The 55,160-nt window shown below is 73.7% G+C and carries 53 protein-coding genes, 1 pseudogene and 1 CRISPR repeat array (2 of these 55 cut by a window edge); of the genes and pseudogenes, 22 read left to right on the top strand and 32 right to left on the bottom strand.

Annotation, left to right across the window (positions count from 1 at the left end; translation table 11 throughout):
• A protein-coding gene (locus tag EV190_RS15890) for a recombinase family protein (protein ID WP_133742352.1) crosses the window boundary here: on the bottom strand, positions 1 to 1,430 show its 5' portion. The gene continues 220 nt to the left of window position 1, outside the view; only the first 1,430 of its 1,650 coding nucleotides appear in the window; its start codon is at positions 1,428 to 1,430; its stop codon lies beyond the left edge, outside the window.
• 84 nt (positions 1,431 to 1,514) lie between these two features.
• Between EV190_RS15890 and EV190_RS15885 the strand changes: the two genes are divergently transcribed.
• Positions 1,515 to 2,369: an aldo/keto reductase gene (locus EV190_RS15885; RefSeq protein WP_133742351.1), complete on the top strand. Its 855-nt coding sequence runs from the start codon at positions 1,515 to 1,517 to the stop codon at positions 2,367 to 2,369.
• A 172-nt stretch (positions 2,370 to 2,541) separates the two neighbouring features.
• On the opposite strand, the gene EV190_RS15880 is transcribed toward EV190_RS15885, so the two are convergent.
• Both EV190_RS15880 and EV190_RS15875 read right to left on the bottom strand, forming a co-directional pair.
• On the bottom strand, positions 2,542 to 3,120 hold the full coding sequence (locus tag EV190_RS15880) for a DapH/DapD/GlmU-related protein (protein WP_133742350.1): 579 nt from the start codon (positions 3,118 to 3,120) through the stop codon (positions 2,542 to 2,544).
• Positions 3,121 to 3,403: 283 nt separating this feature from the next.
• Positions 3,404 to 4,585: a glycoside hydrolase family 64 protein gene (locus tag EV190_RS15875; protein ID WP_133742349.1), complete on the bottom strand. Its 1,182-nt coding sequence runs from the start codon at positions 4,583 to 4,585 to the stop codon at positions 3,404 to 3,406.
• 294 nt (positions 4,586 to 4,879) lie between these two features.
• Here EV190_RS15875 and EV190_RS15870 point away from each other — a divergent pair, with 294 nt between their 5' ends.
• The gene (locus tag EV190_RS15870) at positions 4,880 to 5,617 is read left to right on the top strand and encodes a trimeric intracellular cation channel family protein (RefSeq protein WP_133742348.1); all 738 of its coding nucleotides are present in this window, start codon (positions 4,880 to 4,882) and stop codon (positions 5,615 to 5,617) included.
• 18 nt (positions 5,618 to 5,635) lie between these two features.
• Here EV190_RS15870 and EV190_RS15865 read toward each other — a convergent pair whose 3' ends face one another.
• Positions 5,636 to 6,706, bottom strand: a complete 1,071-nt coding sequence (locus EV190_RS15865; RefSeq protein ID WP_166655470.1) for an enoyl-CoA hydratase/isomerase family protein — start codon at positions 6,704 to 6,706, stop codon at positions 5,636 to 5,638.
• Between the two features lie 350 nt (positions 6,707 to 7,056).
• Positions 7,057 to 7,443 (bottom strand): winged helix-turn-helix transcriptional regulator, encoded by a 387-nt coding sequence (locus EV190_RS15855; RefSeq protein ID WP_133742346.1) that lies wholly within the window; start codon positions 7,441 to 7,443, stop codon positions 7,057 to 7,059.
• A 106-nt stretch (positions 7,444 to 7,549) separates the two neighbouring features.
• Between EV190_RS15855 and EV190_RS15850 the strand changes: the two genes are divergently transcribed.
• Entirely contained in the window at positions 7,550 to 8,383 is an 834-nt protein-coding gene (locus EV190_RS15850; RefSeq protein ID WP_133742345.1) for an enoyl-CoA hydratase/isomerase family protein, read from the top strand.
• A gap of 456 nt (positions 8,384 to 8,839) precedes the next feature.
• Here the strand turns inward: EV190_RS15850 and EV190_RS15840 are convergent, their stop codons facing one another.
• Positions 8,840 to 9,739 (bottom strand): LysR family transcriptional regulator, encoded by a 900-nt coding sequence (locus EV190_RS15840; protein ID WP_133742344.1) that lies wholly within the window; start codon positions 9,737 to 9,739, stop codon positions 8,840 to 8,842.
• An 85-nt stretch (positions 9,740 to 9,824) separates the two neighbouring features.
• Between EV190_RS15840 and EV190_RS15835 the strand changes: the two genes are divergently transcribed.
• Entirely contained in the window at positions 9,825 to 10,763 is a 939-nt protein-coding gene (locus EV190_RS15835) for a serine/threonine dehydratase (RefSeq protein ID WP_133742343.1), read from the top strand.
• A gap of 66 nt (positions 10,764 to 10,829) precedes the next feature.
• Here EV190_RS15835 and EV190_RS15830 read toward each other — a convergent pair whose 3' ends face one another.
• Positions 10,830 to 11,669, bottom strand: a complete 840-nt coding sequence (locus EV190_RS15830) for a glycosyltransferase (RefSeq protein ID WP_133742342.1) — start codon at positions 11,667 to 11,669, stop codon at positions 10,830 to 10,832.
• A 346-nt stretch (positions 11,670 to 12,015) separates the two neighbouring features.
• Between EV190_RS15830 and EV190_RS15825 the strand changes: the two genes are divergently transcribed.
• Positions 12,016 to 12,336 carry a hypothetical protein gene (locus tag EV190_RS15825; protein WP_133742341.1) on the top strand — a complete coding sequence of 107 codons (321 nt, stop codon included), beginning with the start codon at positions 12,016 to 12,018 and terminating at the stop codon, positions 12,334 to 12,336.
• An 82-nt stretch (positions 12,337 to 12,418) separates the two neighbouring features.
• On the opposite strand, the gene EV190_RS15820 is transcribed toward EV190_RS15825, so the two are convergent.
• Positions 12,419 to 12,778, bottom strand: a complete 360-nt coding sequence (locus tag EV190_RS15820; RefSeq protein ID WP_133742340.1) for a DUF952 domain-containing protein — start codon at positions 12,776 to 12,778, stop codon at positions 12,419 to 12,421.
• Between the two features lie 137 nt (positions 12,779 to 12,915).
• Here EV190_RS15820 and EV190_RS15815 point away from each other — a divergent pair, with 137 nt between their 5' ends.
• Entirely contained in the window at positions 12,916 to 13,584 is a 669-nt protein-coding gene (locus tag EV190_RS15815; RefSeq protein ID WP_133742339.1) for a lysophospholipid acyltransferase family protein, read from the top strand.
• A gap of 492 nt (positions 13,585 to 14,076) precedes the next feature.
• Here the strand turns inward: EV190_RS15815 and EV190_RS15810 are convergent, their stop codons facing one another.
• From EV190_RS15810 to EV190_RS15795, 4 genes are all read right to left on the bottom strand, one after another.
• The gene (locus tag EV190_RS15810) at positions 14,077 to 15,582 is read right to left on the bottom strand and encodes an aminopeptidase P family protein (RefSeq protein ID WP_133742338.1); all 1,506 of its coding nucleotides are present in this window, start codon (positions 15,580 to 15,582) and stop codon (positions 14,077 to 14,079) included.
• A gap of 110 nt (positions 15,583 to 15,692) precedes the next feature.
• On the bottom strand, positions 15,693 to 15,911 hold the full coding sequence (locus EV190_RS15805; protein WP_133742359.1) for a DUF3099 domain-containing protein: 219 nt from the start codon (positions 15,909 to 15,911) through the stop codon (positions 15,693 to 15,695).
• A 47-nt stretch (positions 15,912 to 15,958) separates the two neighbouring features.
• Entirely contained in the window at positions 15,959 to 17,236 is a 1,278-nt protein-coding gene (locus EV190_RS15800; protein ID WP_133742337.1) for a phosphoribosyltransferase family protein, read from the bottom strand.
• 94 nt (positions 17,237 to 17,330) lie between these two features.
• Positions 17,331 to 18,272 (bottom strand): oxygenase MpaB family protein, encoded by a 942-nt coding sequence (locus EV190_RS15795; protein ID WP_133742336.1) that lies wholly within the window; start codon positions 18,270 to 18,272, stop codon positions 17,331 to 17,333.
• A 207-nt stretch (positions 18,273 to 18,479) separates the two neighbouring features.
• On the opposite strand from EV190_RS15795, the gene EV190_RS15790 reads away from it, so the two are divergent.
• Entirely contained in the window at positions 18,480 to 19,235 is a 756-nt protein-coding gene (locus EV190_RS15790; RefSeq protein WP_133742335.1) for an SAM-dependent methyltransferase, read from the top strand.
• 43 nt (positions 19,236 to 19,278) lie between these two features.
• Here the strand turns inward: EV190_RS15790 and argG are convergent, their stop codons facing one another.
• Entirely contained in the window at positions 19,279 to 20,727 is a 1,449-nt protein-coding gene (gene argG / locus EV190_RS15785) for an argininosuccinate synthase (protein WP_133742334.1), read from the bottom strand.
• A gap of 222 nt (positions 20,728 to 20,949) precedes the next feature.
• Here argG and EV190_RS15780 point away from each other — a divergent pair, with 222 nt between their 5' ends.
• On the top strand, positions 20,950 to 21,423 hold the full coding sequence (locus EV190_RS15780) for a carboxymuconolactone decarboxylase family protein (RefSeq protein ID WP_133742333.1): 474 nt from the start codon (positions 20,950 to 20,952) through the stop codon (positions 21,421 to 21,423).
• A gap of 122 nt (positions 21,424 to 21,545) precedes the next feature.
• Positions 21,546 to 23,165 carry an RNA polymerase sigma-70 factor gene (locus EV190_RS24435; RefSeq protein ID WP_341770560.1) on the top strand — a complete coding sequence of 540 codons (1,620 nt, stop codon included), beginning with the start codon at positions 21,546 to 21,548 and terminating at the stop codon, positions 23,163 to 23,165.
• Positions 23,166 to 23,187: 22 nt separating this feature from the next.
• On the opposite strand, the gene EV190_RS15770 is transcribed toward EV190_RS24435, so the two are convergent.
• Positions 23,188 to 23,409, bottom strand: coding sequence for a hypothetical protein (locus tag EV190_RS15770; protein ID WP_133742332.1), 222 nt, complete (start codon positions 23,407 to 23,409; stop codon positions 23,188 to 23,190).
• 142 nt (positions 23,410 to 23,551) lie between these two features.
• On the opposite strand from EV190_RS15770, the gene EV190_RS15765 reads away from it, so the two are divergent.
• Positions 23,552 to 24,160: a TetR/AcrR family transcriptional regulator gene (locus EV190_RS15765; protein WP_133742331.1), complete on the top strand. Its 609-nt coding sequence runs from the start codon at positions 23,552 to 23,554 to the stop codon at positions 24,158 to 24,160.
• A gap of 98 nt (positions 24,161 to 24,258) precedes the next feature.
• On the top strand, positions 24,259 to 24,819 hold the full coding sequence (locus EV190_RS15760) for a dihydrofolate reductase family protein (protein ID WP_133742330.1): 561 nt from the start codon (positions 24,259 to 24,261) through the stop codon (positions 24,817 to 24,819).
• A 400-nt stretch (positions 24,820 to 25,219) separates the two neighbouring features.
• Here the strand turns inward: EV190_RS15760 and EV190_RS15755 are convergent, their stop codons facing one another.
• A complete protein-coding gene (locus EV190_RS15755) occupies positions 25,220 to 25,852 on the bottom strand; it encodes a TetR/AcrR family transcriptional regulator (RefSeq protein WP_243742606.1) in 633 nt (210 codons plus the stop codon).
• A gap of 132 nt (positions 25,853 to 25,984) precedes the next feature.
• Here EV190_RS15755 and EV190_RS15750 point away from each other — a divergent pair, with 132 nt between their 5' ends.
• The 3 genes from EV190_RS15750 to EV190_RS15740 all read left to right on the top strand — a co-directional run bounded on the left by EV190_RS15750 (position 25,985) and on the right by EV190_RS15740 (position 28,989).
• Positions 25,985 to 27,010, top strand: a complete 1,026-nt coding sequence (locus tag EV190_RS15750) for a hypothetical protein (RefSeq protein WP_133742328.1) — start codon at positions 25,985 to 25,987, stop codon at positions 27,008 to 27,010.
• Between the two features lie 188 nt (positions 27,011 to 27,198).
• Complete coding sequence (locus tag EV190_RS15745; protein WP_133742327.1) at positions 27,199 to 27,999, top strand: MerR family transcriptional regulator; 801 nt, start codon at positions 27,199 to 27,201, stop codon at positions 27,997 to 27,999.
• The gene (locus EV190_RS15740) at positions 28,000 to 28,989 is read left to right on the top strand and encodes an arsenic resistance protein (protein ID WP_133742326.1); all 990 of its coding nucleotides are present in this window, start codon (positions 28,000 to 28,002) and stop codon (positions 28,987 to 28,989) included.
• Here the strand turns inward: EV190_RS15740 and EV190_RS24130 are convergent.
• Complete coding sequence (locus EV190_RS24130) at positions 28,900 to 29,247, bottom strand: hypothetical protein (protein ID WP_243742605.1); 348 nt, start codon at positions 29,245 to 29,247, stop codon at positions 28,900 to 28,902. The two genes, EV190_RS15740 and EV190_RS24130, sit on opposite strands and share 90 nt — an antisense overlap.
• A 199-nt stretch (positions 29,248 to 29,446) precedes the next feature.
• Positions 29,447 to 30,319 carry a helix-turn-helix domain-containing GNAT family N-acetyltransferase gene (locus EV190_RS15730; RefSeq protein ID WP_133742325.1) on the bottom strand — a complete coding sequence of 291 codons (873 nt, stop codon included), beginning with the start codon at positions 30,317 to 30,319 and terminating at the stop codon, positions 29,447 to 29,449.
• Between the two features lie 92 nt (positions 30,320 to 30,411).
• Between EV190_RS15730 and EV190_RS15725 the strand changes: the two genes are divergently transcribed.
• Together EV190_RS15725 and EV190_RS15720 are read left to right on the top strand one after the other, a co-directional pair.
• On the top strand, positions 30,412 to 31,755 hold the full coding sequence (locus EV190_RS15725; protein ID WP_133742324.1) for an FAD-dependent oxidoreductase: 1,344 nt from the start codon (positions 30,412 to 30,414) through the stop codon (positions 31,753 to 31,755).
• A gap of 209 nt (positions 31,756 to 31,964) precedes the next feature.
• Positions 31,965 to 32,165, top strand: a complete 201-nt coding sequence (locus EV190_RS15720; protein WP_133742323.1) for a hypothetical protein — start codon at positions 31,965 to 31,967, stop codon at positions 32,163 to 32,165.
• 12 nt (positions 32,166 to 32,177) lie between these two features.
• Here the strand turns inward: EV190_RS15720 and paaE are convergent, their stop codons facing one another.
• The 8 genes and pseudogenes from paaE to EV190_RS15680 form a co-directional block, all read right to left on the bottom strand.
• A complete protein-coding gene (paaE, locus tag EV190_RS15715; RefSeq protein WP_133742322.1) occupies positions 32,178 to 33,290 on the bottom strand; it encodes a 1,2-phenylacetyl-CoA epoxidase subunit PaaE in 1,113 nt (370 codons plus the stop codon).
• A 4-nt stretch (positions 33,291 to 33,294) separates the two neighbouring features.
• Positions 33,295 to 33,813, bottom strand: a complete 519-nt coding sequence (gene paaD / locus EV190_RS15710; RefSeq protein ID WP_394345535.1) for a 1,2-phenylacetyl-CoA epoxidase subunit PaaD — start codon at positions 33,811 to 33,813, stop codon at positions 33,295 to 33,297.
• The gene (gene paaC, locus EV190_RS15705) at positions 33,807 to 34,682 is read right to left on the bottom strand and encodes a 1,2-phenylacetyl-CoA epoxidase subunit PaaC (protein ID WP_133742321.1); all 876 of its coding nucleotides are present in this window, start codon (positions 34,680 to 34,682) and stop codon (positions 33,807 to 33,809) included. The genes paaD and paaC overlap by 7 nt, the downstream gene beginning before the upstream one ends.
• Before the next feature lie 39 nt (positions 34,683 to 34,721).
• Positions 34,722 to 35,030, bottom strand: coding sequence for a 1,2-phenylacetyl-CoA epoxidase subunit PaaB (gene paaB / locus EV190_RS15700; RefSeq protein ID WP_133742320.1), 309 nt, complete (start codon positions 35,028 to 35,030; stop codon positions 34,722 to 34,724).
• Positions 35,027 to 36,001, bottom strand: coding sequence for a 1,2-phenylacetyl-CoA epoxidase subunit PaaA (paaA, locus tag EV190_RS15695; RefSeq protein WP_133742319.1), 975 nt, complete (start codon positions 35,999 to 36,001; stop codon positions 35,027 to 35,029). The genes paaB and paaA overlap by 4 nt, the downstream gene beginning before the upstream one ends.
• A gap of 954 nt (positions 36,002 to 36,955) precedes the next feature.
• Positions 36,956 to 37,840: direct repeats of the CRISPR family, unit length 29 nt; unit sequence GGGACCATCCCCGCGTGCGCGGGGAGCAC.
• 181 nt (positions 37,841 to 38,021) lie between these two features.
• Positions 38,022 to 39,065 (bottom strand): annotated as a pseudogene (locus EV190_RS15690) (MinD/ParA family ATP-binding protein); the annotation flags it as partial.
• A 323-nt stretch (positions 39,066 to 39,388) separates the two neighbouring features.
• Positions 39,389 to 39,856 (bottom strand): PPOX class F420-dependent oxidoreductase, encoded by a 468-nt coding sequence (locus tag EV190_RS15685; RefSeq protein WP_133742317.1) that lies wholly within the window; start codon positions 39,854 to 39,856, stop codon positions 39,389 to 39,391.
• Positions 39,857 to 40,054: 198 nt separating this feature from the next.
• On the bottom strand, positions 40,055 to 40,384 hold the full coding sequence (locus EV190_RS15680; RefSeq protein ID WP_133742316.1) for a histone-like nucleoid-structuring protein Lsr2: 330 nt from the start codon (positions 40,382 to 40,384) through the stop codon (positions 40,055 to 40,057).
• A gap of 571 nt (positions 40,385 to 40,955) precedes the next feature.
• On the opposite strand from EV190_RS15680, the gene EV190_RS15675 reads away from it, so the two are divergent.
• Complete coding sequence (locus EV190_RS15675; RefSeq protein WP_166655473.1) at positions 40,956 to 42,224, top strand: AI-2E family transporter; 1,269 nt, start codon at positions 40,956 to 40,958, stop codon at positions 42,222 to 42,224.
• Positions 42,225 to 42,378: 154 nt separating this feature from the next.
• On the top strand, positions 42,379 to 43,308 hold the full coding sequence (locus EV190_RS15670; RefSeq protein ID WP_133742314.1) for a sulfite exporter TauE/SafE family protein: 930 nt from the start codon (positions 42,379 to 42,381) through the stop codon (positions 43,306 to 43,308).
• A 55-nt stretch (positions 43,309 to 43,363) separates the two neighbouring features.
• Here the strand turns inward: EV190_RS15670 and EV190_RS15665 are convergent, their stop codons facing one another.
• Positions 43,364 to 44,584 carry an NAD(P)/FAD-dependent oxidoreductase gene (locus EV190_RS15665; protein ID WP_133742313.1) on the bottom strand — a complete coding sequence of 407 codons (1,221 nt, stop codon included), beginning with the start codon at positions 44,582 to 44,584 and terminating at the stop codon, positions 43,364 to 43,366.
• A complete protein-coding gene (folE, locus tag EV190_RS15660; RefSeq protein WP_133742357.1) occupies positions 44,584 to 45,159 on the bottom strand; it encodes a GTP cyclohydrolase I FolE in 576 nt (191 codons plus the stop codon). Before folE ends, EV190_RS15665 begins: the two co-directional genes overlap by 1 nt.
• 185 nt (positions 45,160 to 45,344) lie before the next feature.
• Here folE and EV190_RS15655 point away from each other — a divergent pair, with 185 nt between their 5' ends.
• Positions 45,345 to 46,025, top strand: coding sequence for a helix-turn-helix transcriptional regulator (locus EV190_RS15655; RefSeq protein WP_133742312.1), 681 nt, complete (start codon positions 45,345 to 45,347; stop codon positions 46,023 to 46,025).
• 76 nt (positions 46,026 to 46,101) lie between these two features.
• Here EV190_RS15655 and EV190_RS15650 read toward each other — a convergent pair whose 3' ends face one another.
• Positions 46,102 to 46,830: a class I SAM-dependent methyltransferase gene (locus tag EV190_RS15650; RefSeq protein WP_243742603.1), complete on the bottom strand. Its 729-nt coding sequence runs from the start codon at positions 46,828 to 46,830 to the stop codon at positions 46,102 to 46,104.
• Positions 46,831 to 47,001: 171 nt separating this feature from the next.
• Between EV190_RS15650 and EV190_RS15645 the strand changes: the two genes are divergently transcribed.
• The 3 genes from EV190_RS15645 (at position 47,002) to EV190_RS15635 (ending at position 51,087) form a co-directional block, all read left to right on the top strand.
• On the top strand, positions 47,002 to 48,996 hold the full coding sequence (locus tag EV190_RS15645; protein ID WP_133742311.1) for a condensation domain-containing protein: 1,995 nt from the start codon (positions 47,002 to 47,004) through the stop codon (positions 48,994 to 48,996).
• A complete protein-coding gene (locus tag EV190_RS15640) occupies positions 48,993 to 50,075 on the top strand; it encodes a saccharopine dehydrogenase NADP-binding domain-containing protein (protein ID WP_133742310.1) in 1,083 nt (360 codons plus the stop codon). The genes EV190_RS15645 and EV190_RS15640 overlap by 4 nt, the downstream gene beginning before the upstream one ends.
• Before the next feature lie 88 nt (positions 50,076 to 50,163).
• Positions 50,164 to 51,087: an NAD(P)/FAD-dependent oxidoreductase gene (locus EV190_RS15635; protein ID WP_243742607.1), complete on the top strand. Its 924-nt coding sequence runs from the start codon at positions 50,164 to 50,166 to the stop codon at positions 51,085 to 51,087.
• Between the two features lie 63 nt (positions 51,088 to 51,150).
• Here EV190_RS15635 and EV190_RS15630 read toward each other — a convergent pair whose 3' ends face one another.
• The 4 genes in view from EV190_RS15630 to EV190_RS15615 are tightly spaced (each overlapping or abutting the next) and all read right to left on the bottom strand, a layout consistent with a single transcriptional unit that may run on beyond the window.
• Positions 51,151 to 52,320 carry a class I SAM-dependent methyltransferase gene (locus tag EV190_RS15630; RefSeq protein ID WP_133742308.1) on the bottom strand — a complete coding sequence of 390 codons (1,170 nt, stop codon included), beginning with the start codon at positions 52,318 to 52,320 and terminating at the stop codon, positions 51,151 to 51,153.
• Positions 52,317 to 53,684 (bottom strand): class I SAM-dependent methyltransferase, encoded by a 1,368-nt coding sequence (locus EV190_RS15625; RefSeq protein WP_133742307.1) that lies wholly within the window; start codon positions 53,682 to 53,684, stop codon positions 52,317 to 52,319. Before EV190_RS15625 ends, EV190_RS15630 begins: the two co-directional genes overlap by 4 nt.
• Positions 53,674 to 55,107 (bottom strand): ABC transporter ATP-binding protein, encoded by a 1,434-nt coding sequence (locus tag EV190_RS15620; protein WP_243742602.1) that lies wholly within the window; start codon positions 55,105 to 55,107, stop codon positions 53,674 to 53,676. The genes EV190_RS15625 and EV190_RS15620 overlap by 11 nt, the downstream gene beginning before the upstream one ends.
• Positions 55,104 to 55,160, bottom strand: the 3' portion of a protein-coding gene (locus tag EV190_RS15615; RefSeq protein ID WP_133742306.1) for an ABC transporter permease. 741 nt of this gene lie beyond the right edge of the window; only the last 57 of its 798 coding nucleotides appear in the window; its start codon lies off the right edge, out of view; the stop codon is at positions 55,104 to 55,106. The genes EV190_RS15620 and EV190_RS15615 overlap by 4 nt, the downstream gene beginning before the upstream one ends.

The raw sequence follows: 55,160 nt of genomic DNA, 5'->3' as shown, positions 1-55,160 counted from the left end.
GTGCTCCACCGTTCCCGGTAGGTCTCTCCTGTCGGGATCTCCTCCCAGGTGTCCGGGCGCGTGGGCTGCGCGATGAGCTGTTCACGTCGCGCGTCCAACCGCTTGTACGCCTCCCGGTACTCCTGCTTGCCCAGCTCACTGGAGTAGAGGCCCGCCTCGCGGTCCTCCCTCAGGTCCGACAGGGCGCGGTTCACTTCCTCGATGTCGCGCGTGTAGTCCACGCCCGGCCGGAAGACCTTCCGGACGATCTCGACGTCCCCGGCAGCAAGGAGGAACGCCTTTTCCACGGCGTCCTCCAGCGTGTGCGCCGCGATGCCCTTGCTTCCGGTCGGACACGGCTTGTGCGTGGTACGGGAGGCGCAGCGGTAGTAGGGCCAGTTACGGCCAGGGCCGAGATATGCCGGCTCCCCACATGTGCAGAACGCGACCCGGAGCAAGGGCGACCCACCCTTGCGGTTGCCGTTGCGCTTGCTGGTGTTCTCGTCCAGCTTCTTGTTGGCCAGCTCCCACTCCTCGTGCGTGATCAGCGGCTCCGCGCGCTGGAGGGGCTGGCCGTCAGTGTCCCGGACGACCCGGCGTCGTGTCGTCTTCTTCCCGTCGACCATCACCTCCTCGGATGCCTCCATCTGCCCCAGGATGCAGCGGGAGCGTACGACCTTGGCCGTGTTCGCGGCGGTCCAGCGGCTGCCCTTCGGGGTCTTGCCGCTGCGGATCATCTGAGCGTCGAGTGACGTCGGGGTCTTCGACACGTCCTCGTTGAGCCACTGCGCGATGCTGTTCGCCGACTCGCCCGCGATGAGACGGCGGACGATCTCACGGAGTGTCCCGGCCGTGTCGGTCCCGTAGTCGTCAGGGACGAGCTTCCACCCCTCGCCGGTCTCCTGCTTCTCCTGGCGGTAGCCGTACGGAGTGCGGCCGCCACGCCAGCGACCCTCCTTCACCAGGTGGTTGTACGAGGACTTGGCCCGCGCCTTGATGGCTTCGAGCTCCCCTTCCGCGAAGGACGCGATCAGGCTCAGGAGGAGCTTCCCCATCTGCGTGTTGAGGTTGATCCCGTCCTCGACGGTCGCGACCTCCTTGCCGTTCTTCTCGCACCACTCCAGGAGGGTGTGCACGTGCAGCACGCGCCGCGAGAGGCGGTCGATCTTCAGCGCGCAGAGGATGTCGTACTCATCGGCGCGCGACTCCTCCATCGCGATCCGGTGCTCGATCGCGCTGACCTCCTTTCCGATCGTCGAAGGCAACCACTTGCCGAACTCTGGGCGCTTCCACGGCTCTACCCCGCCGGACACGTCGATGTCCTCGACCCATCCCACGACGACGTGCCCCTCCTGATCGGCCCATCGCTGGATGGACCGACGCTGACGCTCCGGCGATGTGGTCTCGTCCGACATCCTCGACAGACGAACCACACCCAGAACTTTCGCCATGCTCGTTCTCCCTCTCCCCTGTGGCACGCATCGTGCACAATGGGTGACGGTATGTGGTTCGGATCATGGCGTCAAAATTGACCTTTGGGCACGGCCAATGTCTACGGGTGGGGCGAGAACAAGGGCCGCACGGAATCGATCATCGGCGACTGGTTCGCGAAAGGCGGCGGCCGGCGCGAGAAGGCGGTCCTCGCCACCAAGGTGTACGGGAACATGGGCGCGGACGGCGAACCGTGGCCCAACCAGGACAAGCTGTCCGCGCTCAACATCCGCCGGGCCGTCGACGCCTCGCTGAAGCGGCTGCGGACCGACTACATCGACCTCTACCAGTTCCACCACATCGACCGGGACACCCCGTTCGAGGAGATCTGGCAGGCGGTCGACGTCCTGGTCCAGCAGGGCAAGATCCTCTACGCCGGGTCCTCCAACTTCCCCGGCTACAAGATCGCCCAGGCCAACGAGATCGCGGCCCGGCGCGGCGGCACCATCGGGCTGGTCAGCGAGCAGTGCCTGTACAACCTGGCCGAGCGCCGCGCCGAGATGGAGGTCGTCCCGGCCGCGCGGGACTACGGGCTCGGCGTCATCCCGTGGTCGCCGCTGCACGGCGGCCTGCTGGGCGGTGTGCTGAAGAAGCAGGCGGAGGGCGGTCGCCGCGCCTCCGGGCGCGCCGCCGACACGCTCAACGACCCCGACGCCCGTGCGCGGGTCCAGTCCTATGAGGACCTGCTCGACAAGCACGGCCTGGAGCCCGGCGAGGTGGCCCTGGCGTGGCTGCTCACCCGCCCCGGCGTCACCGGCCCGATCGTCGGCCCCCGCACACAGGAGCAGCTGGAATCGGCGCTGCGCGCCCTGGAGCTGGAGCTGAGCGAGGAGCTGCTGACGTCTCTGGACGAGATCTTCCCGGGTCCCGGGCCCTCCCCGGAGGCCTTCGCCTGGTGACCTCTCGAACGGGCGGCCTCGCGTGGTGGCCGCCGCGGCCCCGGTCGGCACCCGGAGGGGATCCGGCGGCCACCACCGACCGGGGCACGGGTGAGCCGGTCGAAGAAGCCGACGCCCCGCTCGTGCCACGCCGAGGCGTCCGTCGTGTTCGAGGCCGGCTGGGGGCGCGCGATCACCAGCGCCGGCGCACGGTGCCCTTGGGCCCTGCCACCAGGCTCGTGGCCGGCACGTCGTCGGCCACGACCGTCCCGGCGGCGACAACGGCGTCACGGCCGATGCTGACGCCGGGCAGGATCGTCGCGCCGGCGCCGATCCACACGTTCTCCGCCACATCGATGGGCGCCCCGGTGAGGAACCGGCGCCGCTCGTCAGGGTCCACCGGGTGGCCGATCGTGATGAACGTGGCTTTCGGGCCGACCATCACGCCCTCGCCCAACCGGATGCCGGCGTAGTCGAGGAACGTGCAGCCCTGATTGACGAAGACACGCTCCGCCAGGTCCAGGCGGAGGCCGTGGTCCGTGTAGAAGGGCGGGTAGATCGTCACCCCCGCCGGGAGGGGGCGGCCGAGGATCCGCTCGAGCAGTGCGGCCTTACCCGCCTCGTCGTCGAACGGGAGGGCGTTGAGACGAGACGTCAGCTCCGTGGCCCGCAGCACCCTCTCGCTCATCGCCTTGAACTCGCCGCCCAGGACGCGCTCACCCCTGGCCAGGAGCTCCGGATCGTGGATCGGCATGAAGCGGTCGTGAGTCATTCGACGATTGTCGCGCAGCCTCCGCCGGGGCCGCGGATCCGTGATCCACGTTCCGGTCCCCTTCCGACGGGTCCGCGGCGATGGTGGCGGTGGCCTCCGGGCGTCCGCTCCGGCTCCGGCGGTCGCGAGACGCGACCTGGACCGCTGACGCGGGATCCCGGTCCTGTGGAATCCGGCGGCCCGGTCGGGAGGTCCTCCCCGGTCCCGGGGACCCCCCGACCGGGCCGCGTGACATCCGCGAGGCGGCGGCGCGAACCGGCCGGCGGACTTCGGACGCGGGACGTCAGAACGGGGTGAGGGTCACCGCGAACGAGGTGGGCGCGTGGTCCTGGATGTAGGAGGCGAAGTCGCCCACGTCGTCGAACGCGAAGCCGTAGGCCCTCCCGTCCTCGGTGTTCTCGTGCAGCGCCCGGGAGTAGGCGTTGGTGACCGGGTGGCGGTAGAACGCCGCCGGGTCGCTCGTGGGCTGGTCGGCCGCGTCCAGCAGGGTGGAGCGGTTGAAGGCGGCGCCCAGGATCGCGGCGACCGGGCCGGTGAGGCCGTCGTTGGGCGCGGCCAGCGCGCCGTCGCAGAAGAACACGTCGCGGGTGGAGGGCCGGGCGACGGGCGCCACTCCCCCGTCGAAGGCGAGCCGTCCCGAACCGTCGACGCGTCCGGTGAACGTGCCCGCGTTCGTGGTGACCCGGAGGTCGGCGGCCGTGTAGCGCTCCCACACCTGGTCGACGTAGGAGTCGTAGAAGGTTTCGGAGAACAGGCCGCCGTCGATGCCGTGCCCCGGGGCGATCACGCGGAGGCGGTCGCCGACTACGAGCGGGGAGTAGTCGGGGTCCGCCTCGACGGCGTCGAACACGGCGGCGCGGCCGCCCTCCTTCAGCGCGCCGGTGGCCTGCTCCCGCTCTCCGGTGAGCCGGATGGCCAGCGGGACGCTGAACTGGTCCACCATGCTGGTGTTGCAGTACATGCCCGAGTCGTCGTGGGTGAACTCCACCGAGTCGTGCAGGACCTCGTAGTTGGGGTCCGAGGGCACCCATCCGGCCGGGTACTGCAGGGCGGACCGCCCGGCGCCGTCGACCACCGCCTTGAAGCGGAGCCTGGCGTCCAGGGCGAAGTAGATGCGCCCCGACATGAAGGGCAGCGACAGCTCGGTGCCGCCGTCGCCGAGCGGTATGGAGTAGTCGGTGAACCCGTCGTCGACGTTGTCGGCCTCCCGGACCGGCACCAGCGTGCCGTCAGGCGCGACCCGGGCCTGCTCGCCCGTGCTCGGGTCGGTGCCGACGATGTAGACGCGCACCGCGCTGTCGGGACGGCCGCTGTTGTTGGTGATCGTGACGGGGAGCGCTCCCGGCGACGTGGTGGCGCTCGCCAGGTCCGCCCGGACCGGTCGGGCGCATCCCGCGGCTCCCAGCAGCGGCACTCCTACAGCGGCCAGTGACAGCCCGCCGAGGAGACTTCTTCGATCGATCATCGTTGTGGTCCTCACATCGGGGTCGGAGAACGGGGACCAATCTGGTCCCCGCGCCGAAACCCGTCAACAGTGGGCGCGGCACGCGCGGCGCTCCTCCGGCGTCCTCACTGGTGACGAACCCGTTGTGTGACCCAAGTCTCATCACGCTCCGAGTGAGGGAAGTCACGAAAGCGGATATACGGGCGCCTACACCCCAGGTCGTCATGGAAGTCCGAAAAGCCCGGACTCCGGTCACTCACCGCGCACGGGCGCGGCCGGTTCTGTGCCGCGCCGAAGGTGGCTTAACGTACCTGCGTGTCTCCCACCACGCTCATCCTCATCCTCGACCTCGCCGGGGTCTTCGCGTTCGCCGTGGACGGCGCGCTGGTCGGCGTGCGCACCTCCCGGATCGACCTGGTCGGGGTGACCCTGCTGAGCGTGTCCACCGGGCTGGGCGGCGGCATCGTCCGGGACCTGCTCCTGGGCACCACCCCGGCCACCTTCCAGGACTGGCGGTACGTGGTCACGGCCCTGGCCGGAGCGCTGCTGGTGTTCTTCCTCAACCGCCAGCTGGAGCGGATCAGCGGCATCATCTCCTTCCTGGACTCCGCCGCTCTGACCCTGTTCTGCGTGGCGGGCGCGGCCAAGACGCTGGAGCTGGGCTTCGGGCCGCTGCAGGCGGTCCTGCTGGGCGCGATCACCGGCGTGGGCGGCGGGATAATCCGCGACGTGCTGATCAACCGGATCCCGGCCGCGATCTCCCGGGACAGCACGATGTACTCGGTTCCCGCCCTGACCGGGGCGTTCGTTCTGGTCGTCGGGTCCCAGGCGGGCCTGCCCGAGTCGTTCTCGGCGGCCGCGGGCGCGGTGGCGTGCTTCACCCTCCGCCTGGCGGGGCTGCGCTACCACTGGCGCGTTCCAGGACCGCTGGGAGCCGGGGAGGACCCGCCGCCCGGGCCTCCGGACCTTCAGGAGGGCTTCGGCACCACCACCGCGGCGCCGGACCACTCCACGCCGGGGAGGGAGCCGCGGCTCCCTCCCGCGGACCGCTGACGGGGGTCCGCGGCCCGCTCACTGGGGGCGCGGCGCGGCCAGGCCCAGCTCGGGGCCGCGCGGGGCGAAGAACGCCTCGACCTCCTCCGCGGTGACGTCGGCGAGCGCGGACGGCGACCACTTTGGGGCGCGGTCCTTGTCGATGACGGCCGCGCGCACCCCCTCGAGGAAGTCGGGGGTCTCCAGGAGGGCCCGCGTGATCCGGTACTCGCGGTTGAGGCAGTCCTCCAGGTCCGCCAGCGCCCGGGCCTCGTTCAACGCGCGCAGGGTCACGGCCAGCGATGTCGGCGACTTGGCCTCGATCTCCTCCGCGGCCCTCCTGGCCGCCGCCTCCGGACGCGTGCGCAGGCGCTCCAGGACCTCGGCCACCGTGGACGCGTCGTAGCAGTCGTCGATCCAGGGACGGGCCTCCTCCAGGACGCCCCCGGCGGGCTCCCCCGAGGCGACGGCCGCCTCGGCCGCCGCGGACGCCGGGTCCGCGCCTCCGGCGATGGCCTCGGCGAGCCCCGGCAGCCGGTCGCCGGTCACGTAGTGGTCGGCCAGGCCGCACAGCAGCGCGTCGGCCGCGCCCAGGCGCGCGGCGGTCAGGGCGGCGTGCGCGCCGAGCAGACCGGGGGTGCGCGAGAGCAGGTAGGTGCCGCCCACGTCGGGCAGGAAGCCGATGTCGGTCTCGGGCATCCCCACCCGGGAGCGCTCGGTGACCACGCGGACGGCGGTGTGCGCGGAGAGCCCCACTCCCCCGCCCATGACGATGCCGTCCATGAACGCCACCACCGGTTTGGTGTAGCGCCGGAGACGGGCGTTGAGGTGGTACTCCTCGCGCAGGAACTCCTCGGCGAGGCCGTCGCGCGCCCTGGCCGAGGCGTGGAGGGCGCGGATGTCGGCACCCGCGCACAGCCCGCGCTCGCCCGCGCCCTCGACGAGGACGGCGCGCACGGCGTCGTCGTGCTCCCACACCGCGAGCGCGGCGGCGATGTCCCGGATCATCCCCGTGGTCAGGGCGTTGATGGCGCGCGGCCGGTTCAGGGTGACGCGACCGAGGCCGCCCTCGACCACGCACCGGACCTCGACGGCGTTGTCGGTGCTCACAGGAAGGCTCCCCTCGGCGTACGGGATACTCCGAGCCGTACCCCGCCCCAGCAGAGTACGCGCAGCGGCGCCCTCGCCCCGAAGCCGGGCCGCCGACGGAAGACCCGGCCGGGCAGCGGAACGGTCTTCGACCCGGCGTTTCGTCGCGACCACCGGCGTCACGCCGCTGCGGTACCAGCAGGAGCTCCGGCTCGAACGCGCCGAGCACCTCATCGGCCAGGGGCGACGGTGGAGTCCGCGGCCCGCGCGATGGGTTCCGCCGACGCCCGGATGCTGCGCCGCCTGCGCTCACGCGGCTGAGAAGCCGTCTCCCAACCGGACGCGATCGGCTGATTCCCGCTGGTCAGGCGTCAGTCCCTGCTGTCGTACGCCCGCTGGCAGCTCTCGATCTCTTTGCTGTGCTCGACGGTCCAGTCGTAGAGATGCCCGAATGGCTCGCGCAGGGACTCGCCCAGCGGTGTGAGGGAGTATTCGACACCGACTGGTGAGGTCGGCAGCACTCTGCGCTGAATCATGCCGTTCCGCTCGAGGCGGCGCAGTGTCTGGGTGAGGACGCGCTGCGTCACACCCTCCAGGCCGCGCTTCAGCTCGTTGAACCGGGTGGGCCGCTCCAGCAGCGCCATGACCATCATCGACCACTTGTCCGCGATCTGGTCGAGGATCGGCCGGCTGGGGCAGTCCGCCCGGAAAACGGTACGTGCCCCGGCGTCGGCTCCGCGCGGGTCGGTGTCCTTCATGTGCCTTGGTTCTCCCGAAGTGCGTTCTTGACGATCCGCGCGGCACCGCCGACGGTAGGTATGCATCGCAAACTTACATGCCTTTTGACAACCCAGGAGGACCTTCATGACGAACGATGCCTACTCCACCCTGCGCGTGAGCAGGGAACACGGCGTCGCACGGATCATCCTCGACAATCCCCCGGTGAACGTGATCGACGCGACGATGATGCGCGAGCTCCGCACCGTGCTGACCACGCTCGCGGACGATTCATCGGTCCGGGTGATCGTCTTCTCGAGCGCCGACCCGGAGTTCTTCCTCGCTCACGTGGACATGCGCATCGGGGAGAGGATGGACGTCCTCCAGGAGCTCGCCGCGTCGGCGCCGGCGGACGTCAACGTGTTCCAGGCGGTCGGCGAGCTCATCCGCCACCAGCCCCAGGTGACCATCGTCGAGCTCGCCGGGAAGGCCCGCGGGGGCGGGGCGGAGTTCGTGGCCGCAGCGGACATGGCATTCGCCGCCGCCGAGACCGCCGGACTCGGTCAGATCGAAGCACTCATGGGCATCGTCCCCGGCGGAGGCGGAACGCAGTACCTCCGGGACCGCGTGGGCCGCAACCGCGCGCTGGAGGTGGTCCTCACCGCCGACCTGTTCGACGCCGAGACCGCGGCGTCCTACGGCTGGGTCAACCGGGCCGTGCCCGCCGACGAGCTCAAAGGGTACGTCGACCGTGTCGCTCGCAACATCGCCGCGCTGCCCGACGGTGTCATCGAAGCAGCCAAGCGCTCGCTGCCCGCCGATGACTTCAGGGAAGGACTCCTGCGTGAGAACGACGCCTGGGCTGCTACGTTCAGTCTTCCGGCCGCTCAGCGGCTGATCAGCGGGGGCCTGCGGGACGGGGCGCAGACACCGGCCGGCGAACGCGGTCTCGAGGGGCTGATGCGCGGCGTCGCGCGCTGACTGCCGGACGCCCGCCCGCACGCCGATGCCCCGGCCGGAAACGCGCCGGGGCATCGGCGGTTCAGGCGCCGCCCCGGCATACTGGGCCAGGCAGACCGACGGCGGCTCCGGTCGGGCGGAACAGTTCCATCAACTGCTTGGGGCCGATGTTGCGCAATGCCTTCACCACCTGGGCATCTGCGAGGTGGCGCTGCACCAGTCCGCTGAAGTCAGCTCGTTGCTGTCGAGTTTCGGCACTTCGAAGCATGAACTTTCTGCCTTTTCAGGTCCCGAAACGGGCAGAAAGCCCACGACCGTCAACAAAACCACCGGTGCCCGAATCCACCCCCGCGCCGGAGCTTCCCTAGTGCGGTGGCCGGGACCGTTCGCCGGGTTCGTGGCGCCGGGCAGGGGTGGACCTGCCCCTGCTCCGACACGTCGTCCGCCTGAGCCGGGTGAACGCTCGTGGCCACCGCACTAGGCGGCCACGGCCGAGGCGCGCAGGGTGGCGACCATCTCGGGGGCCGGATCGCGCGGGCGGCGGCGGTGCACCAGGTAGATCTCCCTGGCCATGTCGGTTCCGCGCAGCCGGTGCGAGGTCCAGCCCTGCTCGGGGGCCGAGCGCAGGATCGTCGACGGGACCAGGCCCACGCCCACGCCCGCGCGGATCAGCGCGAGGGTGACCTCGTAGTCGCGGGTCTCGTACGCCACGTTCAGGCTCACCCCGGCCTCGGCGGCGGCGCTCTCCAGCGCGATCCGGTTGTGGATGCCCGGCGCGCCGCAGATCCACTCCTGGTCGGCCAGGTCGCCGAGGCTCAGCCCGGACGCCCCGGCGGCCGGGTGCCCCGTCGGCAGGACCAGCATCAGCGGGTCGGTGAGCAGCGGTTCGCGGTGCAGCCCCCCGGCGGGCGGCAGCGCCACCCCGGGGTAGCGGTGCGTGATCAGCAGGTCGAGGTCGCCGGAGGTGACCGGTCCGTACCCGTCGGGCGGCTCCACGTCGCTCAACGCCAGGCGCACGTGCGGGTGCGCCCGCCGGAAGGCCGCCAGGGCGCGCGGGACCAGGGTCTTGCCCGCGCTGGCGAACGCCCCCAGTGTGAGGGCGGGCGGGTGCTCCCCCAGTGTCGCGCGCACCGCCTGCTCCGCGTCGCGCAGCTCTCCCAGGACCCGTTCGCCGTGCTCCACCAGCACCCGGCCGGCCTCGGTGAGCCGCGCCCCGCCCCGGCCCCGCTCCACCAGCACGCAGCCCAGCTCCCGCTCCAACTTGGTGAGCTGCTGGGACAGGGCCGGCGGGGTGAACGACATGCGCTCGGCCGCCGCGGCGATGGACCCCGCGCGCGCCACCTCCACCAGGACCCGCAACCGGTTGGCGTCGAGCATGGGCCGCCCCTAGAATTAAGCTTTACTTAATGAACCTTAGAAATCCCAACTTTAACTTAATGATCACTACGGGCAGAGTAGAGCCATGACACCGAGCACGACAGTCCCGACACCCGTTCCCACGGCCATCGACGTGCGAGCCGCGGCCGAGCGCATCGCGCCGTACGCCCGCCGCACCCCGATGCTGCGGACCCGGCTCGACGGACGTCCTCTGCTGCTCAAACTGGAGCACCTCCAGACCACCGGCGCGTTCAAGCTGCGCGGGGCGCTCAACGCGCTGCTCGCGCACGACGTGCCCGGGCACGTCGTCACCGCCTCGGGCGGCAACCACGGCCTGGGCGTGGCGACCGCCGCGCGCGTGCTGGGGGTGCGGGCCACCGTGTACGTGCCCGAGACCGTCCCCGAGGCGAAGGCCCGGCGGTTGGCGGCGTCCGGAGCCGAGATCGTGCGCGTGGGCACGCACTACGCGGTGGCCGCCGAGGCCGCGCTGCGGCGGGCCGAACTCGAGGGGGCGCGCTACGTGCACGCCTACGACGACCCCGACGTGGTCGCCGGGCAGGGCACCCTGGGCTACGAGATCGTCGCCGACGCCCCCGAGTGCGACTCCGTGGCGGTGGCCGTGGGCGGGGGCGGACTGGCGGCCGGGGTGAGCCTGGCCATCGGCGACGGACGCACCACGGCCGCGGTGGAGCCCGAGGGCTGCCAGAGCATGCACGCCGCCCTCGCCGCGGGCGGACCGGTGAACTCGCCCGTGGATTCGGTGGCCGCCTCCGCGCTGGGGGCCTCCCGGCTCGGCGACGTGCCCTTCGCGGTGCTGAGCCGGGGCCGGATCGCCCCGGTCCTGGTGTCCGACACCGAGATCCTGGCCGCACGCGACCTGCTGTGGGAGGAGTTCCGGATCGCCGCCGAACCCGCCGCGGCCGCCCCGATGGCCGCCTGGCTGGCCGGACGCGTCCCCGGCGACCTTCCGTGCGTGGTCATCTGCGGTGCCAACGCCGACTGGCGCCCCGCCGAACAGGGCTGACCATCGGGCGCGGCGCGGGCCGCCCGGGGGTCACCGCCCGGCCCGCGCCGCGCCCCGCCTCCGTGGTCAGGGGATGGGCCGGGCCTCCGAGGCGCGGGAGAACAGCCGGCGGATCGAGAGGGTGCCCTCGTAGGGCTGGTACGCCCGCAGCATCAGCGTGACCGACGGGAACAGCAGCACCAGCCCGAGCGCCTTGACCGCCCGGGCGCCGACCGCGGCCCGCCGCTGGCCGTGCATCGAGTAGGTGTGGTGCCAGGTCCGCAGGTAGTGGTGGAGTTCCCGGAGGGAGCCCGCGATGCGCCGCGCCGACACCGGCGCCCTCAGGTTCTCCTCGTAGCGCACTCGGCGGCCCAGCCGGTGCAGGTGGATGGCGAGGTCGAGGTCCTCGAAGATGTCCGGACCCGGGCACGCGTGGTCGCGGACCTCCCGCCAGCAGTCCCGGGTCAGCGCCATGTTCGAGCCCCACAGCATCGGGTGGCCCGCGAGCATCCGGTTGACCTGGTGGCAGAAGAGGCGCTGTCCGGCCAGCCCGGTCCGGCGCAGCGGCGCGTCGTAGAACCAGGAGGGGCCGGTCACCGCCGACACGGTCGGGTCCGCGAAGGCCGAGCGCAGCCGGAGCACCCAGTCCGGTTCGACCACCGTGTCGGCGTCGATGCGGCCCAGGACGTCCCCGGTCGCCTCGTCGAAACCGCGGTTGCGCGCGGGGACCAGCCCCTGCCGGGTCTCCCGGACCACCCGGACGCCGCGCCGGCGGTACCGCTCCGCGATCTCGAGGGTCCGGTCGGTGGAGTTGTTGTCCACGACCAGGATCTCGTCGGCCGGCGAGGTCTGGTTCAGTAGTGCCTCCAGGCAGCGCCCGATCACGGCCTCCTCGTTGAAGGCCGGGATTACCACTGAAATCTTCATGTGCGTTCCTCATCGTCCAGGACGTTTGGGGGTATCGCGATCGCCGGACCGGCGGCCCGGACCGCGGCGGCCGGACCCGCCCGCTGTCCCCGCCCGACTGGACTCTCCTCGCCTGTTCTCCTGTTCTCCTCCTGAGAACACGAGATGTCTACCCGACGCTCTCGAACGAGGTTTGGCCTCCAGGTGAAGACTTCGCTCGCGGGGCAATCGAACCCACTGCGCCTCCGCCACCGCAAGTGGGTAAGGTCCCTTTCGTCCTTTCGGGTTTTCCCCAAGAAAACGCATATCCGGCCCCTGAGCCGCGCCGACGCGTGACAGCCGGGGGACTCCCGGTGATGATGAGCACATGAGCGACAAGAGCCGTGAGGACTGGCTGCGACCGAGGCTTGAGACACTGAACCGCGCTTCGGGACTGGTCCCCGCGCAGGCCCGCGCCGTCGACCTCGTCGCGCGGACGTACGCCGAGGCGGAGATGGAGACCCCTGGAGAGCGGGACACGGCCGCCGCCGCGGCCCGGACCTCCATCGCGACCGAGATCGCGTCCCGCTGGCCGGGGACCCCGTACGTCATCCGGCAGGGGGCCGTCGAGGACTACCCGGAGCTGGGCCTGGGGCCGGCGAAGGACGCGCTGCTCGTGTTCGGTGTCGTGTACCGGGCGGACGACTGACACCGGCCGCGGATCGGACCTCCGCCGGCCTCGTCGGCGCGGTGCCCCGGACGGCGGGCGCGGATCCGCCACCGGGCCCGCCTCACCCCCTGGGCACCAGCGCGGTGTAGCACCCCTGGTCGTCGCACTCCAGGTCCAGCAGCGCGACGACGGCCGAACGCTCGATGGGGCCGTACACGTGCCGGAAGGTCACGCCCTCGGAGAACCCGGGTGGCGTGGGGACGGCTTTCTCGTCCCGGACCTCCGAACTGAGCCCGGCCTCGTCGATCACCAGGGCCACCACCGGGCTGGGCGGGTCCCGGAAGAAGGCGTTGGCGACCCGCAGGGTCATCTTCTCGTCGGCGGCGCCGTGCACGAAGCCGTCCCGCTCCAGCGAGGCGGGTGTGTAGGGGCGCTCGGGGTCGGACTTCCACTTTTCGATCGGTACCAAGTGATAGATCACCGGACATTTCTACCGCGAAATTCGGTCGTTCCGGCACCTTCCGCCACCCCCTCCCTCAAACCCCCCTGTTCGCGCCGAGGCCGGTAGGTTCTACGTGCGCGAAAACACGCGCCGACGGACCCGACAGGAGAAGACGCGTGCTCTACGGAACGACCCGGCTGGTCGCCTCTGCGGTGGGCAGGGCCCTGTACCGGCCCCTGATCGAGGGGGTGGAGCGCATTCCGAGGACGGGACCGGTGATCCTCGCCAGCAACCACCGTTCCTTCGTCGACAGCGTGGTGATCCCCCTCGCGGTGCCCCGACGGGTGCGCTTCCTCGCCAAGGCCGAGTACTTCGACGGGCCCGGCGTCAAGGGGCGGCTGTCCAAGGCCGCCTTCTCCGTCCTGGGAGCGGTACCGGTCAAACGCGGCACCGGCCGGGACGCGATGGGGGCGCTGGAGGCGGGCCTGGACGTCCTCGGCGAGGGGGACGCCTTCGGGATCTACCCCGAGGGCAGCCGGTCCAGGGACGGACGCCTGTACCGGGGCCGCACCGGGGTCGCCTTCCTGGCGCTGGCCTCCAAGGCGCCGGTCGTGCCGGTCGCGCTGTTCGGCACCGAGAGGATCCAGCCGATCGGCAAGCGGATGCCGCGCCTGAGCCCGATCCGCGTCCGCTTCGGCGCGCCGCTGGACTTCTCCACGGGCTACGAGCACTTCCAGCCGGGCAAGGCCCGCCGGGTCGTCACCGACGAGATCATGGACGCCATCGCCGCCCTGTCCGGCCAGGAGCGCGCCGACGGGTACAACGGACACGGCGGCGCGTCCTAGGGTTTCCGGCGCGGGGGGGATTCGGTGCCGGGACTCCGTCGGCCGGATCGTCGGGGTGTCCTCGTGTGCGACGCGGTGACGAGGCGGCGACGGCGGGCGGCGGGGCCGGGGCCGCGCCCACGAAGTCCGTTGTATGGGGGTTTCGTTGCCGGTCTCGGGCTTTCCGCCCGTTTCGGGGCCGGGAAGGGCGGAAAGCCCGTGATCATTCCGGGTGAGGGCGGGACCGGCCCTCGAACCCCTGCGTCACGGACGTCCGGCGGTTACGCGCGGACCTCCGGCCCCCGCCCGCCGTCGCCGCCCGCCGTCACCTCGTGATCCGCGTGGCGCGGGGCCGAAAGGCCCACCCGGAGCACCGGTGCCCGAAACGCCCCCGCGCCGGAGGTCTCCTGACTTGCCTCAGGTGTCGTTCTGGATAATCCACACCTGTGTCGGAGGCCCTCTCCTGCTGTCAAATCGCCCTGGGGCTGTACTCAACCTCCGTGGTCGGTACAACTAGGCCCTGGGCAGCCGGTCGGCCAGCCAGGCCTCGACGTCGGCGGAGGAGCGCGGCAGGCCCTCGGACAGGTTGCGGTTGCCCTCGGGGGTGACCAGGATGTCGTCCTCGATGCGCACGCCGATGCCGCGGAGCTCCTCGGGCACGGTCAGGTCGTCGGGCTGGAAGTACAGGCCCGGCTCGACGGTGAGGACCATGCCCGGCTCCAGGAGCCCGTCCACGTAGGCCCCGGTGCGCGCGACGGCGCAGTCGTGCACGTCCAGGCCGAGCATGTGGCCCGTGCCGTGCAGGGTGTAGCGGCGCTGGAGGCCCAGTCCGACGACGCGCTCCACCGGCCCCTCCAGCAGCCCCCACTCGACGAGGCCCTCGGCCAGCACGCGCTGGGCGGTGTCGTGGTAGGCGCGGAACGGGTTTCCGGGCCGGACCTCCGCGATCCCCGCCTCCTGCGCCGCGTGCACCAGGTCGTAGACGCGGCGCTGGACGTCGGTGAAGCGCCCGCTGACGGGGATGGTGCGCGTGACGTCGGCGGTGTACAGGGTGGTGGTCTCCACACCCGCGTCCAGCAGCAGCAGCTCGCCCCGGCGCACCGGGCCGTCGTTGCGGACCCAGTGCAGGGTGGTGGCGTTGGGTCCGGACGCGGCGATGGTCCCGTAGCCGACGTCGTTGCCCTCGACCCGGGCGCGGAGGAAGAAGGCGCCCTCGACGTACCGTTCGGAGGTGGCCTCGGCTTCGGGCAGCATCCGCACGACGTCCTCGAAGCCGCGCACGGTGGAGTCCACCGCCCTCTGGAGCTGACCGACCTCCCACTCGTCCTTGACCAGGCGCAGGTCGTGCAGGAAGACCGCGAGTTCCTCGTCGCGCCCGGCGGCCTTCTCCGCCCCTTCCCCGCTCCGGTCCGAGGCGAGCACCGCCTCCAGCCCCGCGTCGTGGCCGCGCACGATCCGCGCGGGCTTCGCGGGCGCCCCGCCCAGCACCCCGGCCAGGGTGCGCACGTCGCGGGCGGGCAGTCCCAGCAGCGTCGACGCCTCGGCGAGGCTGTGCCGCCGCCCGGTCCACAGCTCGCCGTGGCCGTCCAGCCAGAACTCGCCGTTGTCGCGGTCGGAGCGGGGAAGCAGGTAGACGGCCGCGTCGTGCCCGCCGTCGGCGCGCGGCTCCAGCACCAGGCAGCCGCCCTCGGACCGGTCCCCGGTCAGGTACACGTAATCGCTGGCCGCGCGGAAGGGGTACTCGGTGTCGTTGGAGCGGACCTTGAGGTCCCCCGCCGGGACGACCAGGCGTTCGCCCGGGAAGCGCGCGCTGAGCGCGGCGCGCCGCTTGGCCGCGTAGGGGGCCTGCTCGACGGGTTCGAGATCGCGCCGCTCGGTGTCGGCCCAACCGGTGCGCATCCACTCCGCCAGCTCCGCCGAGACCCCCCGGTAGGGCCCGTTCTTGCGCCCCTTGAACACGGGCGCGCCGGTGGCGTCCTCGGTCGTGCGCCGGTCCTCGGGGGGCTGCTGCTCGGTCACGGTGGCCTCTTCTCGTCGTCGAGTTCGGTTTCGCTGCTGGGGCCCGCTTGTGGCGGCTCACCTCATGGTATGGGGGCCGCGGCGGGCGGTGCGGGCCGGCGCGGACCGGATCACTCCGCGTTGGGGCCGAACCGGGCGTCGTGGTCCCGCGGGTCGTCCGGGTCGGAGCTGTTGGCGATGATCACGGCCACCGGCGGGATGACCGCGGCCACCGCGCACATGGCGATCCCCCAGCCGGCCCCGAACAGGGACGCGACCGGCGCGGACAATCCGAACAGGAGCAGGCACGCCCCCATCAGCCAGGCATAGCGGCGCACCCGCCGCCTCATGCCCACAGGCCCACCCCCGTCCTCTTCGGGCTGCTCCTCCGCGCCGGTCAGGGCGCGACGGCCAGGTGGTCGGCGAACCAGGCGCGCGCCAGCTCCGCCACCGTCTCCAGGGCACCCGGCTCCTCGAACAGGTGGGTGGCGCCGGGCACCACGGTGAGCCGGTTCTCGCAGCGCATCCGCGCCTGGGCCCGGCCGTTCAGCTCGAGGACCCCCGGGTCGGCGCCGCCGACGATCAGCAGGGTCGCGGCCCGGACCGCCTCCAGCCGGTCCCCCGCCAGGTCGGGGCGGCCGCCCCGGGAGACCACCGCGGCGACGGGGTTCCCCGGCTCGGCCGCGGCCGCCAGCGCCGCCGCGGCGCCGGTGCTCGCCCCGAAGTAGCCGACCGGCAGCTCCGCCGCCTCCGCGCGGCCGCGCAGGTCGCGGGTGGCCTCGCCGAGCCGCCCCGCCAGCAGGTCCACGTCGAACACGTTGTCGCGGTCGGCCTCCTCCTCACCGGTGAGCAGGTCGAACAGCAGCGTTCCCATCCCCGCCCGGTTCAGGGCGGCGGCGACCGCCCGGTTGCGCGGCGAGTGGCGGCCGCTGCCGCTGCCGTGCGCGAACAGCACGACGCCGAGCGCCCGCTCCGGGACGGTGAGTCGCCCCGCCAGGCGCACCGGTCCCGCGGCGGTCTCGACGTCCTCGTCCACCCCCGGCGCGGCGGCGCGGTCCAGCAGGTCGGCCACCTCGTCCTCGGACGTCTGGGCGAAGTCCGCGTACCACTGGCCGATGGCGCTGAACTCCCGGGGCGTCTCGGGGCAGACCACCTCGTCGGCCTCCCCACGCAACCGCTCGACCGCGTCCGGCGCCCCCACCGGCGCCGCCACCACCACCCGGCGCGCGCCCTGGGCGCGCACCACCTGGCAGGCGGCCCGCGCGGTGGACCCCGTCGCGATCCCGTCGTCCACGATCACGGCCGCGCGGCCCCTCAACGGCAGTCGCGGGCGGCCGGTCCGGAAGCGGCGCACCCTGCGCTCCAGTTCCGCCCGTTCGCGCTCCTCGACGGCGGCGAACTCGTCCTGCCCCGCTCCCGCCATGTCCATGACGCGCCGGTCGACCACCCGCACGCCGTCCTCGCCGATCGCGCCCATGGCCAGTTCCGGCTGGAACGGCGCGCCGATCTTGCGGACCACGACCACGTCCAGCGGCGCGGCGATCGCGGTGGCGACCTCGAACGCCACCGGGACCCCGCCGCGCGGCAGCCCCAGGACGACGGTGTCCGGACCGCGCAGGTGCCCCGCGGCCGCCGCGAGCCGCCGTCCCGCGTCCCTCCGGTCGGTGAACGGCATCATGGACCTCCCCTGCGGAGCTTCCCTCATCACGGGCCCTACCCCGGCGGTCCGCCCTGATGCGGCGGACGGGACCCGTTCGAAGAGCCGCCCCTCAGCTCCGGGCGTCCCCGGTGTCGGCCCTCCAGGCCGCCCGGACCCCGGCAGGGGGCCAGGAGGCGGGGGACCGCAGCCCCTCCAGGCCTCGGCCGGTGTCGTACCCGGCCTCGGCCAGGCGGCGCAGCGCGGCGTCGGCGCGGCGCGCCGCGGCCTCGTCGAAGAGGCGGTCGTACAGCGCCGGGGGCAGGGCGTGCAGTCCGGTGCGCAGCGCGCCCAGAGCCACCGTGACCGCTGTCCGCGTACCGGGCGGCTCGGGCAGGACGCGGTACTCGCGGCGGGCCCAGAGGGGCAGCGTGTAGTAGGACAGCGCGCCCACGGGCAGCCACAGCGGCCTGGCGGGGGCGAGCAGCCTGAGCCGTCCGGGGACGGCGGGCCACAGCAGGAAGCGCACCGTGGACACGGCCGCGTCGGAGGCCCCGAGCCGGGGGCGGACCGCAGCGAGGTAGCGGCGCATCCGCTCCGCGGAGTCGGGCACGTCGGCGGGGTCCAGGCCGACGTGGGCGGCGGTGCGGGTCTGCTCGGCGAAGTAGCGGTCGGCCTCGTCGCGGGTGAGCCGCAGCCCGGACCTGGTCACCACTTCCAGGTAGGACACGACCTCGGCGCAGTGCACCCACAGCAGCAGGTCGGTCTCGTCCACCCGGTGCCGCCGCCCGGTGTCCGGATCGGTGAAGGACAGCCGCTCGTGCACCCGGCGCACCCGCGCGCCGAACTCCGCGGCCTCGTCGGGGCTGCCGTAGGTGGTGACGGCGACGTAGGCCGCGGTGCGCATCAGCCGCCCGACGGGGTCGGCCATGAAGTCCGAGCACTGCCAGACACCCTGCATGGCCACCGGGTGCAGCGCCTGCAGCATCAGCGCGCGCACCCCCGCCACCCACATGGCGCGGTCCAGCTGCACCCGCCACGTCACGTCTTCGGGAAGGAACACCGTCGGCTTCATCGACCAGCCACCTCACGTCGGTTCGCAACCGCGCCCCTCCCGGCGATCCTAACCACCGCTCCCGGACGCCCCGATCCGGCCTTCGGCCGGGGGCGGCCGCGTTCCGCCTGGTGAGGGGCCTCGGCGGGAACGGTGCCCGGGCTCGCGGGGCGCGACAGGCGGCGGAAACCGGTGGCCCCCCTTTCCCCGGTGGGGCATCCTGTTCCGATGACCGATCCCCCGCTTCCCCCCGCGTACCGGAACCTCGACTTCAACGGGCCGCTGTCGGACGCCCACGCCGCCCGGCTCCTCCGCACCCTGGGCCCTCTGGACGACAGGAGAGTCGTCGACGTCGGCTGCGGCTGGGCCGAACTTCTGCTGCGCGTCCTGGAGCTCGCGCCGACCGCCACCGGGCTGGGTATCGACCTCGACGAGGAGGCCGTCGCCCACGGCCGGGCCAACGCCGGGAGGCGGGGCCTGGCCGACCGGGTGCGGCTGGTGGCCAGCGACGCGGGCGCCTGGCAGGGCGCCGCGGCCGACATCGCCGTCAACATCGGCGCCACCCACGTATGGGGCGGCGACCCGGTCGAGCACACCGCCAACGCCTTGGAGGCGCTCAGCGCCATGCTCGAACCAGGTGGCCGCCTGCTGTTCGGCGAGTGCTTCTGGCAGCGCGATCCCACCGACGCCGAGCTGGCCGCCATGTACGACACCCCGCGCGAGCAGTACCGGACGACGCGGGGCCTGGTGGACCTGGCCCTGTCGTACGGGTTCCGGTTGCGGGCGTTGTCGCAGGCCGGCCTGGAGGAGTGGGACGACTTCGAGTCCGGGCACGCCCAGGGCCGGGAGGAGTGGCTCCTGGAGAACCCCGACTCCCCCGACGCCGACGAGGTACGGGCCGCCGCCGACCGGCACCGGGTCGCCCGGATCGACGGATGGCGCGAGGTGATGGGGTTCGCCTACCTGACCCTCATCCGCGTCTGAGCCCGGTGGCCGGCGCCGGGGTGGCGCGCCGCCCCCGCCCCGGTCAGTCGGTGCCGGACTCCATCGCGGCGCGGTCGAGCATCCGGTCGTCGCCCTCGACCTTGCCGCGGGAGGCGATGACCTCGGCTCCGCCCTGCGGCATCGCGCCGATCAGCCCCGTCGAGGCGGCCTGGGCGGCACCGGTGAGCGTCGTGTGCGTGTTGCCGACGATGCCGAGGCCGGCGTACTGCTCCAGCTTCGCACGGGAGTCGGCGATGTCGAGGTTGCGCATGGTGAGCTGGCCGATCCGGTCCACCGGGCCGAACGCCGAGTCCTCGGTGCGCTCCATGGACAGCTTGTCCGGGTGGTAGCTGAACGCCGGGCCGGAGGTGTCCATGACCGAGTAGTCCTCGCCGCGCCGCAGCCGCAGCGTCACCTCTCCGGTGACCGCCGTACCCACCCAGCGCTGCAGCGCCTCGCGGATCATCAGCGCCTGCGGGTCGAGCCAGCGGCCCTCGTACATGAGGCGGCCGAGTCGCCGGCCCTCGTTGTGGTACTGCGCGAGGGTGTCCTCGTTGTGGATCGCGTTGACCAGGCGCTCGTACGCGGCGTGCAGCAGCGCCATGCCGGGGGCCTCGTAGATGCCGCGGCTCTTGGCCTCGATCACCCGGTTCTCGATCTGGTCGGACATACCCAGGCCGTGGCGGCCGCCGATGGCGTTCGCCTCCATCACCAGGGCGACCGGGGTGGCGAACTCCTTGCCGTTGATCGCCACCGGACGCCCCTGGTCGAAGCCGATCGTCACGTCCTCGGCGGCGATCTCGACCTCGGGGTCCCAGAACCGCACGCCCATGATCGGGTCCACGGTCTCGACGCCGGTGTCGAGGTGCTCCAGGGTCTTGGCCTCGTGCGTGGCGCCCCAGATGTTGGCGTCGGTGGAGTAGGCCTTCTCCGTGCTGTCGCGGTAGGGGAGGCCGTGGGCGAGCAGCCACTCCGACATCTCCTTGCGGCCGCCGAGCTCGGAGACGAAGTCCGCGTCGAGCCACGGCTTGTAGACGCGCAGGTGCGGGTTGGCGAGCAGGCCGTAGCGGTAGAACCGCTCGATGTCGTTGCCCTTGAACGTGGAGCCGTCGCCCCAGATCTGCACGCCGTCCTCGAGCATCGCCCGGACCAGCAGGGTGCCGGTGACGGCACGGCCGAGCGGCGTCGTGTTGAAGTAGGCGCGCCCGCCCGAGCGGATGTGGAACGCGCCGCACGTGAGCGCCGCCAGGCCCTCCTCGACCAGGGCCGCCCGGCAGTCGACCAGGCGCGCGATCTCGGCGCCGTACGCCGACGCGCGGCCGGGCACCGACGCGATGTCGGGCTCGTCGTACTGGCCGATGTCGGCGGTGTAGGTGCACGGGACGGCGCCCTTGTCGCGCATCCACGCGACCGCGACGGAGGTGTCGAGGCCACCGGAGAAGGCGATGCCGACGCGCTCGCCGATGGGCAGGGAGGTAAGAACCTTAGACATGGGAAGAGTATGCGCCAACACGCATGATCATGCAATCTGGCGGTCATGGACGGCCCACGGGGCCCGGCGGCCTCTCGGCCGCGCCGGCCGTGGACGGCGGGCGCTCCGGCGGCCGACACGCGCCACGGAAAGAGACGCGGGTCACACCCGCCCGCGTCACAGGGAGCCGGTCCGTCTCGTCTCGGGATGTGTAAGCCACTGGCGATCACGGAGGAGCACATCATGGAAGCGCGACTGGACTACTTCGCCGACCCGACCGCGGGCAAGGCCCTCAAGTACTTCATCTCGGCGGGCAGGGCGCTCAAGGAAGCGCCGCTGCCGGCCTCGACCCAGGAGCTGGTGTCGCTCCGCGTGAGCCAGATCAACGGCTGCGCCGTCTGCGTCGACATCCACACCAAGGAGGCCGCCGCCGCGGGCGAGACCCCGGTGCGGCTGAACCTGGTGGCGGCGTGGCGGGAGGCGACGGTCTTCACCGGGGCCGAGCGTGCCGCGCTGGAGCTGGCGGAGGAGGGGACCCGGGTCGCAGACTCGGCCGGCGGGGTCGGCGACGAGGTGTGGGCCCGCGCCGCCGGGCACTACGACGAGGAGCAGCTCGCAGCCCTGGCGCTCCTGGTCTCCTTCATGAACACGGTGAACCGGCTGAACATCATCACCCGGCAGCCGGCCGGAGACTACGAGCCCGGGCAGTTCCACTGAACCGCGTCGTCGACGGGCCCGGGGCTCGGCCCCGGCCTGTCGACGGCCCGGACGGGCGCCAGAAGCCGCCCGCGCCGGCGGGTACGGCCGGGCGGGAGGGTTCCAGGAAGGGGTGGGTCGGCGTGAGCAAGGTCGAGGAATTCGAGGAGCTGCGGCCGCTGCTGTTCTCGATCTCCTATCGGATTCTGGGCAGTGTGGGCGAGGCCGAGGACGCGGTGCAGGAGACCTGGCTGCGCTTCGACCGCTCGTCGACCCGGCCCGCGTCGACCAAGGCCTTCCTGTCGGCCACGGTGACACGGATCTCGATCGACGTGCTGCGTTCCGCGCGGGTGCGGCGGGAGGAGTACGTCGGGCCGTGGTTCCCCGAGCCGCTGCTGAACGATCCGTACCAGGATCCGGCGCGGTCGGCGGAGCTGGCCGACTCGGTGTCGATGGCGGCGCTGCTGCTGTTGGAGCGGCTCGGTCCGCTGGAGCGGGCGGTCTTCCTGCTTCGGGAGGTGTTCGCCTTCGGGTTCGACGAGATCGCCTCGGCGGTGGGGCGTTCGGAGGCGGCATGCCGCCAGCTGCTGGTACGGGCGCGGCGGCACATGGAGACCGGACGGCCGCGGTTCGCGGCGGACCGTCGGGAGCAGCAGGAGCTGGCGGCGCGGTTCTTCGACGCGATGAAGGACGGTGACGTGGGCGGGCTGCGGAACCTGCTGGCCGCCGACGCGCGGCTGGTCGGGGACGCCGGCGGCAAGGCCCCGCATCTGGCCAGGGCCGTCACGGGCGCGGACAGGGTGGCCCGGGTACTGGGCGCGGCCCTCCCCTGGTTGGCCCGGGTCGGCGTGACGTTCGAGCCGAGCGAGGTCAACGGCCGGCCCGGCGCGGTCTTCCGCGACCGGGACGGCAGGATCCTGCACGTCCTGTCCCTGGAGATGCTCGACGGGCGGGTCCAGACCATCCGCGGGGTGATCAACCCCGACAAGCTCGGCCACCTCGGTCCGGTCGCCGACGCCTGGGCCATCAACCGCGAGGTGAAGGAGGCCCGCGCGCGGCGGCCGAACCGACCTCGGGCGGCACGGCCCACCGGACTCCGGACGAAGGGCACCAGGGTCGGCGGTGCGGACGGTGTGCGGGTGGTGCTGGTCGGGGGGACGTCGAACACCGGGAAGTCGACCGTCGCCCGGGCGGTCGCGGACAGGCTCGGTTTCGAGTGCCTGTCGACGGACGGGCTGGCGCGGCACCCGGGACGACCGTGGCGGACACCCGAGCGGGAGGTTCCCGCACACGTGGCCGAGCACTACGGATCACTCACGGTCGACGAGCTGACCGCCTCCGTCCTCGACCACTACAAGCGCCTGTGGCCCCGAATCGAGCGGCTGATCACGGAGTACGCGGCTGACGGCAGCGCCGGCGCGGGCCTGGTCCTGGAGGGGGCGGCGCTCTGGCCGACCGATGTCGCCGGGCTCGCGGTACCAGGCACGGCCGCCGTATGGCTCACCGCGGACGACGCCGTGCTCCGCGCCCGGATACGCCGGGCCGGCCGGTACAACGAGGCGACGGACCACGAGCGCCTCCTGATGGACAGGTTCCTGGCCCGCTCCGCGCGCTACCAGGCGATCATGCTGGACGCCGTCGCCGGGCTCGGCCTGGACCGCGTCGACGCGGGAGCGGGCGGGTCCGTCGCGGAACTGGCCGACGCGGTGCTCGCGGCGGTCGACGCGCAGGATTCGGCGGGGGCGGCGACCAGCCCGCCGTGACCGCCCCCTCGGCGCGGGCCGGTCATTCGGCGCGGCCGCCCAGCCCGGCCCGCTTCGCACCCCATCCGGCCAGGGCGGCGCCCAGGACCGCCATCGCCGCGTAGCAGGCCAGCCACACCGCGAACCCTCCGGGCACCTGTTGGAGGACCCCGGCGTCACCGTGGTCGACCAGCAACCGGATACCGCCCTGCGCCCCCAGGACCAGCGCCGCCATTCCGACGACCAGGCACGCTGCATACGCCATTTCCTCTTCCTCCTCCGGCCCAGAGGGCCGCGACCGGGGCGCCGGGACGCCCTCCATTGTGGTTCGATCGAACCATAACAAGATTTTGGTACGATCGCACCACAATCGGAGGTTCCGGACCACGGCCCAGAGGAGGGACGGCATGCCCCGACAGGCGGACCACGAGCTGCGCCGCCGCCAGATCGCGCGGGCGGTGTGGCGCCTGGCCACCCGCGGCGGGCTCGAAGACGTCACCCTGCGGCAGGTCGCCGCCGAGGCCGGGGTCTCCGCCCGGCTGCTGCAGTACTACTTCGGCACCCGCGACCGTCTGCTGCTGGGCGCGCTGGAGATCCTCAACTCCGACGCCGAGCAGCGGGCCAGGGAGCGCCTGGCGGCGCTGGGCGAGGCGCCCGACAGGCGCGCGCTCGTGCGCGGGGTGCTGCTGGAGCTGCTGCCGCTGGACGAGGAGCGGCGCAACCGGCACCTCGTGTACGCGGCGTACTTCATCCCCTTCGCCACCGACCCCGCCCTGGCCGCCGCGGCCCGCGACGCGCCCCGCGCCCTGGAAGCCCTCGTGGCCGACCTCCTCTCCCAAGGCCGGAAGCTCGGCCAGGTGCTTCCGGGGGTCGATATCGAGGCCGAGAGCGCGCTCCTCGTGGCAGGCGCCACGGGCCTGCAGACGAGCGTCCTGCTCGGGCAGCAGAGCCCCGAACGGGCCGTGGAGCTGATCGACCACCGGCTCGGCGGCGTGTTCACGCCAGTGGCCGGCTGACACGCCCCCCGGGGGGTACGCGGCGGTCTTTCCGGGCACGTACGACCCGACCGGCCGGGTCCGTCCCGCGGGCGCGGCCGCGTGGAGAGGGGACACCCATGGCGAAGCTGATCTACTCGTCGCTGGCGTCGCTCGACGGCTACATCGCCGACGAGGACGGCAGGTTCGACTGGGCCGCGCCGGACGAGGAGGTGCACGCCTTCGTCAACGACCTCCAACGCCCGATCGGCACGTACCTGTACGGGCGCCGACTGTACGAGACGATGGCCGTCTGGGAGACCGACCCCGGCCTCGCCGACCGGTCGCCCGTCATGCGGGACTTCGCGGAGCAGTGGCGGGCTGCCGACAAGATCGTGTACTCCACGACGCTGGAGGCGGTCCGCACCTCCGGAACGCGGATCGAACGGGACTTCGCCCCCGGGTCCGTCCGGCGGATGAAGGCGTCAGCGGAGCGCGACCTCGCCGTGGGCGGCCCGGGCCTCGCCTCCCACGCGCTCGCCGCCGGGCTGGTCGACGAGTTCCACCTGTTCATCACGCCCGTCGCGGTGGGAGGCGGCAGGCGCTTCCTCCCCGACGGTGTCCGGCTCCGGCTCCGGCTCCTCGACGAGCGCCGTTTCGGCAACGGGATGGTCTACCTTCGCTACCACGTCAGGACGTGAGGGTGGCGGGCGGGAAGACCACTAGGGAGTTGCCGGCGCGGGGGTGACTCGCGTGCCGGTGCTTCAGGGGGTCTTTCGGCCTCACGCCACGCGGATCGCGGGGTCACGGCGGGCAGCGACGGCGGGTGCCGGTCGGGGCCGCGCCCACGATGTCCGTTGCGTGAGGGTTCCGCTGACGGTCTTGGGCTTTCTGCCCGTTTCGGGGGCCGGAAGGGCGGAAAGCCCAAGATCATTCCGGGGCAAAGCGGAACCGGCCCTCGAACCGCCGCGTCACGGACATCCGGCGGGGACGCGCGGGCCTCCAGCCCCGCCCGCCGTGACCTCGCGATCCGCGTGGCGTGAGACCGAAAGACCCACCCGAAGCACCGGCACGCCGAATCACCCCCGTGCCGGAGGTTCCCTACGAACCGGACACTTCTCCACTGGGCCGGTCCCGGGTCGGGCCCCGTCGCCGCACCAGGGGAAGGTACACCTCGTCGACGATCTCGACGATGACGCCGTCGGGCGCGGCGGGGATCCCGCGCACGACGAACTCGTTGCGCAGCAGGACGACGGCCACGGTGGCGACCCGTGGATGGAGCGCTTCGGGGGCCGCCTCACCGCGTGCGACCGCGCGCCCCAGGACGGTCAGCCAGGGGGCGGCCGCGGCGTCACCGGACCGCTCCTGAAGCTGCGCCAGGAGTTCCGACGCGCCGCCGGCCGCGGAGAGCAGTTCGCGCAGGACCGCGCCGAGGGGGGAGCTCCAGTGGCGGTTCACCTGGCGCAGCAGCTCGAGGACGTCGCCGCGCAGACTGCCGGTGTCGGGGGGCGGAACCGTCGTGGCCAGTTGCCGATAAGCGGCGATGCCGAGCGCGAGGCGGTTCGGCCAGCGACGGTAGACGGCGTTCTTGTTGGTACCGGCGCGGGCGGCGACCCTGTCCATGGTCAACCCGGCGTATCCGGCCTCGGTGAGCTCGTCCACCGCGGCGCGCAGGATCGCCTCCTCCAGGGCCGCCCCGCGCCGCCGCGTCCGTCCGGCACCTGACCGCCTCACCGGTTCCCCCGCCATGGCCTCTTCCCCAATCGGTACCGAACGTACCTTCCCATTCTGGTTGTCACCCCTGAACCACGGCAACTAAGGTACGGTGAGTACCTTAAATTTTTCCATCAGGAGAGGATGCGAGGCATGCGGGCCAGAGGCATCAGCTATGACACCGGCTTCGTCCACAAAGGAACGTTCTCCCGTGAGTCCTTCGACCCGGAGGTGGTCAGGCGTGAGCTGCGCGTCATCCGCGACGACCTGCACTGCGACGCGGTCCGCGTCATCGGCGGTGATCCGGAGCGGCTGGAGTTCGCGGCGGCACACGCCGCCGAACTCGGCCTCGAGGTCTGGTTCTCGCCCTATCCTCTCGAGCTGGCCACCGACGAGACGCTGTCGCTTCTCGCCGACTGCGCCGGGCGCGCGGAGCGGATCAGGCAGCGCGGAGCCGAGGTCGTTCTCGTCACCGGCGCCGAGCTGAGCCTGATGAACCCGGGTTTCCTGCCCGGCGACAGCATCGAGGAACGCGTCGAGCTCCTGAGCGGCTCTCATCGCCCGCGCGAGCGGATCGTCGAAGTCAGCGCACGTGTCAACGAATTCCTCGGCAGAGCCGTGGGACTCGTCCGCGAGCGTTTCGGCGGCAGGATCACCTACGCCTCCGTGCCGCTGGAGAACGTCGACTGGACGCCCTTCGACATCGTGTCCGTGGACCTCTACCGGTCGGCCGAGACCGCCGACCGCTTCGCCGACGGCGTCCGCGGCCTCGTCGCGCGGGGAAAGCCGGTCGCGATCACCGAGTTCGGCGCGGCCGGCTACCGCGGTGCCGGCCAGAGGGGCGCCCGGGGGCTGGAGATCGTCGAGTACGACAGGAGCACCCGCAGGCCCGTCCGGCTGAACGGCGAATACGTCCGCGACGAGGCCGGCCAGGCCGCGTACCTGCGCGAGCTGCTGAAGATCTTCGAAGCCGAAGGCGTCGACAGCGCCTTCGTGTTCGTCTTCGCGCTGTACGACCACCTGCACCGCCCCGACGGTGATCCCCGCGATGACCTGGACCTGGCCGGCTACGGCATCGTCAAGGTCCTCGACGGCCGCCCCGGGACCACCTACCCCGACATGCCCTGGGAGCCCAAGGCCGCTTTCACCGCCCTCGCCGACTGCTACCGGGAGAACTGACCGGGGTCTGACCACTGCGCTCCGTGTCGAATCCTCCGATGTCTTGACGTCGGCACCCCTCGAAACGGACATGGCAGAGCGTTAACGTCAGGATCATCGAAGGCGGCGGTTCCGGCGTCCCCTCCGGCGCCGTCCCGGGGGCGGCGCCGCTTGACCTTCGAGTCGACTCGAAGGCCTACTGTGGGCGGATGGCACTGATGCGCGTCTCCGAACTGGCCGAACGTTCCGGTGTCGCGGCCTCGACCCTGCGCTACTACGAGGACCGGGGCCTGCTCCCGGCCCAGCGCTCGCAGGCCGGGTACCGCCTCTACGACCAGCGCGCGCTTCAGCGGCTGGCCTTCATCACCACCGCCAAGAAGCTCGGCTTGGACCTGGCCGAGATCGGCGAACTCACCGCGATCTGGGCCGACCGCCCCTGCTCCCAGGTCAAGGCCACCCTGAAGCCCCGCCTCTCCCACCGGCTGGCCGAGGCCGAGAGGCGGAGCGCGGAGCTGGAGGGCTTCCGGGCCCTGCTCGCGGGCGCGCTGCGCCGCCTGGACGAGCTGCCCGACCGCGACACCCCCTGCGACCCCGGCTGCGCCTCCCTCGACGCGGGTCCGCCCGCCCCCGCCGAGCCCCTTCCCCACGCCCGCGGGACCGTCGCGGCCGCCACCGAGGCGCCCTCGTGCTCACTGGACGCGGGCGACCACCGGCAGCGGATCAGCCGGTGGCGCCTGCTGCTCCGACAGGGCCGCAGAACCCCTCGGCCCCAGGGGAGTTCCTGGAGCCTCCCCCTCTCCCAGGCCGGGCCGCTGGCCGAGCTGGCCGCGGCCGAGCGCCGGTGCTGCTCCTTCCTGCGCCTGCGCATCGACTTCACCACCCAAGGGGTACGCCTGCACGCCCGCCTCGACGCCCGCCGCCGGCCCGAACCCGGAAGCCCGGCCTGGCAGGCCGCCCGCCTGCTCGGCGCCCTCGGCGACGACCGCGCCGGCGCAGCGGAGGAGAAGTAGATGCCGCTCGCCGAGCGGTTGCAGAGTGTGCTGGTGGCCGCCGCCGCGGCGGCCGGACTGGGCGCGGGCCTGGCCTGGCCGATCGGGCCCGCGGCCGGGCACGTGGTCCTGCCCGCGCTGCTGGTGATGCTGACGGCGGTGTTCGCGCAGATGGACGCCTCCCGGGTGCGCGCGGTACACCGGGCCCGCCCGGTCGTGGCCGCGAGTCTGGCGCTCAACTTCGTCCTCACCCCGGCCCTGGCCTGGGCCCTGGGCGCGGGTCTGCTGGGGGGCTCCCCCGACCTGCGCGTCGGGTTGCTGCTGCTGCTGGTGACTCCGTGCACCGACTGGTACCTGGTCTTCACCGCCATGGCCCGGGGCCACACCGGCATCGCCGCCGCCCTGCTGCCGCTCAACCTGGTCCTGCAACTGCTCCTGCTGCCGGTCTACGTGCTGCTGCTGGGCGGACAGGCCGCCATGGTCGACGGCGCCACGTTGGCCGAGTCGGTGCTGCTGGTGCTGGTCGTCCCGCTGGCCGCGGCCTCGTTGCTGCGCTGGGCGGCGGCCCGCTACCAGGGCGCCGCCCGGCGCGACCGCGCGGTCGTGGCCCCGGCTTCGCGCCTGGTGCTGCCCCTGCTCTACGTCGCGGTCTTCGCCATGTTCGCCTGGCAGGCCCGCACCGTCGTGGCCCACGGCGCCGAACTGCTCGTCCTGCTGGCACCGCTGGCCCTGTTCTTCGTCATCGCGCCCCTGGCGGCGGTCGCCGCCTCCCGCCTGCTGCGCCTGCCCGCCGACCAGCGGGTCACGCTCACCATGACCGCCACCGCGCGCAACTCCCCCATCGCGTTGGCCCTCGCGGTGGCGGCCTTCCCCGACCGGCCCCTGATCGCCGTGGCCCTGGTGGTCGGTCCACTGGTGGAGCTACCGGTGCTGGCCCTGCTCAGCCAGCTCGTGCGCGCCCCCGCCCCGCGGCAGGGCTCCCCCGTCGGCACCGGTCGGTCCCCGGGCTGAACCCCCGCAGCCGCACCGGGCGACATCGCCATGGCGTCCGAGGCCAAGGACGCCGACGCCGCGGTCGGGATCCCCGAGGGGCCCCGACCGCGCCCGGCTGGCGTAGTCGCCCACGGCGACGGTGTTCCCGTCGGCGTCGAGGGGGCACGCCCCGGCGGTCCACACGGCGCGCACCGGGGCCTCCACCGAGGCCGCGTAGGCGTAGTCGACCGCGTCGGTGAGCCCGCTGTCGCGGATCAGTACGACTCTGCTGCCCATCGGACTCCATCCCGGCCGGTGGCAGGAACACCCGTCCCAACGGAGACGAGCCGACGGGGGTTCCCGTCCGCGGGCCGCGACCGCTACAGCGCGCCCGATGCCCGCCTCACTGCGATGATCTCGACGTCAGCGTTCCAAGAACCCCGGCTCCGGAACTCCGGCTCAAGATCGTCACCGGGTGCGGGAGGCAGGGCGGCGGCTACCGCTCCTCGGGGCGGGTGTCGCAGCAGGCGCTGTCGGTCGGGCTGCGGCGTTCCAGCATCACGGTGTCGCGCCACCGGCCGTCGAGGCGGGCGATGCGCTCGCGCACTCCCAGGGTGCGGAAGCCCGCGCCGCGGTGCAGGGCGAGACTGGCCTTGTTCTCGGGGAAGATCGAGGTCTGCAGGGTCCACAGGCCGCCCTCGTCTGCCGCGGTGACCTGCCGGTGGATGAGGGCCTTGCCGACACCGCGCCCGCGGGCGTTCTCGCCCACGTAGACCGAGTTCTCCGCGACGCCCGCGTAGCACTCCCGCGCCGAGACGGGGGCGAGCGCGGCCCAGCCCGCGACGGCGCCGCCGGCCTCGGCGACCCAGCGGTGGCCGGGCAGCCACTTGGCCTCCAGTTCGGCGGCGCCGGGGACCTCCGTCTCGAACGTGGCGCTGCGGGTGGCGATGCCCTGGGCGTAGATCTCGCGCACGGCCTCCATGTCACCGGGGCGCATGGCGCGCACGACGACGTCCTCTGGCAGGTCGGTGGGGCAGCAGGGCCGGGCGTCGAGCAGGCCCATGACGGCGTCGGCGGCGTGCGGCAGCCCGCTGCAGCAGGCGGGGTTGACCGACACCCGGGTGGAGGTGCCGTCCTTGGTCAGGGTGACGAAGCCGACCTCCGCGAGCTTGCGCAGGTGGTGCGAGACCGTGGGCTGCCCGACCCCGATCGAGGCGGCGAGCACGCCGACCGCCGTCCCGCCCGGGGCGGAGGCGACGGCGTGCAGGAGCCGCACCCGGGTGGGGTCGGCCAGGGTGGCGAACCATGAGGCGTAGGTCGCGGCGTCGTCGAAGGGAAGGGCGGGCGGGGCGGCTGGCGTCACGGTCATGAAGCCATTATCGACCATGATCGATATTTGCGTCCATCGACGAAGGTCGATACATTCTTTTCATCGACATTCATCAATGAAAGGATCGGGCGATGACCGACAAGCTTCCCGTCGTGGTGGTCGGCGCCGGACCGGCCGGGCTGGCGGCGGCCGCGCACGCGGTCGGGCGCGGCCTGGACGTCGTGGTGCTGGAGAAGGGGACCGGCGCGGGCGCGGCGGTCCGCGAGTGGGGGCACGTGCGGCTGTTCTCGATGTGGCGGGACCTGGTGGACCCGGCCGCCGAGAAGCTGTTGGCCGCCTCCGGCTGGACCCGTCCGGACGACAGCCGCTACCCCACCGGCGCCGAGTGGGCGGACTCCTACCTGGAGCCGCTCGCGGCCGCGCTGGGCGAGCGGGCGCGCTTCGGGGCCGAGGTCGTGGGGGTGAGCCGACGGGGCCGGGACCGGGTGGTGGACGCCGGGCGCGACCAGGCCCCGTTCACCGTTCGGGTGCGCACCGCCGACGGCGGCGAGGAACGGCTGCTCGCCCGCGCCGTGCTCGACGCGTCGGGCACCTGGGAGACGCCCAATCCACTGGGCGGCGACGGCCTGCCGGCGCTCGGCGAGGCCGTCGCCGCGGCCGCCGGAAGGGTCTCCTACCGGATCCCCGACCTGGGCGAGGAGGCGGCGCGCGAGCGCCACGCGGGCAGGGTCACGGCGGTGGTGGGCCGGGGGCACTCGGCGCTCACCACGCTGGTGGCGCTGGCCGACCTCGCCGAGGCCGAGCCCGGCACCCGGGCGCTGTGGGTGCTGCGCCGGGGCGAGGTCGGCGACGCCTTCGGCGGCGGCGCGGCCGACCGGCTCGCGGCGCGCGGCGCGCTCGGCCAGCGGGCCCGGGCCGCGGTCGAGGCCGGGCACGTGGAGGTCGTCACCGGGTTCCGCACCGCCGAGATCCGGCCGGCGCACGGGCGCCTCCTGCTCGTCGACGACAGCGCGCGGACGACGGAGCCGGTCGACGAGGTGGTCGCGCTGACCGGGTTCCGCCCCGACCTGTCGTTCCTGTCCGAGGTCCGGCTCGGCCTGGACCCGGCCCTGCAGGCCCCGGTGGAGCTGGCTCCGCTGATCGACCCCAACGTCCACTCGTGCGGCACCGTCTACCCGCACGGGGCCGCCGAGCTCTCCCACCCCGAACCGGGCTTCCACCTCGTGGGCGTGAAGTCCTACGGCCGCGCCCCCACGTTCCTGGCGCTGACCGGCTACGAGCAGGTCCGCAGCGTGGTCGCCGCGGTCGCGGGCGACCACGAGTCCGCGGCGAGGGTCGAGCTGACGCTTCCCGAGACCGGGGTGTGCGGCGGGGCCGGACTCTTCGACGAGCCCGAGGCCCGGGGAGGCTGCTGCGGCGCCCCGGCCCCGGAGGCCGTCGCCCCGGCCCGGCCGCCCCTGCCCCTCGTTCGCTGACGAGAGGGCCCCGGTCGGCCCGCCGCTCCCGGCCGGACGGGGGTCTCCCACCAGTGACCCGGTGGGGCCCTCGTGGGCGACACGTCGGCCTGGACCGATGCCAGTTCTCACTGATGATCGGCGGTGACGCCGTCGGCGGTTCCACCGGCCGCGCGGCGGCCGGTGGAACCGCCCCCTCCAGAAGGGCCGCCCCATGTCGGGCGAACCCGGTGCGCTCTTCGTCCGCGTGCGCGACACGGGCCCGCTCCCAGACGGCCGCCGGACCGCTCGGCCACCTGTCCGGCGGCGCCGCGAAGGCCCGCTCCGCCGGATCGCCCCCCGGCGACCCGATCGACCCGGTCGCGGTCGAGGCCGCGCGCGGGACCGGCGTCGACGTCACCACCGGCCCCGGCGTCCGGCCCGCCCGCTGAACCCGCGCCGCCTCAGGCGTCGAAGTCCACGGTCAGCTCGTCGCTCACGGGCAGCGCCTGGCAGGACAGCGCGTACCCCGCCCCGACCTCCGCCTCGTCGAGGGCGTAGTTGCGGCGCATGCGCACCTCGCCGGAGACGACCCGGACCCGGCAGGTGCCGCACACGCCGCCCTTGCAGGCGAAGGGCAGGTCCGAGCGGACGCGCTGGGCCGAGTCCAGGACGGGGACGCCGCGGGGCAGGGTCAGGACGGTGGTGCGGCCGTCCAGGACGACGGTGACCTCGCTGGCCAGCCCCTCCACCCCCGGCTCGTCGTGGTGGACGGGCTCGGGCGGGACGTCGTCGACGAAGAAGAGCTCGGCGTGCACGCGCTCGGCGGGCACCCCCCTGGCCGCCAGGACCTCGCGGGCGTCGCACACCATGCCGTAGGGCCCGCACAGCCACCAGTGGTCGGTGCCATCGGAGTCGACCAGGGCGTCCAGCAGCGCTTCGAGCTTGGCCGCGTCGAGGCGCCCGGTGAGCAGCGCGGACTCGCGCTCCTCGCGGGAGAGCACGTGCACCAGGTGCAGGCGGGGGCCGAACGCGTCCTTGAGGTCGGCGAGCTCGTCGGCGAACATCACCGTGTCGCTGCGCCGGTTGCCGTACAGCAGGGTGACGGTGGAGCCGGTGCGGGCCAGCAGCGAGGCCGCCACCGACAGCACCGGGGTGATGCCCGACCCCGCGGCGACCAGGACGTGGCGGGCCGCCGCGGCCAGGTCGGGCGTGAACCGACCGGTGGGCGGGGCGACCTCGATCCGGTCCCCGGGGCGCACCTCGTCGACCAGCCAGGAGGAGAACAGGCCGCCGGGGACCCGACGCACCCCCACGCGCGGGGCCCGGCCCACGGGCGCGCAGACGGAGTAGCTGCGCCGCTCCTCTCGGCCCCCGACCACGCGGCGCAGGGTCAGCGACTGGCCCGGCTCGAACGCGTAGGCCCCGGCCAGGGGTTCGGGGACGTCGAAGGCCACGGCGACGGCGTCGGCGCAGAGCCGTTCGACCGACGCCACCGTCAGCGGGTGGAAGCCGCGCGGGCGGGCGGGCGCCTTCCCGGCCGCTGCCGAGGGGGACGCGATGGCGGTGTCGGCCACGGTCTCAGATCTCCTTGAAGTGCTCGAAGGGTTCGCGGCAGGCGCGGCAGCGCCACAGGGCCCGGCAGGAGGTGGCCCCGAAGCGGGACAGCTCCTCGGTGTCGGCCGAGCCGCAGCGCGGGCAGCGCACGGCCGGGCGGGTGGGCCCCAGCACCAGCGGCACCGGGCCCGGCGCGCGGGCGGGCGCGGGACCGGGTGGGGAGACGCCGTGGTCGGCGAGCGCGCGCCGCCCCCGTTCGGTGATCCAGTCGCTGCTCCACGCCGGGGACAGCACGGTGCGCACCTCCACCCGGCCGTACCCGGCCTCGGCCAGGCGGCGGCGCACGTCGGCGCCCATCTCGGCCAGGGCGGGACAGCCGGAGTAGGTGGGGGTGAGGGACACCCTGACGGTGCCGTCCGCGGTGACCTCCACGCCGCGCAGGACACCCAGGTCGGCCAGGGTGAGCATCGGCAGCTCCGGGTCGGGCACCGACCCGGCGACCGCGCGGGCCCGCCGCTCGGCAGCGTCCGCCCCGGTCACCACGTCGCCTCCGGATGCTCGCGCGCCACCGCCTGCAGCTCGGCCAGCAGCGGGGCGAGTTCTCCGCTGTGGACGCCGTCCCTGCCCCCCGGCGCGGGCGGCGGGACCTCGTCCGGCCGGTCCAGGGTGGCCGCCTCCAGCACCCGGGCCAGCACGCCGACGGTCTCCTCGCGCGTGTCGGCCGGGTCCACGGCCACGCCCGCCGCCGCGAGCCGGGTCTCCACCGCGTGCGGGGCGAACAGCTCGCCCAGGAGCGGCCACACCGCCGCGACCCCCTCCGTCATGCGCTCGTGCGAGTGGCGGGTGCCGTCGCCCAGGCGCAGCGTCCACTGCACCGCGTAGTCGCGGTGGTAGGCCAGCTCCTTGGCGCCCTTCTCCGCGACGGCCGCCAGCACCGGGTCGGCGGATCCGGCGAGCCGGGTGAACACCGCCAGCCGCCAGGTGGCGAAGACCAGCAGCCGCGCGGTCGACCGGGCGAAGTCGCCGTTGGGCGCCTCGACCAGGCGCACGTTGCGGAACTCCGACGCGTCCCGGTGGTAGGCGAGGGCGTCCTCGTCGCGCCCGGTCCCGTCCGCCCGCCCGGCGCGGGCCAGCAGCGGCCGGGCCTGGCCGATCAGGTCCAGCGCGATGTTGGCCAGCGCCACCTCCTCCTCCAGTTCGGGCGCCGCCGTGCACCACTGGATCAGCCGCTGCGCCATGACCAGCGCGTCGTCGCCCAGCATCCGGCAGTACAGCGCCAGGTCGGCGCCGTCCACCCCGGCCGGGAGCGCGGCGTCCACCCCGGGCCGGGCCTCGGCGAACCCCGTCCCGAACGCCCACCGGTCCTCGGTGTCGGCGTGCTCGTCCGCCAGTCCCTCGTACGGGCTGTCCACCTGCTCCTCCTGGGCGTTCGCGTCGGCGGCTCGGCCGCCTCAGATGTTCGGGACGTCGTCGGGAACCGGGTAGAAGGTCGGGTGCCGGTACACCTTGTCCCCGCTGGGCGCGAAGAACGGGTCCTTCTCGTCGGGACTCGACGCGGTGACGTCCTGGGCGCGCACCACCCAGATGCTCACCCCCTCGTTGCGGCGGGTGTACAGGTTCCGGGCGGCGTGCAGCGCCATCTCCGCGTCGGCGGCGTGCAGCGAGCCCACGTGCACGTGGTTCAGGCCACGCTTGCCGCGCACGAACACCTCGAACAGCGGCCACCCGCCGCACCCGCCCGCCCGGTCCGCACCGCTCATGCCGCCGTCCTCCCGCCCCCGTGCTTGGTCGCGTAGGCCGTCGCGGCCTCGCGCACCCACGCGCCGTTCTCGTGCGCCGCGCGGCGCCGGGCGATCCGCTCCGCGTTGCACGGCCCGTCGCCGCTGATCACCCGCTTGAACTCGGCCCAGTCCACCGGCCCGAAGTCGTAGTGGCCGCGCTCGGCGTTCCACGCGAGGTCCGGATCGGGCAGCGTCACCCCGAGCCTGCGGGCCTGGGGCACGCTCATGTCCACGAACCTCTGCCGCAGGTCGTCGTTGGTGTCGCGCTTGACGCGCCAGGCCATCGACTGCCGGGTGTTGGGCGACTCCGCGTCGGGCGGGCCGAACATCATCAGCGAGGGCCACCACCAGCGGTCCACCGCGTCCTGCACCATCGCCCGTTGCCGGGGGGTGCCCTCCATCATGCGCAGCAGCAGCTCGTAGCCCTGGCGCTGGTGGAAGGACTCCTCCTTGCAGATCCGCACCATGGCGCGGGCGTAGGGGCCGAAGGAGCTGCGGCACAGCGGCACCTGGTTGCAGATGGCCGCGCCGTCCACCAGCCACCCGATCACACCCACGTCGGCGAAGGACAGCGCGGGGTAGTTGAAGATCGAGGAGTACTTCTGCCGCCCGTCGACGAGCCGCTCCGTCAGCTCCGCGCGGTCCACCCCCAGGGTCTCGGCCGCGGCGTACAGGTACATCCCGTGCCCCGCCTCGTCCTGCACCTTGGCCAGCAGGATCGCCTTGCGCTGCAGGCTGGGCGCGGAGGCGATCCAGTCGCCCTCGGGCTGCATCCCGATGATCTCCGAGTGCGCGTGCTGCGCCACCTGGCGCACCAGCGTCCTGCGGTACCCCTCCGGCATCCAGTCCCGGGGCTCGATCCGCTGGTCCCCCGCGATCCGCGCCTCGAAGTACGCGTCCAGCTCCGCCTCGGTGAGGCGCTCGTCAGCGGCTTTCACCTCCGCGGCCATCACCACCCCTTTCCTACCGAACATTCGGTCGGTAATTATTCTGATGCCCATCCCCCGCCGGGGCAACCCCTGCCTCGCGGGCATGGGGCCGTCCCCGCACGCGGGAAGCGCCAGGGAGCCTCCGGAGCGGGGGTCGTTCAGGGGTGTCCGGGGGTGTTCGAGGCTCTGTCGGGGCGAGGTCCCCTCGGGACCTGTTACGACGAGCAGCGACGGCGGGTGCGGGTCGAGGTCGCGCCCACGACGTCCGTTGCGTGGGGGTTCCGCTGACGGTCTTGGGCTTTCTGCCCGTTTCGGGGCCAGGAAGGGCGGAAATCCCACGATCATTCCGGGTGGGGGCGGAACCGGCCCTCGAATGTCCGGTGATCTTGCTGTCCCCCCCGAAGTCAAGGTTCTCGGGGGGAAACAGCAAGATCACCAACGGAAACCACGCGAAACGGACACCGTGGGCGCGGCCCCGACCCGCACCCGCCGTCGCTGCCTGCTGTCACCTCGCGGTTCGCGGGCGTGAGGCCGAGGCCGAAAGGCCCCCGAAACACCGATGCCCGAATCACCCCCGCGCCCGAGACTCCCTATGGGGGTTCCGGCGCGGGGGTGATTCGGGGCTCTGCCGGGGCGGGGTCCCCTCAGGACCTGTTACGACGAGCGGCGACGGCGGGCGGGGCCGGAGGCCCGCGCATAACCGCCGGATGTCCGCTGCGCGGCGGTTCGAGGGCCGGTCCCGCCCTCCCGGAACGATCATGGGCTTTCCGCCCTTCCAAGCCCCGAAACGGGCAGAAAGCCCAAGACCGTCAGCGGAACCCCCACGCAACGGACGTCGTGGGCGCGGCCTCGACCCGCACCCGCCGTCGCCGCCCGCCGTCACCTCGCGGTTCGCGGACGTGAGGCCGAACGACCCACCCAAAGCACCAGCACGCCAAACACCCCCGCGCCGGAAACCCCACAGAGGCAAAAGCTCTGACCATCCCCGCGTGCGCGGGGAGCACGGCCGGGAGCGCGCGCAGGAGACCGCCGCCCGGGGACCATCCCCGCGTGCGCGGGGAGCACGTTTTCGGCGACGCGCACGTGAACGTGCACCTGGGACCATCCCCGCGTGCGCGGGGAGCACGTTTTCGGCGACGCGCACGTGAACGTGCACCTGGGACCATCCCCGCGTGCGCGGGGAGCACGCGCTGGCCTTTGCGGCGGTGCGCGCGGTGCCGGGACCATCCCCGCGTGCGCGGGGAGCACCGGTGCTCATAGTCGATGAGTGCCCGGGGGACGGGACCATCCCCGCGTGCGCGGGGAGCACATCACCGTGATCATCCCGCTCCCCAAGGACTCGGGACCATCCCCGCGTGCGCGGGGAGCACCACCAGCGGCTCGCAACCTTCCGAAGCTTTTTTGGGACCATCCCCGCGTGCGCGGGGAGCACGGACGTCGTCGCCGGGGGGTAGGGGGGAGGAAGGGACCATCCCCGCGTGCGCGGGGAGCACTTTCTGGTGGCGAATCCAGGAATGGCAGTCGCCAGGACCATCCCCGCGTGCGCGGGGAGCACGATTTGACCCGCAGGCAGAACAGCGCGTCCACGGGACCATCCCCGCGTGCGCGGGGAGCACTGCGTGCACGAACTGCCGGGCCTGCCGGTTCGGGGACCATCCCCGCGTGCGCGGGGAGCACCGAACCCAAAGCCCCGATAACCTGCTAGGAGTGGGACCATCCCCGCGTGCGCGGGGAGCACCCGGATGCGGTAGCGGGCCGCGGTGTGCCCGTGGGACCATCCCCGCGTGCGCGGGGAGCACCCTGTCGAAGCGCACTTGCGTGGCCCGTGCGGGGGACCATCCCCGCGTGCGCGGGGAGCACTCTTGATGACCTGGGAATCTACCAGGGGACAACCCTTGTTTCATTCGCTTCCCGAAAAACAGACAAAACACCCACAGCTGGTTCGGCTCGGGAAGCAGCACTTCTGACATCACCGGCCCTTCCCGCTCGCCCTCGGGGGCTTCCTCATCGGTGATGCCCCGCACGGGTCGGTTCCGGTGGTTCAGCGGGTCCGGGCGAAGGCCTCGGCCAGGACGGCGGCCAGCTCGGTGTAGGCGTCGCGGGTCGCCGGGCGCAGCGCGCGCAGGTCCACCTCGCCGCCCTGCTCCAGGTGCGGGTCGAAGGGCACCCGCACCACCGCGCGGCAACGCTCGGCGAAGTGCTGCTGCAACCGGTCCAGGTCCACGCCGGACCGGTTGTCACGGCGCACCATCGACAGCACCACCACCGCGTCGCGCACCAGGGCGGCGTGCCCGTGCGCGCGCAGCCAGTCCAGGGTCGCCGAGGCACTGCGCGCGCCGTCCAGCGACGGCGGGCTCACCAGCACGATCTGGTCGGCCAGCGCCAGCACCGCGCGCATCGCCGAGTGCAGCAGGCCGGTGCCGCAGTCGGTCAGCGCGATCGAGTAGAAGCGCTCGATCAGGCGGCACACCTCGCGGTAGTCGGCGTCGCTGAACGCCTCCGACACCGCCGGGTCCAGATCCGAGGCCAGGATCTCCAACCGGGAGGGCGCCTGGGAGGTGAAGGCGCGGATGTCGGCGTAGCGGTAGATGCGCGCCCGGTCGTTGAGCAGGTCCCGGATACTCGTGGCCGTCTCGGAGCGGACCTTGTCGGCCAGGGTGCCCCGGTCGGGGTTGGCGTCCACCGCGATCACCCGGTCCCCGCGCAGCGACGCCAGCGTCGCCCCCAGCGCCGCCGTCGTGGTGGTCTTGCCCACCCCTCCCTTGAGCGAGAGCACCGCGATCCGGTGGTGGCCCCCCGACAGCGGCGTCTTCACCACCGCGACCCGCTCCCGCCTCTCCACCTCCACCGCCGACTCCCCCGGACGCACCAACCCGAACGTCGCGTTGTGCACCGCCTTGCGCCAACCTCCCGACGGCGCCCGATGCGCCGGACGGAACAACGTCTCCGCGTCCAGCACCGTCAACGCCACCGACGACTCGCACACACCCGCGTCGGCCTCGACCGCGCCCTCGGCGTCCCCCTCTCCCGCCGCGGCGGCTTCCGGAGGAGCCTGAGCCGGAACCGGACCGGGAAATCCGGCGGGAACCAGCCCTTCGTACACGCCCCACATGCCCGCCGGATCGGGAGGACCGCCTCGGCCATTGACCCGGAAGGTGTTTTCTTCCATTAGCGCCCGTTTTCATTCATCGCCATTGACCGTGTTTACGAGCACAGGACTTTATCCCAAGAAGAACACGGCACACACCACGCGGCTTACAGGGGAAACACCCGTACCGGAATTTCTTCGGTCCGGATTCCCCCCTCGCCACGGGGGCCGTGAAACCACTCCGACATATACTCGGAAAGCTCCCGGAAATACCCGCAGGCGGTCTTCTCAACGACTTTCCGGCGGCGCTCCGGCGCGCGTCAGTCCTGGACGAGGCGGGGCGGGAAACCGCCGGTGGCGATGGGGCCCCACCGGTCGATTCGGACGCGGATCAGCGACTTTCCCTGCCGGGCCATCGCCTCGCGGTACTCGTCCCAGTCCGGGTGCTCGCCCGCGACGCACCGGAAGTACTCGACCAGGCCCTCCAGCGCCTCAGGCATGTCCAGGACCTCGGCCCGGCCGTCGACCTGGACGTACGGCCCGTTCCAGTCGTCGGAGAGCACGCAGACCGACACCCGGGGGTCGCGGCGGGCGTTCCGGGTCTTGGCCCGCTCTGGGTAGGTCGACATCACGAGCCGCCCCCCGCCGTCCACGCCGCAGGTCAGCGGGGACATCTGCGGACGGCCGTCGGAACGGGTGGTGACCAGCAGGCCCCGGTGGCGGGGCCGCAGGAACTCCAGCAGCGCGTCGCGGTCGACGCGGTCGGCGGTGGCGATCGACGGTGCCATGGAAACTCCTTGTGTGGTGACGGCCGGGAGGCCCGTCAGCGTATCCGCCCCGGTCGCCCCACGGGGACGCGCCACCACCTGGTCCGGTCGCCCGCTCCGCACCGCCCGTCCCGACGCCGGCGCCCCGGAGGACCCGGTGCGGCGCCGACGCCACGACCGGCGGGAGGGACGGCGGCCCTCCGCGCGCGCTCCTCGCGGTCAGCCCTGGGCGGCGTTGTACTCGTCCAGGATCGACTGGGGGATGCGGCCCCGCTCGTTGACCTCCTTGCCCTGGGCCCTGGCCCACGCCCGGATCTCCGCGCTGCGCTCGCGGCTGGGGACGCCGCGCTGCCTGATCCCCTTTCCGGCCTTCGCGGGGACCTTGCGCGCGACCTCGGTGAAAGGCGCGAGCGCGGCACGCAGCTGGGTGGCGTTGGGACCGCTGAGGTCGATCTCGTAAAGGGATCCGTCGAGCCCGAAGACGACCGTCTCCTCGGCCTCGCCACCGTCGATGTCGTCAACGAGGAGCACTTGAACCTTCTGCGCCATGGGGCGATCTCCATCCATCGATAAGGCCTTATGGCAAGAAGTAATCTATATCGCGGGAACCGCTCGAACCGCGCCATTTCCGAGATTCGGCGATGTTCCGCCTCGCGGTTTTCCCTTCTTCCGCAGGATCCCGACAAGCGACAGCGCATAATGGATACGCGGACCAGAAGTGGATCCGCGCCGCGCTCCCGGGGCACCCGCGCGGAAGCGCGCGGCCGGGGCTCCGCGCCTCCCCGCGGAGCGGCTCGGCGGTCCCGGAGCCCCCATTCCGTCCGGTTCCGCCGCCGGGCCCGGTATATTCGCGCTTTCCAGGCGAAGTCGAAAGCGGGCACGGGATTCCGCGTCCGGCTTCGTCGAGACCGGACCGTTTCAGCCCCGAATCACCGGGGACGTCCGAGCAGAGGACTCCCGGCCCGCTTCGGGGGCTCCCCGCTCGGGGCCCCGCCGTCCGGCCGGCACGACACCCGGCGGTCCCGACCGCCTCATGGTGTTCCCGATCGACCGGTACGGGTAGCGTCTCGTCCTGTCCGACACACCACCGCACTTCCCACCGGCCCCGACAAGGAAACCCGTGTTCGACCGCCTGCGTGCCGCTCTGGGCGTCCACCGCTCCGGTGGTGAGGACGCCCCCTCCCCCCAGCCCCCCGACCGGCCCCCGGCCGCCCCGCCGTCCGCGACCACCGCGACCACCACGACCACCGAGAACACGGGGTCGGTCCGGGTCGGCCTCGCGGCCTCGATCGTCGCCCGGTGGTCACTCAGGGCGCTCGCCATCGCCGCGGCGCTCTACATCGCCGGCTGGCTGGTCCAGCAGACGTGGTCGCTGCTGCTGCCGCTCGTGCTGGCGCTGCTGCTGTCGACGATCCTGTGGCCCCTGATGCAGGCGCTGCGCCGCCTCATGCCGTCCGCCCTCGCCGCGCTCATCTCCATGCTCGGCTTCCTCGCCGTCCTGACCGGGATCGTCTGGGTGATCGTGCCCCGCGTCTCGGCGGAGGCCGGTGAACTCATCGACCAGCTCTACGAGGCCGTCGACGACTTCCGCGGATTCCTCGGCGGGCCGCCGCTGAACCTGGACAGCGACCAGGTCGCGGACATGCTCGACCAGGCGCTGAACCAGCTCCAGCAGCACCAGCAGGCCATCGCGACGAGCCTGCTCACCGGGGTCAGCTCACTGGGGTCGTTCCTGGTGAACTTCGTCCTGGTGCTCTTCCTGACGTTCTTCGTCCTCAAGGACGGGCCGCGGTTCCTGCCCTGGTCGCACCGCTGGCTCCCCGACCGGGGCAGGGGGCACGTCGACGCCCTGGCCGTGCGCATCTGGAAGACGCTGACCGGCTTCATCTGGTCCCAGGCGGCCGTCGCCTTCGTCGACGCCGTCCTCATCGGCACCGGGCTGGTGATCCTGGACATCCCCTTCGCCCTGCCGATCACCGTGGCGATCTTCTTCGCGTCCTTCATCCCGATCGTGGGCGCCATCGCCACCGGGATCCTCGCCACACTCGTCGCACTCATCGACCAGGGGTTCCTGATCGCACTGCTGGTCCTCGCCATTGTGCTCGTCGTCCAGCAGCTCGAAGGCAACCTGCTGCAGCCCTTCCTCGTCGGACGGACGCTGTCGCTGCACCCGGCCGTGGTCCTGGGAGCGGTGACCGTGGGCGGCACCATCTTCGGCATCATCGGGGCGTTCCTGGCCGTACCGGCGGCGGGGACGGCCATCACCGCCCTGCGCTACGCCCGCGAGCAGGCCGTCCGGCAACCGTCCGGACCCGCGGCCGAACCCATGCCCGGACCCGCGCCGGAGAAGAGGGACGAGGCCGCGCAGGCCCCCGGCGAGGAGCCGTGACGGAGGGGGCGGAACCCCGCCCCGGAGTCCGCGGGGCCCCGCCGGATGTTCCGCCCGGCCGGGCCCCGCCGGATTCCGGTGGCCCTCCGGCCACGCTTGGCCTACTATTCCTACTAAACAAGTCGGTAAAATGACATAACCATCTGGAGGCCTCGTGCGCACCCTTGTGCTCCTCGGCATCGTCGGATTCCTGGCCCAACTCGTCGACGGCAGTCTCGGCATGGCCTACGGCGTCACCTCGACCACCCTGCTCCTGCTCATCGGCACCAACCCCGCCGCCGCCTCGGCGACGGTCCACCTCGCCGAGATCGGCACCACCCTGGCCTCGGGCGTCTCGCACTGGCGGCTGGGCAACGTCGACTGGACGGTGGTTCGCCGCATCGCCCTGCCCGGCGCCGTCGGCGCCTTCGCGGGTGCCACCTTCCTGAGCCGGCTGTCCACCGAACTCGCCAAACCGGTGATGGCCGCCCTCCTGCTCTCGCTCGGCGTCTACATCCTGGTCCGCTTCACCGCCTGGGGGACGCCGCGCGACAACCTGGGCAAACCCCTGCGCAGGCGTTTCCTCGCCCCGCTCGGGCTCATCGGCGGATTCGTCGACGCCACCGGAGGCGGCGGCTGGGGCCCCGTGGGCACTCCCGCCCTCCTGGCCAGCGGCCGCATCGAGCCCCGCAAGGTCATCGGCTCCATCGACACCAGCGAGTTCATCGTCGCCCTCGCCGCCAGCCTCGGCTTCCTCCTCGGCCTGGGCACCGCAGGGGTCGACCTGGCGTGGGCCGCGGTCCTGCTCGTCGGCGGCGTGCTCGCCGCGCCCCTCGCCGCCTGGATCGTCCGGCACTTCCCGCCCCGCGTCCTCGGCTCCGCGGTCGGCGGCCTGATCGTCCTCACCAACACCCGCACCATCCTCGACAGCGGCTGGGTTCCCACCGCCCCCGTGGTCCACACCCTCCTCTACGCGCTCGTGTGGACCGCCTGGGCCGCCGCCGTCGCCTGGTCGGTGCGCGCCCACCTCGCCGACCGGCGCGTCCAGCGCGCCGCCGAGCCCGCCACGGCCGAGGAGCCTCCCCCCGTGCGGGCGGCCGACTGACCCGGCACCGGGACCGGGGGCGCCCGACCGGGCCCCCGGCAGCGGCCGGGGAGGATCACCCGGCGACGTCCTCCAGGGGAACCGATCCGTCGCGCAGCCGGGACTGGTCCACCTCGGTCCCCACGATCGCGCGGACCCGGTCGGCGGCGTCCCAGTCGTTGGCGTGCATCCCCGCGAGGACGCGGCGGCCCCTGAGCCAGAAGGCGGTGAACACCCGGCCCTCGGTGTCGCCCCGCAGGACCACCTCGTCGTACCCCTCGGGGCCGACTCCGCCGACGTACTCCATGCCGAGGTCGTACTGGTCGGTGAAGAAGTAGGGGAGCCGGTCGTAGCCGAGCTCCCCGCCGAGCATGTTCCGGGCCGCGACCCGGCCCTGCTCGATCGCGTTGTCCCAGTGCTCGACCCGCAGACGGCGCCCGAGAACGGGGTGGTAGGCGTTCGCCACGTCACCCGCGGCGAAGACGTCGGGGCGGGAGGCGCGCAGGAACTCGTCGACGACGACCCCGTTGTCGACCCCGATCCCGCCCGCCTCCGCCAGGTCGCTGTTGGGCCGCACCCCGACCCCCACGACCACGAGGTCGGCCGCGAGGACGCTCCCGTCGTCGAGGCGCACGGCGGCGCGGTCGCCGTCCCGCTCGACGGACGCCACCCGGGTCCCGGTGCGCAGGTCGACCCCGCGCTCCCGGTGCAACCCGGCGAAGACCCGGGCGACCTCGGGGCCGAGCACGCGCAGCAGCGGCAGTTCGAGCACCTCCACCACGGTGACCTCCGTCCCCGCCTCCCGGGCCGCGGCCGCCACCTCCAGACCGATCCAGCCCCCGCCGAGGACCACGATCCGCTGGCCCTCCCCGAAGGCGGCCTTGATCCGGTCGCTGTCCTCGATGGCGCGCAGGTAGGCGACGGGGGCTCCGCTGCTGTCGGCGGCCGCGAGGCGCCGGGGCGTGGCGCCGGTGGCGATGAGGAGCCGGTCGTAGCGCTGCGCGCCGTCCGCGGTCCGCACCAGGCGACCCTCGGTGTCGACTTCCAGGACCGGGGCCCCCAGGCGCAGGTCGACACCGTTGTCGCGGTACCACTCGGGCGGGTGCACGAACACGGATCCGAGTTCGTCACCGCCCTTCAGGTAGCCCTTGGACAGGGGCGGCCGCTCGTAGGGCCGGTGCCGCTCGTCGCCGTACACCACGACACCGCCGGCGAAGCCTGCCGCGCGGAGCTCCTCGACCGCCTTCGCGGCCGCGAGTCCCGCTCCCACCACCACGAACGTCTGCGTCCGGTTCATCACGCCTCCCCGCGTACGCCGGTCAGTGCCAGGAATTCCGCGCGCGCGGCGGAGTCCTCCCGGAGGTGCCCGAAGAACGCCGAGGTCACCGTCCGGGCGCCCGCCGCGCGGACGCCGCGCAGGCTCATGCAGGTGTGCTCGGCCTCGACCACGACGCCCACCCCGCGCGGCGCGAGCCGTTCCTGGAGCTTCTCGGTGACCTGCTTGGTCAGCCGTTCCTGAGTCTGCGCCCGATGGGCGAAGAAGTCCACGACCCGGGCGAACTTCGACAGGCCGAGGATCCGGTCGGCGGGGAGGTAGCCGACGTGCGCCACGCCGGTGAAGGGGAGCATGTGGTGCTCGCAGAGGGAGCGCACCGGGATCCCCTTCACCAGCACCAGCTCGTCGTACCCCTCGGTGTTGGGGAAGGTCGTCATGTCGAAGGACGGCACGGCCAGCATCTCCGCGTAGGCGTGCGCCATCCGCCGCGGCGTCTCCGCCATGCCCTCCCCGCCGAGGGGGAGGCCGAGCGCGGCGAGCAGGTCGGCGGCCGCCGCCTCGGCGGCCTCCAGGTCGGTCTCCGCAGGGGGGCGCATGACCCGCAGGCGCGACAGGACCGGCCGCGCTTCGGGCGCCTCCGCCTCCGTGAGGACGCGCTGGGCGTTCTGGTCGGACATTTCCGCCTCCGCGGCCGAAGTCGATACTCTAAAGGAGAACAATGCCGACTATAGAACCGTCGGTTTCTTAAGTCAATGAAACTCTTCTTTAGAAGGTCGATCCGATGTCTGACGAGTTGGCCGCCCAGGCCGCGGGGATCGGCGCCCTCGCGGAGCCCGTACGCCGCAGGTTGTACCTGTACGTCGCCGGAGAGCCGGACGCGGTCAGCCGCGAGCAGGCCGCGGAGGGGGTCGGCGTCCCGGCACACACCGCCAAGTTCCACCTCGACCGGCTTGTCGGCGAGGGCCTGCTCGACGTGGAGTTCCGCCGGCTGACCGGCAGGACCGGCCCCGGCTCCGGCCGCCCCTCGAAGCTGTACCGCCGCTCGGCCCGGCAGCTGTCCCTCTCCCTGCCCGAGCGCCGCTACGACCTCGCCGCGCGCGTCCTGGCGACCGCCGTGGACCGGGCCGCAGGCGGGGGCGTCCCTCTCGACGAGGCGGTGCGCGACGCGGCCGCGGCGGAGGGGCGCCGGATCGCCGCGGCGGGCACGGCGAGCGGCGGCTCGGAACTGGAGCGCGCGGCGGACCTGCTTGCGCGCAACGGCTACGAGCCCCGGCTCGCGGCCGACGAGGTCGTCCTCGCCAACTGCCCGTTCGACGCGCTCGTCCGGGAGCACACCGCGCTGGTCTGCGGCCTGAACCTGGCCCTGGTCCAGGCGGCGGTGGACGGCATCGGCTGCTCGGGGGTCGGCGCGCGCCTGGACCCCGCCCCCGGGCGGTGCTGCGTCAAGGCCTGCCGCCGGTGAGCGGCTCCGCACCGCGCCCCCGCGCTCCCGCCCCCGCGCCTCCCCGACGGACGCCGGGGAGGCCGCGGACCAGCGCTCAGGCGCGCCGGAGCACGTGGAAGCCCGCCTCGGCGGGGCCGTGCGGTTCGGCGGCGAGGCCGTGGGCGGCCGCCTCCTCCGCCAGGCGGGCGCCGGTGAGCGTCCACCAGTCGTAGGACACCTCGGTCTCCCGCTCCGTCCCGTCCTCGGCCACGACGCGGTAGGTCATCGTCCAGACCAGCCGGTCCGCGCCGGCCGGCTCGGCGCGGGCCCACCCCTCGTAGCGGTTGCGGCCCACGGCGACGTCCCCCATCCGGGCGAGCGGCACCCGCGCGGGCTCGTACGGGGGCGCGAGGTTGAGCACCGCGCGGCCTCCGGGGGCCAGGCGCCGCGCCAGCAGCGCCCACACCCGGTCGCGCTCCTCGGGCGGGAAGTGCCCGATCACGTTCATCGCGACCAGCGCGCCCACCCTCTCGGGCAGCCGCGCCCGGAGCAGCCCGTCCGCCAGGACGGTGACGCGCCGGCGCAGGTCCGGGTCGGAGACCAGTCCCGCCAGCAGGGCCGCCCGCATACCCGGCGACGGCTCCACGGCCACCACCTCGGCTCCGGGGAGCGCGCGGGCGATCACCCCGACGGCCAGGCCGCTGCCCGCCCCGACGTCCACCACCGGCCCGTCGAGGGCTCCGACACCCCCGAGCGCGTCCGCCAGCAGTCCGCCGAACCGCTCCCACCAGGGCCGGATCATCATGTCGATGAACTCGGCGGATGCCTCGTAGTGGTCGTTCACGCGCCCTCTTCCCACCGTCGGGTCGGGGGCGTTCGCCTCCGACTTGAGTGAAAACGATTATCACACCCATACAATCCGGGCAAGGCGGGCTTTTTCTCCTACAATGGAAATGATTATCGTTTTTATGTAACCTGGCGGAGCCCCTGACGTCCACCACTGGAGCAGCCGTCCATGACCTCCCCCTCCGTCTCCCCGCCCGCGCCCGGCCCGGACGGGACCGATCCCGTCGAGTCCGTCCTGGCCGGGATCTGGGCCGAACTCCTCGACCTGGACACCGCCGACCTGACCCCCGGGTCCAGCTTCCTGCGCCTGGGCGGCGACTCCGTCCTGGCCGTGCGCATGGCCGCGCTCGTGCGCAAGCGGCTCTCGGTGGTCCTGGCGCTGTCGGACGTGACCGTGGAGATCACCCTCGCCCGGCTCGCCGACCTGGTGCGCCGCCGCCGCACCCACACCGGCGCGGTGCGGGAGCTGCCGCTGGAGGTCTCCCGCCGCGCCGACCCGGCCGAGCCGTTCCCGCTGATGCCGCTCCAGCAGGGCTACTTCGTGGGCCAGCAGGGCGGCTGGGAGCTGTCCTACGACTCGGCCCACTTCTACGCCGACGTGGGGCTCACCGGCGTCGACGGCGACGAGGCCGCCGACGCGCTGACCGACGCCCTCGAACGCCTCGTCGAGCACCAGCCCACCCTGCGCGCCCGGGTCACCCCCGAGGGCCGCCAGTACGTCCTGGACCCGGGGGCGCCCGGCGCCGTTCCCCGGCTCCTGGTCCACGACCTGCGCGACGCGCCCGCCGACGAGGTCGCGGCCACGCTGGCCCGCGTGCGCGAGGAGATGGCCACCAGCGGCCCCGACCCCTCGCGCGGCCCCGGCCTGGACATCCGGCTCAGCCTGCTGCCCGGCGACCGGGGGCGGCTGCACACCGCGATGAGCCTGCTGGTCTTCGACGGCTGGTCCTCGACCGTGCTCAACCGGGAGCTGCTCACCCTGTCCTCGGACTGGAACGCCGTCCTGCCGCCCCTGGAGATCGACTTCGGCGACTACGTCTCGGCCCTGGCCCGGCTGCCCGAGACCGAGGCGTGGGCCGCGGACCGGGACTGGTGGTGGTCCCGGCTCGACGCCCTGCCCAGCCCTCCGGCGCTGCCGCTGCGCACCGACCCCAAGGACGCGCGCCCCGCCCTGATGCTCACCCTCGAAAGGCACCTGTCCCCCGAGCGCTGGGCCGCGCTGCGCCGCAACTGCGCCGAACGCGGCGTCACCCCCTCGACCGCGATGCTCACCGCGTTCTCCGTCGTGCTGTCCCGGTGGGCGGGGCACCGCTCGATGCTGCTCAACTCGCTGCAGCTCAACCGGCTGCCGCTGCACCCGGACATCAACCGCGTCGTGGGCGCCTTCGCCTCGACCATGCTGATCCCGATGGAGCTGCCGGCCGGCGCCGTGTTCGCCGACATCGCGGCCGACACCCAACGCGTGTTCGGCGAGCACGCCGCGCACAACCTGGTCTCCGGCGTCGAGGTCGCGCGCGAGCTCGGCCGCCGCCTGGACACCACCCGGCCCGTGGGTCCCGTCGTGTTCCAGAGCACCCTGGGCATGGACGCCGCGCTCGGGGAGAAGCACCCGGCCTCGGTCGGCCCGCTGGGCGAGATCTCCTTCGACGACTTCTACCACCAGCTGCGCACCCCCCAGGTGGCCCTGGAGGCGCGCGTCTACGAGCTCAACGACGAGATGGCCGTCGTCTTCTCGCTCGTCGAGGAGCTGTTCGACCCCGCGGAGGTCGACGCCGCGTTCACCGCCCTGGTCGAGCTGGCCGAGTCGCTCGCCGACGGCCCCGGCTGGGACGCCCCCGTCGAGCTGCCCGAGGCGCTCGACCCCCAAGGCGCGGGGCTCCGCCTCGGCCTGCCCGGGCCCGACCGGGTCGCCGAGGAGTCCGGGCCGTTGCGCGGCGACACCGAGCAGCGCGTCGCCGAGATCTGGGAGGAGCTGCTCGACGTCCCGGTGCTGGACCGGGGCGCGGACTTCTTCCGGCTCGGCGGGGACTCCCTGCTGGCCGTGCGCGCGCTGGCCCGGCTGGCCGGGGAGGCCGGACTGCTGCTGGGGGTGCGCGACTTCCTGGACGCGCCCACCGTCGCGGGCGTGGCCGCGGCGGCCCGGCCCGCCGGGGAGACGCGGTGAGCGGCCGCGTGATCGGCGTCCTGGGCGGCTCGGGCGCGGTCGGCCGCGTCGCGGTGGACCGCCTCTCCCGCTACGGGCTGGGCCCGCTGCGCGTGGGCGGCCGCGACCTCGGGCGCGCCCGCGCCGTCGCCGACGGGGCCCCCGGAGGCGCGGCCGAGGCCGTCCGGGTCGACCTGGGCGACCCGGGGTCGCTGGCGGCGTACTGCGAGGGCTGCTCGATCGTCGTCAACTGCGCGGGACCCTCCTACCAGGTGCTGGACACCGTCGCCCGGGCCGCGCTCGCGGCCGGGGCCGACTACGTCGACGCCGCGGGCGACGCGGTGGCCCTGCGCGCGCTGGCCTCGGACCCCCCGGCCGCGCTGGCGCGGCGGTCCGCGGTGTTCTCCGCGGGCCTCATGCCCGGGCTGTCGGGGCTCCTGCCGCGCGTCCTGGCCGAGTCGGGGCCGCTGGAGCGCCTGGACGTCTACGTCGGCGGGGCGGCGGCCATCGGGCCGCTCTCGGCGGTCGACGCCCTGCTCACCCGGGGCCCCGGCTTCGGCTCCGCGCTCGCGGCCTGGCGGGGCGGCCGGGTCGTCGAACGCGCCCTGGCGCCGCTGCGCTCGGTGGCCCTGCCCGGGTTCCGGGGCCGGGTGCACGCGTGGCCCTTCCTGTCCGCCGAGGCCGCCGACCTCGCCGCGGAACTGGGGGTGGGCGAACTGCGCAACTACACGGTCTACGTCTCGGAGCACATCCCCGAGGCGCTGGCGCGGGCCTGGGCGGCGGACGACCTCCCGGTCGAGGAGCACGTCCCCTCGGTGGTGGCCGCCGCCGACGCCGACATCGCGATCGGCGGCCCCTGGTACACCCTGCTGTTCCACGCCCGGCCCCGGGTGCGCGGCGGCGGCGCGCCGACCCGGCTGCTCCTGCGCACGCCCGACTCCTACGCGCTGAGCGGCGTGGTCGCGGCCCTCGCGGCCCGCGCCCTGGCCGAGGGCGCGGTGCCCGCGGGCGCGCACGCCGCGAGCGCGGTGCTGGACCCGCGCGGGGTGCTGGACGCCCTGTCCCGGGACCCCCTGGTCGACGAGGTCGACCTCGGGTGACCCCGCCCCGGTCGGGGCGGGCCCGGCACCACATGAACGGCGATGACCCCAGTTTCCACAGAAGTGAGGAAGTGTTCCGTTGTTCGACGTGATCGTGGTCGGAGGCGGCCCCTCGGGGCTGAGCGCCGCACTCGTGTTCGGCCGCCAGCACCGCAGGGTCCTGGTGGTCGACGGCGGCAGGGTGCGCAACGCCCCCGCCGAGGAGATGCACATGATGCTGAGCCGGGACGGGTTCCCCCCGGACCGGATGCTCGCCATCGGGCGCTCCGAACTGGCGGCCTACCCGTCGGTCGAGGTGCGCCCCGGAACCGTCTCCGCCGTCTCGGGGAGCGTCGGGGACTTCGAGGCGGTGCTCACCGACGGCACCCGCGAGCGCGCCCGCCGCCTGGTCCTGGGCACCGGCCAGATCGACGAGCCCTACGACATCCCCGGGCTGCGCGAGCGCTTCGGCAGGGGCGTGTTCCACTGCCCGTTCTGCCACGGCTGGGAGGTCTCCGGGAAGACGCTCGCCGTGATCAACTCCGATCCCGCCGACGCGACGCTCGCGGCCTACCTCGCCGACCGGTTCAGCTCCGACGTCGTGCTGTGCACCCACGGCGCGGAACCGCTTCCCGAGGAGACCGCCGCCAGGCTCGCGCTGCGCGGCGTGCGCGTGGACCCCGCCCCCGTGGCCGAGGTCGGCGGCGAACCCGGCGCCGTGTCCGTCCGCTTCGCCGACGGGCGCGTCCTGGCCCGGGGTGCGGTCTTCCACAAGGCCCCCACCCGCCAGCACTCCCCGCTGGCGGCGGGGCTGGGGTGCGAGATCCTGCCCGACGGGACGGTCCGGGTCGACGAACTCCAGCGGACCACCGTGCCGGGCGTCGCGGCGGTGGGCGACACCGCCAAGCTGCCCGCGGTCCCCACCGCCACGACACTGGTGGTCCTGGGCGCGGCCGACGGCGTCCGCGCCGCGGTGTGGATGGACGGCGACCTCTTCCGGGAGGACCTGGACCGGGACGCGGCCCGGGCCTGACCCCCTCCCGCCGGTGGTCCGGCGCCGGCGTCCCGGAACGCCGGCGTCAGGCCCGCCGGGGTGTCACCCCTCCTCGCGGCGGGCCGCGAGGAGGGTCACCGAGAAGGCGTCCAGCGGATGGCCCTCCTCGGGGGCGGCCAGGACGGGGGCCAGCCCTGCGGCCCGCATCTGGTCCCGCCACTCCGCGCGGGACAGGAAGATCCGGTCGGTGCCCGCCCGCAGGTCGTACGCTCCCGGCCCGGGCTCGCCCGGCCGCGCCGACATCAGGAACTGCATGGACGTCAGGATCTGGTACAGCTCCCGGCAGGTGTCGATGCACAGCAGCAGCCCGCCCGGCGCCAGCAGGTCGCGCACGCCCCTCAGGCAGCGGCCGATGTCGTGCGCGTTGTGCAGGACGTTCGCCGCGATCACCACGTCCCGCGACCCCGGCTCGACGACGTCCCCGCCCAGCGGGTCGCCGTTGAGGTCCAGCAGCGCGAACCCGGTCCCGGCGCGGCCCCCGAAACGCTCGCGCCCGATGTCCAGGAAGTACCGGGACACGTCGGTGAACAGGTAGTCCACGGGGCCGTCGCCGAGCGCGGCCAGCACGTCGGAGGTGGTCCCGCCCACGCCCGCCCCGATCTCCAGCACCCGGAGCGCGGCGCCGCCGGGCCGCCGCCCGGCCGCCCAGCACGCCACCTCGGCGGTCGCGGCGTTGACGTACCGGTTCACCGCGTTGTCCCGGTACGCCCCGTCGGCGGTGCCGGTCTCGCCGTCGGCGAACAGCAGGGCCTGCAGCGGCACCTCGTCGCGCAGCAGCGCGGGCAGGTTCCCGATGGCCCGCTGGAAGAACAGGGTCAGCTCCGGCGGGTAGCCCAGGCCGGTCCGGGCCTCCTCCAGCCCGCGCGCGGCCGCGCGCATCTCCCGGTTCCCCACGCGCCGCAGCCCCCGGTAGCGGCCGTCCGGCCCGCCCCCGTCGAGCAGGCCCTCCTCGCACAGCACCGCCAGCCAGCGCCGCAGGATCCAGCGGTGGCGCCCGGCCGTCCCGGTCGCCTCGGCGATCTCCGCCTCGCCGTGCGCGGCGCCGTCCCGGAACAGCCCGGCGTCGCGCAGGGCCCGGGCCATGCCCAGCAGGGCGACGCCCTCCAGGCGCCGCGTGAGAGCGGGCAGCTCCCGGAGGTCCGTCCCCTCGATGGCGCGCGCGGCCGCCCGCCGGGCCCGGGCCTCCAGCTCGGTGTCGGTCCCGGGGCTCACGCGGCCCCCTCCCGCGCGGGCCCGGCCAGCACGGTGACGGGAACGCCGCGCGCGTCGGGGCAGGCGCGGCGCAGGTGCGACCGGGCCGCCTCGGCGAGCCGCCGCTCCACGAACACCCGCAGCGGCTCGTGCGCGCCGCCCCCGCCCGCCAGTTCGGCCACCGGCCGGAAGCCCGCGCGCGCGGGCGCGCACACCGCCAGCGCGGCGGGGTCGAGCGGGTCGAGTTCGACGCACGCGTCGAGACCCGCCACGGCTTCGCGCAGGGCCGCCCCGGTCACCGCTCCCGGGTCGTCCACGAGCACCCCGTTGGGGATGCCGACCACCCGCACGGGCTCCTCCGCCAGCAGCCGGACCAGCGCCGCCGCCGGGTCGCTCCCGGCGTCCGGCGGCGTCCACTCCACGGTCGCGGGCTCGCGGCGGGGCTCGGGCGCGTCCACGGTCAGCACCGCGTCGAAGCGGTAGCGGGTGAGCTCGGTGTCGGCGGTCATCGTCTTGGCGCGCACGCCCAACCGCACCCGCCTCGGCGACTCCGCGGCGATCGACGCCAGCGCGGCCGGGTCGAACAGGAGCTCGTCGTCGCGCTCCGCGCGTTCGGCGGCGCGCGCGGCGACCTCTCCCTCCTCCGCGTCGGGGGCGGCGGCCCGCTCCACCCAGTGGCAGTAGGCGTCCAGCAGGCCCGCGTGGCGCACGTCGCCCACGACGACCGTGCCGCCGGGGCGCACCAGCGCGATCGCGTCCCGCACGACCGACCCCAGGTAGCCCAGGTCGGGGAAGCACTGCGTCACCGAGTTCAGCAGCACGCAGTCGGGCCGCGCGTCCGGGGCGCCCTCAGAGACGCGCTCCAGGGCCGCGCGCACCCGGTCCGTCCCCGTCTCGTGCGCGGCGGCGCGCACGAAGGCCGTGCCGGGCCACTCCTCGGCGGCGAGCCCGGCCACCACCGAGGGCGCGACGTCGGTGCCCACGTACCCGCGGACCCTTTCGCGGAGCCTGCGGGCCAGCAGACCGGTGCCGCAGCCCAGCTCCAGCACCAGCTCGGGGCCGCTCTCCAGGACCAGTTCCACGGTCCGCTCCACCCATTCGGCCATGTGCCCGGCGGGCAGCGGCAGCCCGGTGTCCGACGCCTTCCACCCCGACAGGTCCGGGTCCCGGGGGCCGTTCTCCTCCGCCGTGGTGTAGGTCCAGTCGTACAGTTCCCCCCAGTGGTCCAGGTACTCGGCGACGAGCGGCCCCGGCTCGGCTCCCGGGGCCAGCGCGGCGGCGGCCGGGGTCACGCGCACCCCGCCCGCGCCGTCCGGGCCCGCCGCACCGATCCAGGGGTGCCCGCGCAGCGCTTCGGCCGCCCGTTCGGCCAGTTCATCCGACATGTGAGTGCTCCGTTCGATGTGGTGGGACCGCGTCGGGGAGTCCGTGCTCCCGGACGCGCAGTACGCGGTGGGCGCGCGCGACGGCGCCGGGGGCGTGTGTGGCCAGCAGCACCGCGAGCCCGTTTCCGCACAGCTCCTCCAGGAGGGCCAGGACCGCGTCCGCGGTGTCGGCGTCCAGCGCCGAGGTGATCTCGTCGGCCAGCAGGACGTCGGGGCCGGCCGCGAGCGCGCGGGCGACCGCCACGCGCTGGCGCTGGCCGCCCGAAAGCTCCCGGGGCCTCCGCCCGGCCAGCGCCGGGTCCAGGCCCACCCGGCTCAGCAGCTCCCGGGCCTCCTCGCGGGCCCGCTGCGCGGACACCCCCCGAAGGACGCGCAGCGGCCGGACGACGGCCGCGCCCACCGGGTGCGCCGGGTTGAGCGCTCCCGCCGGGTCCTGGGCGACGAACTGCACGCCGCGCAGCTGTCCGCGCTCCCTGGCCTCGGCTGTCGCGGCCAGGGGGCGGCCGCGCAGCGCGACCGAGCCGCCGTCGGGCGGGTGCAGTCCGGCGAGCGCGCGCAGCAGGGTGCTCTTGCCCGATCCTGACGGCCCCGTCACGGCCACGAGCTCGCCCGCGCGCACCTCCAGCGACACGTCCTCCAGTACCGGCCTCCCCGGGTGGGACAGCCGCAGCCCCGAGGCGTTCAGCACCGGGGGGCCGCCGCGTCCGGGCGCGGGCCGGGTCGCGCGCGGCGGGGCCGGCGGCCGCGCGCCCACGGCCACGACCCGGTCCGCGACGCGCGCGACGAAGTCCGGGTCGTGCGAGACCAGCAGCGTCGCCCCGCCGCCCGCGCCGCGCCGCCGCACCTCGGCGGCGACCAGGTCCAGCGCCCCGGCGTCCAGGCCGCTGGTCGGCTCGTCCAGGACCAGCAGCGGCGGATCGGCCAGGATCGCCCTGGCCAGCGCCACCCGCTGGACCTGGCCCCCCGACAGGGTGTGCGGCCGGCGGCCCGCGACGTCGGCGGCGTCCAGGCCGAGCGCGTCCAGGAGCTCCAGCGCGCGCCCGCGCGCGGCCCGGCGTCCGCCCAGGGCGCGCGTGCGCCCCTCCAGGACCGCCGCCCGCGCGGTGAGCAGCGGGTTGACGGCCGAGGCGGGGTCCTGGTCGAGCACGCCCGCGTGCGCGCGCCGCCACCGGCGGGCCGCGCCGCCGGGGCGCACCGGCTCTCCCGCCCAGGTGACGGTGCCCGCCGTGCGGCGGAGGCCGGGCGGCAGCGCGTCCAGGACCGCGCGCAGCAGGGTGGACTTCCCGCAGCCCGACGGGCCCGCGAGCGCCACCGCCTCTCCCGGGTGCGCGTCGAGGTCGACGCCGGACACGATCGGGCGCCCGCTCCGGGCGGCCACGGTCATCCCCCGCACCCGCAGCAGCGGTTCCGGCGCGCCGGTCACCACGCCCCCACCGCCCCCCGGCCGCTCCGCTCGTCCGCGGCGCGGCGCGCCAG

The organism is Actinorugispora endophytica, from assembly GCF_004363075.1.
Taxonomy (GTDB): Bacteria; Actinomycetota; Actinomycetes; order Streptosporangiales; family Streptosporangiaceae; genus Actinorugispora; species Actinorugispora endophytica.
Note: the sequence above shows the minus strand (reverse complement) of the source record. Positions and strands in the feature narration are given on the sequence as shown.

What these genes read in the sequence shown, in the direction of transcription:
- EV190_RS15830 (WP_133742342.1), bottom strand. Translation starts at nt 11,669, where the DNA reads ATGAAGATTTCAGTGGTAATCCCGGCCTTCAACGAGGAGGCCGTGATC.
- EV190_RS15770 (WP_133742332.1), bottom strand. Translation starts at nt 23,409, where the DNA reads ATGGCGTATGCAGCGTGCCTGGTCGTCGGAATGGCGGCGCTGGTCCTG.
- EV190_RS15805 (WP_133742359.1), bottom strand. Translation starts at nt 15,911, where the DNA reads ATGAGGCGGCGGGTGCGCCGCTATGCCTGGCTGATGGGGGCGTGCCTG.
- EV190_RS15825 (WP_133742341.1), top strand. Translation starts at nt 12,016, where the DNA reads ATGAGCGACAAGAGCCGTGAGGACTGGCTGCGACCGAGGCTTGAGACA.
- EV190_RS15645 (WP_133742311.1), top strand. Translation starts at nt 47,002, where the DNA reads ATGACCTCCCCCTCCGTCTCCCCGCCCGCGCCCGGCCCGGACGGGACC.
- EV190_RS15760 (WP_133742330.1), top strand. Translation starts at nt 24,259, where the DNA reads ATGGCGAAGCTGATCTACTCGTCGCTGGCGTCGCTCGACGGCTACATC.
- argG (WP_133742334.1), bottom strand. Translation starts at nt 20,727, where the DNA reads ATGTCTAAGGTTCTTACCTCCCTGCCCATCGGCGAGCGCGTCGGCATC.
- EV190_RS15780 (WP_133742333.1), top strand. Translation starts at nt 20,950, where the DNA reads ATGGAAGCGCGACTGGACTACTTCGCCGACCCGACCGCGGGCAAGGCC.
- EV190_RS15800 (WP_133742337.1), bottom strand. Translation starts at nt 17,236, where the DNA reads ATGCCGTTCACCGACCGGAGGGACGCGGGACGGCGGCTCGCGGCGGCC.
- EV190_RS24130 (WP_243742605.1), bottom strand. Translation starts at nt 29,247, where the DNA reads ATGGGCAGCAGAGTCGTACTGATCCGCGACAGCGGGCTCACCGACGCG.
- EV190_RS15795 (WP_133742336.1), bottom strand. Translation starts at nt 18,272, where the DNA reads ATGAAGCCGACGGTGTTCCTTCCCGAAGACGTGACGTGGCGGGTGCAG.
- EV190_RS15840 (WP_133742344.1), bottom strand. Translation starts at nt 9,739, where the DNA reads ATGCTCGACGCCAACCGGTTGCGGGTCCTGGTGGAGGTGGCGCGCGCG.
- EV190_RS15835 (WP_133742343.1), top strand. Translation starts at nt 9,825, where the DNA reads ATGACACCGAGCACGACAGTCCCGACACCCGTTCCCACGGCCATCGAC.
- EV190_RS15655 (WP_133742312.1), top strand. Translation starts at nt 45,345, where the DNA reads ATGTCTGACGAGTTGGCCGCCCAGGCCGCGGGGATCGGCGCCCTCGCG.
- paaB (WP_133742320.1), bottom strand. Translation starts at nt 35,030, where the DNA reads ATGAGCGGTGCGGACCGGGCGGGCGGGTGCGGCGGGTGGCCGCTGTTC.
- paaA (WP_133742319.1), bottom strand. Translation starts at nt 36,001, where the DNA reads ATGGCCGCGGAGGTGAAAGCCGCTGACGAGCGCCTCACCGAGGCGGAG.
- folE (WP_133742357.1), bottom strand. Translation starts at nt 45,159, where the DNA reads ATGCGCCCCCCTGCGGAGACCGACCTGGAGGCCGCCGAGGCGGCGGCC.
- EV190_RS15850 (WP_133742345.1), top strand. Translation starts at nt 7,550, where the DNA reads ATGACGAACGATGCCTACTCCACCCTGCGCGTGAGCAGGGAACACGGC.
- EV190_RS15750 (WP_133742328.1), top strand. Translation starts at nt 25,985, where the DNA reads ATGCGGGCCAGAGGCATCAGCTATGACACCGGCTTCGTCCACAAAGGA.
- EV190_RS15875 (WP_133742349.1), bottom strand. Translation starts at nt 4,585, where the DNA reads ATGATCGATCGAAGAAGTCTCCTCGGCGGGCTGTCACTGGCCGCTGTA.
- EV190_RS15745 (WP_133742327.1), top strand. Translation starts at nt 27,199, where the DNA reads ATGGCACTGATGCGCGTCTCCGAACTGGCCGAACGTTCCGGTGTCGCG.
- EV190_RS15665 (WP_133742313.1), bottom strand. Translation starts at nt 44,584, where the DNA reads ATGAACCGGACGCAGACGTTCGTGGTGGTGGGAGCGGGACTCGCGGCC.
- EV190_RS15790 (WP_133742335.1), top strand. Translation starts at nt 18,480, where the DNA reads ATGACCGATCCCCCGCTTCCCCCCGCGTACCGGAACCTCGACTTCAAC.
- EV190_RS15740 (WP_133742326.1), top strand. Translation starts at nt 28,000, where the DNA reads ATGCCGCTCGCCGAGCGGTTGCAGAGTGTGCTGGTGGCCGCCGCCGCG.
- EV190_RS15625 (WP_133742307.1), bottom strand. Translation starts at nt 53,684, where the DNA reads ATGTCGGATGAACTGGCCGAACGGGCGGCCGAAGCGCTGCGCGGGCAC.
- EV190_RS15730 (WP_133742325.1), bottom strand. Translation starts at nt 30,319, where the DNA reads ATGACCGTGACGCCAGCCGCCCCGCCCGCCCTTCCCTTCGACGACGCC.
- EV190_RS15685 (WP_133742317.1), bottom strand. Translation starts at nt 39,856, where the DNA reads ATGGCACCGTCGATCGCCACCGCCGACCGCGTCGACCGCGACGCGCTG.
- EV190_RS15855 (WP_133742346.1), bottom strand. Translation starts at nt 7,443, where the DNA reads ATGAAGGACACCGACCCGCGCGGAGCCGACGCCGGGGCACGTACCGTT.
- EV190_RS15765 (WP_133742331.1), top strand. Translation starts at nt 23,552, where the DNA reads ATGCCCCGACAGGCGGACCACGAGCTGCGCCGCCGCCAGATCGCGCGG.
- EV190_RS15680 (WP_133742316.1), bottom strand. Translation starts at nt 40,384, where the DNA reads ATGGCGCAGAAGGTTCAAGTGCTCCTCGTTGACGACATCGACGGTGGC.
- EV190_RS15880 (WP_133742350.1), bottom strand. Translation starts at nt 3,120, where the DNA reads ATGACTCACGACCGCTTCATGCCGATCCACGATCCGGAGCTCCTGGCC.
- EV190_RS15725 (WP_133742324.1), top strand. Translation starts at nt 30,412, where the DNA reads ATGACCGACAAGCTTCCCGTCGTGGTGGTCGGCGCCGGACCGGCCGGG.